At 56.3% G+C, this 57,671-nt stretch carries 34 protein-coding genes and 2 pseudogenes; 28 read left to right on the top strand and 8 right to left on the bottom strand.

Translation table 11 applies throughout. The annotated features are described in order from the left end of the window. Positions 1–252: 252 nt before the first annotated feature. Positions 253–987: a hypothetical protein gene (locus tag ACIP02_RS25865; protein WP_400622453.1), complete on the bottom strand. Its 735-nt coding sequence runs from the start codon at positions 985–987 to the stop codon at positions 253–255. Positions 988–1,179: 192 nt separating this feature from the next. Continuing rightward, the gene (gene pgi / locus ACIP02_RS25860) at positions 1,180–2,844 is read right to left on the bottom strand and encodes a glucose-6-phosphate isomerase (RefSeq protein WP_400622451.1); all 1,665 of its coding nucleotides are present in this window, start codon (positions 2,842–2,844) and stop codon (positions 1,180–1,182) included. Between the two features lie 334 nt (positions 2,845–3,178). Here pgi and kdsA point away from each other — a divergent pair, with 334 nt between their 5' ends. The 8 genes from kdsA (at position 3,179) to galU (ending at position 13,197) form a co-directional block, all read left to right on the top strand. Then, positions 3,179–4,021 carry a 3-deoxy-8-phosphooctulonate synthase gene (gene kdsA, locus ACIP02_RS25855; protein ID WP_400622449.1) on the top strand — a complete coding sequence of 281 codons (843 nt, stop codon included), beginning with the start codon at positions 3,179–3,181 and terminating at the stop codon, positions 4,019–4,021. Positions 4,022–4,542: 521 nt separating this feature from the next. After that, positions 4,543–5,718 (top strand): glycosyltransferase, encoded by a 1,176-nt coding sequence (locus ACIP02_RS25850; protein WP_400622447.1) that lies wholly within the window; start codon positions 4,543–4,545, stop codon positions 5,716–5,718. A gap of 1,456 nt (positions 5,719–7,174) precedes the next feature. Next, positions 7,175–7,873 (top strand): acyltransferase, encoded by a 699-nt coding sequence (locus ACIP02_RS25845; protein WP_400622445.1) that lies wholly within the window; start codon positions 7,175–7,177, stop codon positions 7,871–7,873. A 640-nt stretch (positions 7,874–8,513) separates the two neighbouring features. Then, on the top strand, positions 8,514–9,305 hold the full coding sequence (locus tag ACIP02_RS25840; protein ID WP_400622443.1) for an ABC transporter permease: 792 nt from the start codon (positions 8,514–8,516) through the stop codon (positions 9,303–9,305). 13 nt (positions 9,306–9,318) lie between these two features. Beyond that, positions 9,319–9,972, top strand: a complete 654-nt coding sequence (locus tag ACIP02_RS25835) for an ABC transporter ATP-binding protein (RefSeq protein WP_400622441.1) — start codon at positions 9,319–9,321, stop codon at positions 9,970–9,972. A 53-nt stretch (positions 9,973–10,025) separates the two neighbouring features. Beyond that, positions 10,026–11,132 carry an ABC transporter permease gene (locus tag ACIP02_RS25830; RefSeq protein WP_400622439.1) on the top strand — a complete coding sequence of 369 codons (1,107 nt, stop codon included), beginning with the start codon at positions 10,026–10,028 and terminating at the stop codon, positions 11,130–11,132. Further along, complete coding sequence (locus ACIP02_RS25825) at positions 11,125–12,213, top strand: polysaccharide biosynthesis/export family protein (RefSeq protein WP_400622437.1); 1,089 nt, start codon at positions 11,125–11,127, stop codon at positions 12,211–12,213. Before ACIP02_RS25830 ends, ACIP02_RS25825 begins: the two co-directional genes overlap by 8 nt. Before the next feature lie 144 nt (positions 12,214–12,357). Continuing rightward, a complete protein-coding gene (gene galU, locus ACIP02_RS25820; RefSeq protein ID WP_400622435.1) occupies positions 12,358–13,197 on the top strand; it encodes a UTP--glucose-1-phosphate uridylyltransferase GalU in 840 nt (279 codons plus the stop codon). Positions 13,198–13,252: 55 nt separating this feature from the next. Here the strand turns inward: galU and ACIP02_RS25815 are convergent, their stop codons facing one another. Further along, entirely contained in the window at positions 13,253–14,191 is a 939-nt protein-coding gene (locus tag ACIP02_RS25815; protein ID WP_400622433.1) for an SIS domain-containing protein, read from the bottom strand. Between the two features lie 406 nt (positions 14,192–14,597). Between ACIP02_RS25815 and ACIP02_RS25810 the strand changes: the two genes are divergently transcribed. Then, the gene (locus ACIP02_RS25810) at positions 14,598–15,626 is read left to right on the top strand and encodes a galactosyltransferase-related protein (RefSeq protein WP_400622431.1); all 1,029 of its coding nucleotides are present in this window, start codon (positions 14,598–14,600) and stop codon (positions 15,624–15,626) included. Next, complete coding sequence (locus ACIP02_RS25805; RefSeq protein ID WP_400622429.1) at positions 15,623–17,125, top strand: stealth conserved region 3 domain-containing protein; 1,503 nt, start codon at positions 15,623–15,625, stop codon at positions 17,123–17,125. The genes ACIP02_RS25810 and ACIP02_RS25805 overlap by 4 nt, the downstream gene beginning before the upstream one ends. An 814-nt stretch (positions 17,126–17,939) precedes the next feature. On the opposite strand, the gene ACIP02_RS25800 is transcribed toward ACIP02_RS25805, so the two are convergent. The 3 genes and pseudogenes from ACIP02_RS25800 to ACIP02_RS25790 form a co-directional block, all read right to left on the bottom strand. After that, entirely contained in the window at positions 17,940–20,015 is a 2,076-nt protein-coding gene (locus ACIP02_RS25800; protein ID WP_400622427.1) for a CDP-glycerol glycerophosphotransferase family protein, read from the bottom strand. A 119-nt stretch (positions 20,016–20,134) separates the two neighbouring features. After that, positions 20,135–21,037, bottom strand: a complete 903-nt coding sequence (locus tag ACIP02_RS25795) for an acyltransferase (RefSeq protein ID WP_400622425.1) — start codon at positions 21,035–21,037, stop codon at positions 20,135–20,137. A gap of 1,263 nt (positions 21,038–22,300) precedes the next feature. After that, positions 22,301–22,789, bottom strand: a pseudogene (locus ACIP02_RS25790) (transposase); the annotation flags it as partial. 93 nt (positions 22,790–22,882) lie between these two features. Between ACIP02_RS25790 and ACIP02_RS25785 the strand changes: the two are divergent. The 10 genes and pseudogenes from ACIP02_RS25785 to ACIP02_RS25740 all read left to right on the top strand — a co-directional run bounded on the left by ACIP02_RS25785 (position 22,883) and on the right by ACIP02_RS25740 (position 36,183). Continuing rightward, positions 22,883–23,455 (top strand): annotated as a pseudogene (locus ACIP02_RS25785) (hypothetical protein). Positions 23,456–24,251: 796 nt separating this feature from the next. Continuing rightward, positions 24,252–25,292 (top strand): phosphotransferase family protein, encoded by a 1,041-nt coding sequence (locus tag ACIP02_RS25780; protein WP_400622424.1) that lies wholly within the window; start codon positions 24,252–24,254, stop codon positions 25,290–25,292. Between the two features lie 178 nt (positions 25,293–25,470). Next, positions 25,471–27,492 (top strand): capsular polysaccharide biosynthesis protein, encoded by a 2,022-nt coding sequence (locus ACIP02_RS25775; protein WP_400622422.1) that lies wholly within the window; start codon positions 25,471–25,473, stop codon positions 27,490–27,492. Then, complete coding sequence (locus tag ACIP02_RS25770) at positions 27,432–28,748, top strand: capsule biosynthesis protein (protein WP_400622420.1); 1,317 nt, start codon at positions 27,432–27,434, stop codon at positions 28,746–28,748. Before ACIP02_RS25775 ends, ACIP02_RS25770 begins: the two co-directional genes overlap by 61 nt. Further along, on the top strand, positions 28,745–29,521 hold the full coding sequence (locus tag ACIP02_RS25765; RefSeq protein ID WP_400622418.1) for an SDR family NAD(P)-dependent oxidoreductase: 777 nt from the start codon (positions 28,745–28,747) through the stop codon (positions 29,519–29,521). Before ACIP02_RS25770 ends, ACIP02_RS25765 begins: the two co-directional genes overlap by 4 nt. A gap of 7 nt (positions 29,522–29,528) precedes the next feature. Next, on the top strand, positions 29,529–31,082 hold the full coding sequence (locus ACIP02_RS25760) for an LTA synthase family protein (protein WP_400622416.1): 1,554 nt from the start codon (positions 29,529–29,531) through the stop codon (positions 31,080–31,082). A 4-nt stretch (positions 31,083–31,086) separates the two neighbouring features. Continuing rightward, complete coding sequence (locus ACIP02_RS25755; protein WP_400622414.1) at positions 31,087–31,653, top strand: GNAT family N-acetyltransferase; 567 nt, start codon at positions 31,087–31,089, stop codon at positions 31,651–31,653. 199 nt (positions 31,654–31,852) lie between these two features. Then, positions 31,853–33,988, top strand: a complete 2,136-nt coding sequence (locus ACIP02_RS25750) for a capsular polysaccharide biosynthesis protein (protein WP_400622412.1) — start codon at positions 31,853–31,855, stop codon at positions 33,986–33,988. A gap of 3 nt (positions 33,989–33,991) precedes the next feature. Then, a complete protein-coding gene (locus tag ACIP02_RS25745; protein WP_400622410.1) occupies positions 33,992–35,035 on the top strand; it encodes a phytanoyl-CoA dioxygenase family protein in 1,044 nt (347 codons plus the stop codon). Between the two features lie 692 nt (positions 35,036–35,727). Next, positions 35,728–36,183 carry an REP-associated tyrosine transposase gene (locus tag ACIP02_RS25740; RefSeq protein ID WP_400622408.1) on the top strand — a complete coding sequence of 152 codons (456 nt, stop codon included), beginning with the start codon at positions 35,728–35,730 and terminating at the stop codon, positions 36,181–36,183. A gap of 464 nt (positions 36,184–36,647) precedes the next feature. On the opposite strand, the gene ACIP02_RS25735 is transcribed toward ACIP02_RS25740, so the two are convergent. After that, positions 36,648–38,000 (bottom strand): aminotransferase class I/II-fold pyridoxal phosphate-dependent enzyme, encoded by a 1,353-nt coding sequence (locus ACIP02_RS25735; protein ID WP_400622406.1) that lies wholly within the window; start codon positions 37,998–38,000, stop codon positions 36,648–36,650. A gap of 9 nt (positions 38,001–38,009) precedes the next feature. Then, positions 38,010–45,509 (bottom strand): SDR family NAD(P)-dependent oxidoreductase, encoded by a 7,500-nt coding sequence (locus ACIP02_RS25730; protein ID WP_400622404.1) that lies wholly within the window; start codon positions 45,507–45,509, stop codon positions 38,010–38,012. A 740-nt stretch (positions 45,510–46,249) separates the two neighbouring features. On the opposite strand from ACIP02_RS25730, the gene ACIP02_RS25725 reads away from it, so the two are divergent. The 8 genes from ACIP02_RS25725 to ACIP02_RS25690 all read left to right on the top strand — a co-directional run bounded on the left by ACIP02_RS25725 (position 46,250) and on the right by ACIP02_RS25690 (position 57,466). Continuing rightward, positions 46,250–47,662: a lipopolysaccharide biosynthesis protein gene (locus tag ACIP02_RS25725; protein ID WP_400622402.1), complete on the top strand. Its 1,413-nt coding sequence runs from the start codon at positions 46,250–46,252 to the stop codon at positions 47,660–47,662. A gap of 5 nt (positions 47,663–47,667) precedes the next feature. After that, positions 47,668–48,975, top strand: a complete 1,308-nt coding sequence (locus tag ACIP02_RS25720; RefSeq protein WP_400622400.1) for an O-antigen ligase family protein — start codon at positions 47,668–47,670, stop codon at positions 48,973–48,975. 18 nt (positions 48,976–48,993) lie between these two features. Beyond that, positions 48,994–50,937, top strand: coding sequence for an asparagine synthase (glutamine-hydrolyzing) (gene asnB, locus ACIP02_RS25715; protein ID WP_400622398.1), 1,944 nt, complete (start codon positions 48,994–48,996; stop codon positions 50,935–50,937). A gap of 34 nt (positions 50,938–50,971) precedes the next feature. Then, positions 50,972–52,255 (top strand): nucleotide sugar dehydrogenase, encoded by a 1,284-nt coding sequence (locus ACIP02_RS25710; protein WP_400622396.1) that lies wholly within the window; start codon positions 50,972–50,974, stop codon positions 52,253–52,255. An 11-nt stretch (positions 52,256–52,266) separates the two neighbouring features. Then, on the top strand, positions 52,267–53,307 hold the full coding sequence (locus tag ACIP02_RS25705; protein ID WP_400622394.1) for an NAD-dependent epimerase/dehydratase family protein: 1,041 nt from the start codon (positions 52,267–52,269) through the stop codon (positions 53,305–53,307). Continuing rightward, positions 53,300–54,424: a glycosyltransferase family 4 protein gene (locus tag ACIP02_RS25700; protein ID WP_400622392.1), complete on the top strand. Its 1,125-nt coding sequence runs from the start codon at positions 53,300–53,302 to the stop codon at positions 54,422–54,424. Before ACIP02_RS25705 ends, ACIP02_RS25700 begins: the two co-directional genes overlap by 8 nt. A 64-nt stretch (positions 54,425–54,488) precedes the next feature. Further along, a complete protein-coding gene (gene wzy / locus ACIP02_RS25695) occupies positions 54,489–55,925 on the top strand; it encodes an O-antigen polysaccharide polymerase Wzy (protein WP_400622390.1) in 1,437 nt (478 codons plus the stop codon). 74 nt (positions 55,926–55,999) lie between these two features. Then, positions 56,000–57,466 carry a Gfo/Idh/MocA family protein gene (locus ACIP02_RS25690; RefSeq protein ID WP_400622388.1) on the top strand — a complete coding sequence of 489 codons (1,467 nt, stop codon included), beginning with the start codon at positions 56,000–56,002 and terminating at the stop codon, positions 57,464–57,466. The last annotated feature ends 205 nt before the right edge of the window (positions 57,467–57,671 follow it).

The following is a 57,671-nucleotide window of genomic DNA, read 5'->3' as shown; positions in this document are numbered from 1 at the left end:
AGGCTCTACCTCGCCTACCGAGCTTTTTTGTAGGAGCGGGTTCACCCGCGAATGCGTCCGCACCGACAACACCACATGCCCGATAGAAACCGGCCAGCAGCCCCACCCTTTCGCGGGTAGACCGCCCCTACACCGGAGTGGCCTTCTATGGAAGTGGACTTCTGAAGAAGCACGCACCTGTGGGAGCGGGCTCGCCCCGCGAACACCGGCAAAGCCGGTGCCATCCACTTCAAGAGCCCCCATCAGCCCCCCTCAAATCACCGTTCGAGGATAAACACTGATAAACGCCGAAATCGCAATCGCATCCCCATCATCAACCTTCACCCGCGGGCTCTGCCCCGAGCGTTTGATATCAGACGCGAAATCCGCCGCCTTGAACGCCTGCTCAAGCTCATCACCACCCACCCCGGCATACACAACCACCTGGGTACCGGTATTGTGCTTTTGCACAGCCAGCTGCTTGATCTGCACCTGCACACCCGACTTGGTCAGCGCCACAGCGATTTCCTTGGCAAAGCGAACCGCCTCTTTGTCATCCTTGTGGATATTCAGCAGTACCACCGGTGCCAGCGTTTTAGCCTTCAGCTCACCCGCCAACGCCTTGAATGCGTCCTGCGCCTGAGGCGTCAGCGTTCGGGGCTTGAGGCTGGCTTCCAGCTTCAGCCGTTCGGCCCTCTCCTGCTCCAGTTCGGCCCTCCCACGTTCGAGTTCGGCCTTGAGCGACTCGTTTTGCTCCAGGAGCTGCTGGATTTCCAACTGCGCCTGCACATCCGATTCATTGACCACGGTAACCTCCTGCGAGGCCCGTGAAATCGTCAATTCGGAGTGCTGGTTTTTCACGTCCGAGGTCATGTGGGCGAGGATCATCGCGCTGGCCGCGATCAACGCTGCGATGACCGCTGTGGCAGAGGCTATGGCATGGATAAGGCTGGCTGCGTCTGCTGAAATATCAGGCATAAACAACTTCTTGAGGTTAAGGATTTTCATCGTTTCACGTTAAGGGAGTCGCGCCGTAATTGGCACGCCTCGATTACTCACAGCGCTTCGAAAAGCGAGCTTAACCATTGCAGAGTGCTATACATTTGAATGACTTACGATAGCATTTAAACGACAAAAACTCTGTTCGGCTCCAAGCTTACGCCTACCCACACCCGTTTTAGACTCTTGGCCTTGGAGAAATCAGCCACGGTGCCGACCGCGGAAGTGGTTGATCAACCCTTGCGTCGAACCATCTTCAGCACTGTCTTCAACGTTTCCAATCAAGCGCTGATATACCCCCTCACCCAACTCCTTGCCCAACTCAACACCCCATTGGTCAAACGCGTTGATGCCCCAGATAACGCTTTGAACGAAGACTTTGTGCTCGTACATGGCTACCAAGGCACCCAAGCGGCGTGGGCTGATGCGCTCGACGACCAAGGTATTGCTCGGGCGGTTGCCTGGAATTACCTTGTGTGGTGCTAACCTTTCGATAACTGTTTCGCTCAAGCCTTTGGCTCGCAGCTCAGCTTCAGCCTCATCACGCGATTTGCCCAGCATCAACGCCTGGCTCTGCGACAGGCAGTTTGCGTACAGCCACTGGTGATGGTCCGCTACGGGGTTGAAGCTCACTACTGGCACGATGAAGTCAGCAGGAATCAGCTGAGTGCCCTGATGCAATAGTTGGTGGTAGGCGTGTTGCCCGTTGCAGCCAACGCCACCCCAGATTACCGGACCGGTCTCGGTTTTGACGGGTGTGCCATCCTGCAAAACACTCTTACCATTGGACTCCATATCCAGCTGCTGCAAGTGTTTGGTGATGTTGCGCAAGTAGTGATCGTACGGCAGGATCGCGTGGCTATGCGCACCCCAGAAGTTGCCGTACCACACGCCAAGCAAAGCCAGCAGCACAGGCATGTTTTCACTGAAAGGCGCGGACTGGAAATGTTGGTCCATGGCATGCGCACCAGACAACAGTTCCTTGAAATTGGCAGTACCGATAGCCAGGGCAATCGGCAGGCCGATTGCCGACCACAGCGAATAACGTCCACCCACCCAATCCCACATCGGGAAGATGTTTTCTTCTCGAATACCGAAAGCTACTGCAGCAGACTTATTGCTCGAGACGGCGATAAAATGACGATACAGTTCAGCCTCCGTACCACCCTGCGCCAAGTACCACGTACGCGCGGCGGTAGCGTTCTTCAGGGTTTCAAGGGTGTTGAACGACTTCGACGAAACGATAAACAACGTGGTTTCAGCGCGCAGATTGGCAGACAGTTCATGGAACTCGCTACCGTCGATATTTGCGAGATAGTGGCAGCGCACGCCACGCTGGGCATAGGGCAGCAACGCCTCGGAAACCAGCTCGGGGCCAAGGAACGAACCGCCAATACCGATATTGACCACGTCAGTAATCGGCTTTTCGGTGTAGCCGCGCCACAGGCCATTGTGGATACGACCGACCAAATCGGTAATCTGGTAAAGTACCTTGTGCACCTCGGGAATAATGTCCACCCCGTTGACACACAGCTTGTCAGCCACTGGCCGGCGCAATGCCGTGTGAAGTACCGGGCGCCCTTCGGTAGCGTTGATGACCTCACCGCTGAACATCGACTGGATCGCACCCTGAAGCCCCACCTCGCTGGCCAGGCTCACCAACAAGTCACGTGTCTGGTCGGTGATCAGGTTTTTCGAATAATCCAGGAACAGGCCGCAACTACTCAGGGAGAAACGGTCGAAGCGATTGGCATCGTTGCTAAAAGCTTCACGCATGCTGAAGCCTTGCATGGCATCGCGGTGTTGCTGAAGCGCCTTCCAGGTTGGCAAAGCAGTGACATCGTGGGGTGTACGGTAAAACGCCATTGCGGGGAGATCCTTGATGCTGGGTGATGCTTGAACCCAGCAGTCATTGCCAGGTTCAGATTCGGCGCCATTATAGGCATTAAGCACGCGCGGGAAAGGGAAAAGCCCGAAAGGGAAGCTTTCAGGGGCGACGAAATGCCCGTTTTTTCTGGTAAAGGAACACCCTTGATCAGATGTGAAAGGTTTTGAGCTGCTCTGATACACCTACCTCAGTAAACCCTGATCAATCTGGCAAAAAATTGTAGAATTGGATCAACCACGCTTAGCGAGGGCATGCTGCTTACCCCCTCGCCACTCCCTATGGGCCCCTCCCCATGGACATATTGAGTAAAAAATGATCAAGATCACCCCCACAATCGAATGCTCGAACTCGGCTCCTTTTGTCCTGTTCGGTGGTATCAACGTCCTTGAGTCGGAAGACCTTGCACTGACTGCATGCGCGGAATACGTACGCGTAACAGAGAAGCTGGGCATCCCGTATGTTTTCAAAGCCAGCTTTGACAAAGCCAATCGCTCTTCCATTCATTCCTTCCGCGGCCCAGGCATGGAAGAAGGACTGCGCATCTTTGAAAAGGTGAAAGCTGAGTTCGGCGTCCCGATCATCACTGACGTTCACGAAATTTACCAAGCTGCCCCGGTTGCTGAAGTGGTTGACGTGTTGCAGCTTCCTGCTTTCCTTGCACGGCAAACCGACCTTGTGGTCGCGCTGGCCAAGACTGGCAAGCCTGTCAATATCAAGAAACCCCAGTTCCTTAGCCCATCGCAAATGCAAAACATCGTGCACAAATTCAAGGAGGCTGGTAACGACCAGTTGATCCTGTGCGACCGCGGTACTTGCATGGGCTACGACAATCTGGTCGTAGATATGCTTGGCTTTGGCGTGATGAAGCGCACGTGTGATGATTTGCCTATCATTTTTGACGTTACGCACGCACTGCAAAATCGCGACCCATCCGGCGCTGCTTCAGGCGGCCGACGTGAGCAGGTTGTTGACTTGGCGCGGGCTGGCATGGGCGTGGGCTTGGCTGGCCTGTTCCTAGAAGCGCACCCGAATCCGGATCAAGCCAAGTGCGATGGTCCTAGTGCACTGCCACTGGACAAGCTCGAGCCATTTTTGGCTCAAATAAAAGCAATAGATGATCTTGTCAAATCTTTCCCCTCACTTTCAATTTCTTAAGCTTTTTGATTGGAGTCGGGGGAGAGTTACAAGGGTTACTCCCCCTCATGGGCAAAACATTAATCATTATTTTTTCAGATCGACAGAGCAGATTTGACTAGACGCAACCTGCCTATCACACTAGCTTTTTGGATAGCTACGCGCTTGCTCAGATGACTAGTTTCTTCTTGGATTGCGCTAAGCCTAACCCAAACTAACATCATAGCTTTAGAAAAGCGCACATCGGGCACAACTCGAAAGCGTAAACTGCTCCAGCCACGGTTTCGACAAAAAACTCACACAGCATCCCACCCCATAAAGTTTCCCTATCACAAAATTTAATTTGAATATTACTCAGCCTCTTAGAAAGCTTCCGAGAGCCGTTGACATAATCTCTCAAGCCCATACCGAGATCAATTCTTCAATGGCAACACCCTCGCTACCAGAGATATCAGAAACCTCCAAACCAGCCACAAAATGCACTACTAGCACGAGTACAGAGAATAAATAACTGCAAAATCTAGCGTATATAAATCTTGCACTTGAAAAACATTGATAGCGCCCATCAGATTTATGCCGAGAAAACAGCCCATATTCTTCTATTGCCAAAAACGATCAAGCCAGCTATCATCCATCGATTTTTTTGCATCAGCGAGATAGAAACGGACTTTATAATGGAAAAAATTGCACTTTTCATTGCTGGCGACGAGCGAATTTATTTCCCAGCAATTGTTACAATTCTTAGCATTAAGAAGCACAACCCCGACGATTTTGATTTCTTCTTGTGCTTTGATGAGCGCAAGCTGTCTGAAGACATGCGAGAGACGCTAAACAAAAATCAAATCAACTTTATTGACAACCAAAAGCTAAATAACTACGAGATAGAAAAAACCTTCAAGCCAATGACCGAAGGCGCATGGCCGGTGGAAGTTTTTTATAACTATGTTTTGCCCATCTACCTTGGCGAAATGGGTTACAAGTTCTCGATCAAAGCAGACTACGACTTACTATGCATCGGGAAGTACGAGCTTAGCGAAATAATTCCGCACGAGGGCACCGTCGGCGGTCTGAGTGCAAAAGTCAGTCTGCTAAACCAAGGCGTCAGACCTGACATCCATGAAGACTTGCAAAAAACTGGGAGATTAGGACTTGACCCCATAGATTACATGAATGTCGGCTTTATCACTTTCAACAATGAACGCTTTGTTAGAAATAAATGCTTTGAATCCTTCATTGAAATTTATCAATACCTAGCCGATAAGAACCCGGAAGCAAAACTACTGGAACAGATTGCCTTTAGCTTATTACTCTTTAAGCTAAAAGGCGATTACATCACATTTACAGACGCTTATAATCATAGAGTTTTGTGGACAAAGCCAGTCGACTCTGACCTAAAATTTGATGTCAAGAACATTCATTACATTACTCAATTTAAACCTTGGAAGCCGATTGATTTAAACATGCTGCGAAGAGTTGTTTTTCGCGGTCGCGGTTGCCTGTTCTCTTATAGGAACCTCTGGCTGGAATTTGCCGAATCGCTACCTGGTTTCGAAAAATACTGTAATGAACGCCGACTGACGGAACTGGAACTAACCGCACTCCAAATGCTGATCGTGAAAAACTACAACGAGCGCGTAAGCAAGCTTGAAAAGGAGTTGATTAATGAACAAAGAAAATATGCCGCGTTGAAATCAGCCATTCAAGAGCTATCCCTCTAATAATAAAAGCCCTATCTGCGCACCACAACCGGCCAATCGAAAAAACCTAGAGATCCACTGGATCAATAGCTGTGCTTTCACCGCCCAAGGCCCTGCCGGCCTTGGACGGCCTCTCCGACATAGCAATAAAATAACGCATACAAAACACGATGAAAGCACACTAAACTTTTTAAATGAAGACACCCAATCAGAACATTAGCCCCACAGCATAGAAAGGGACAACCCATCTTTAATAGGCACAAGCTTAATTATTATCATTACCTGAGAATCGCAACACTTAAAATTTACAACCCATTGCGATTCTGAATACCTCGCTACAAGAAAAACAAAAACCCACTCCTTAGGTACTGCAAAACAAGTCAAGAGGTCCGTGACTCTCGAACAATAACAAAAACGCTACTACTATTATGATTTGCAACCCTAATGCAGCCGTCTTCAGCGATAGTAATTTTTCCGATATGACGGCAATCCATACCCCAAAGCTGACCGTGCGCGACACGATACAACATCCTCCCGCCCTCCCCCCTGACATACTCGTCACCGTCGATTACTCCAACAAGCGTATCGCCCGGAGGCTTGCCCCGCATGACTTTGTACCGCCACTTACCCCAGTCGAGCTCAAATTCATTGGTCACTATCCCGCCCCTCCAAACCACGTATCAAATTGTATCGAATCCATGCCGGCACACTACCTCATCACAAATTCAACCGAAAACTACTGACGCCCGACGACGCCAGGCAGTAATAAAAGCAAACGCAAAATAATAAACACCGCTCCACACACACTACATGGCAGCTAACCTACAAGGGCAGGCGATCGACAAATACGTAACAACCAGCAAACTAACCACAAGAACCAGTGAGCATTTAAGAACCAGCGCTATATACGAAATCAAATTTGCACCAAACCACGAACCATACCGAAACGATCCCAATCGAGATGCACAGTGCACACATTCCAGAGTACACAAAATCGAAGCGAGATCAACCCAAGCAAGCAAGGTCAGTGAATCGAAGCTATAATTCTTCCTTTGAGCTCACACATCCCGCGATGGTTATACCAACCCGCACTGGAGACGAGGATCTACAAGAAATCCCCCACCAAGCCTCTCGCTTACGGCAGCCTGCAACGGCCATGAGCCCCTTTACACAGCTTCGCAAGATGCCTAACCTTTCGTTATACTTACGATTTGCCATCCCAGACATGAAAAAGCACCGGAGTGAGGCCATGCACGAGTTGATCACTTTTCAAGCACCGCCACACTCAACAAGGGTGAACGGCAACGCTAGCAAGCTCCCCCGGCCAACCTCTTCCAACCACGCAGTAGACATTGTGATTAACCACAAAGGGTTGCTGGAAAGATAAAAAGAGCTATTTTTTGAGGCTCGCCGCCCTAAAGTATACTTGAAAAAAGCGAAACTGGATCACGCCCCAAAAACAGATTAAAGGCATCAAATGAAACCGAACAAAGTAGTACTAAACTCCATCAAGCCGTACAAAGATGCAAATAACAATGAAATTATTTGCGAAGAAGAAGTCCCAGAATGCAAAGTTATTTTTGTAGGGAGCAATAATAAACTTACAGTAAACAAAGGGACTAAAATTCAGGGAAGTATTTTTTTTGATTGCGACAACGGTAATTGCAATATCGGGAAGAACCGATTCAAGGGTACAATCCGAGTAGGACAGGACTGTACCGTCAATATCGGAAATTTTGTTACTTGTACAAACGTATGCCTATTGACCACAGCGGAGGGTATCACTGTGTCGATCGGAGACGACTGCATGCTAGCATCAGAAATCCAAATCCGCGCTGATGATGGCCACCCTATCTTCGATGTACATACAGGCAAGCGCGTAAACATGCCCAAATCGGTAAGCATCGGGCCACATGTTTGGATTGGCGGCAGGGTCACAATCCTCACTGGCGCACGAATTGGCGAGGGTAGCGTAATAGGATACGCTAGTGTCGTAAAAGGAAAAATACCGAATAACTGCGTGGCGGCTGGTGTACCTGCCAAAGTTATGCGAAAAGACATTGCCTGGGAGCGCCCCCACCTAAGCCATGTCGAACCTTTCTATAAACCCGACGCATCTTTCGTTAAAAAATCCAAGTACTGGAATTTGACCATTGAAGAGCCAGTTATCTCTTAGAATCTGAGCGCAGCTGAGTTCAACTAGTACGGCCAGCATGGCAGAACATTATCATCTTGGTAGTGGGCTCGACCCACTGCCAAAAAGTAGTGCCCCTCACGCAAAAAATCAAATTCGCCACCACGATAATAATCTCTGCTAATTAACCAACGAATCGGCAAAGAGATCTGACCCGGCCTGCGAAATTGACATCACGACGCCTGATCGCCTGGTCGCACTATTGGGAACCATCCATATGCCAAATTTTGCCTACCAGCGAAGGGTGCCGACTCACAATGCAATGGCATCGTCGCGATGTCGGCGTGGCATGAATCGATCCTAGCAACCTGAACGTTTTCCATCACCGAAAAAACCGAAATGTCAACCCCCCAATGGGTTAGCGGTCAAGGCTCACGACCTATTCGACCTATCCCATAGCGACGTAGGCTCGGAGGGTGGCTTCATAGCCACAGTGGTAGGTTCGCCCTAACGATTTCCCGCATTTCTCTTGACGCTTGCGCTACGCCGAATTAACCTCGCCCCCCTTAGAACATGGAAGTATCCGGTACATTGCTAGCCATTCCACTCTGGGTATCGGACCCTTTCGTGAAGATGAACTCCAGCGCGCTTAGGCGCGCTGCACTGCTTTGCGGTCTCTCTCTTGAAGCCTCGTTCCTCTCTACAGATCCAGAAGTCTGTCATTTTTGCTCTCGTTCTACGCGAAGCACGCGCACGAATCGGCGGCAGTCGCCTGGGGGCCGTATGGGTGCTATTGGAGCCTCTAGTCCATCTACTCCTTTTTTCAGTACTTTTTGCAATGCTGCGAGGACGTACCGTTTCAGGCATCGAGTACCCGGTATTTATTTTAATTGGAATGGCTCCGTTTTTACTATACCGCAATACATCACTTCGGCTAATGGATAGCCTGCGAGAGAACCGCTCTCTTTTTGGCTATAAACAAATAAAACCATTAGACACATATATCGCACGAGTCATTGTCGAAACATGCATTTCTGCAACGGTATACGCCATTTTGGTTTTTGGTTTCGCTTGGTTCGGATTCGACATGTCAATCCACAACCCACTAGAGTGGGTCGCAACCCTGCTTCTGGGCTTATCATTCGCTTTTAGTTTAGGGATGCTCCTTGCACTTATTACGCACGCATTACCGAGTCTGAAAATCATCATTCGCATGGCTTTCTTCCCGCTTTACTTCATGTCGGGCGTACTAATTCCTGCATCTTACCTACCCCAACCTATGATGCCCGTCCTTTTGCTCAACCCTTTTTTACATATTCTTGAGCTTATCCGCGCTGAAGTGCTACCCCACTACACCCCAGTCGACGGGGTGTCCGAGAACTATGTGCTTATCTTCACCCTAGTTTTACTGTTCCTGTCACTAGGTGCTTACCGCGCCCGCAGGATGCACCTGATTTCTACCAAGAACGGTTAAGTACGGGCCAATCGTGTTTGAACTCAAAAACGTCACCAAGTCCTATCTCACGCCTAAAGGGCGCCGATACATCTTTCGCAATCTGTCGCTGGCCATTCCCCCAGGGAAAAATATCGGACTGATTGGCCGGAATGGTGCAGGTAAGTCTACACTGATGCGACTCTTAGGAGGCGCGGATGTGCCTGATTCAGGGACGATCGTCACCGACCGCAGCATCTCTTGGCCAGTTGGGTTGACGGGTGGATTTCAAGGCAGCATGACAGGCCGCGACAACATAAAATTTGTTTGTCGGGTTTATGGTGCTACTGGTGACGCCATGCGTGAAAAAGTTCGCTATGTACAAGAATTTGCAGATATCGGCGATTGGATTGATGAACCCATTAAAACATATTCATCGGGTATGCGCTCGAGAGTGGCGTTCGGCTTGAGCATGGCGTTTGACTTTGACTATTACCTCATTGATGAAGTCATGTCAGTAGGTGATGCGCAGTTCAAACGCAAATGTGCTGATGTGTTCAAGGAAAGACTTGAGATGTCAAAAATAGTACTGGTTTCCCATTCCATGCCGGAAATTGAAAAGCTATGCGATGTTGTGCTACTGGTGCGCAATGGTGGCATTCAAGTATATGACGATGTTTCCGAAGGCATCAAGGCTTATAGTAGCTAATCTCTAATACCTCAATTAAGTAGCACCGTTCCATTTCAAGGAAACATCCAACTATGAGCAGCACGGGTAACAAGAAGGGCTGGCGCCTAATAACCGCCATGGTTATTCTGCCAATGATATTTGCGGCCGTTTACTATAGCGTATTCGCCATCGACCGCTTCGTCAGCTCTGCACAAGTGGTGGTGCGCCAAGACGGCAATAACCAAGGGGCTCAAGTTCCAGGTCTCGCAACGCTTTTAACTGGAACTAATCCGGCATCGAGGGAAGAAACTCTATATCTTCGAGAATACATCACTTCGATAGACATGATGCTGTTACTTGAGGACCAAGTTCACTGGGTCGAACAATACGCATCTCAGCGTAAAGATATTTTTTTCTGGCTCGATGAGAACGCGCCTCGCGAAGATCTGCTGAAATATTATCAACGCATGGTTTCAGCGCACTACGACGAGACAACGGGCCTCCTTCGAGTCGAAGTTCAGTCCTTTAAACCTGAGCTTTCCGAAAAAATGCTGCGAGTGATACTTCAGGCTAGCGAACACTTCGTAAACGAAGTCAGCCACAATATCGCCAGGGAACAGATGAAATTTGCTCAGGGTGAGCTTGACAGTGCCAGAGACAACTACGCGAAACGTAAAACGCAGCTACTGAATTTCCAGAACGAGAACAAGGTTTTGGACGGTGGCAATACTGCACAAAGCCGAGCCACTATTATCGCAAACCTTGAAGGGCAATATACTAAGGAGCAAGCCGCTCTTACTGAAATGTCCTTTAAATTACGTGGTGACGCCCCTCAGATTCGTCAACAAAAGCAAAAAGTTGAAGCAATTACACAGCAACTCGCTAAGGAGAAGCGCCTTCTGGTTTCATCACCGCAAGGCTCTCAGTTAAACGTTGTTGCCTCGCGCTACCAGCAATTGACTCTCGACGCCGGTATTGCAGAAGAAACCTACAAAACTGCGGTGGCTGCCTTAGATAACGCTCGCATTGAAGCGAGTAAAAAGATTCGAACCTTGGTCACTGTGGTCAGCCCAAACACTCCGCAACTAGCTATTTATCCTGAGCGTTGGTACAACCTGGCGACAATTTTACTTGGCCTCCTTATGTTTTACGCCATCACTCGCTTCATTCTAGCTTCGATTGAGGATCATCGTGATTAATTCCCTTTCTTCTTCTCGCAAATTTGCCCTGAAAGTGGCAGCGGTGACCTTTGCGGCTGTTAGTCTTGCTGGCTGTGGCGGAACCCTTTCAGGCGCTGGGCCTTATAAGGGTACGATTGAAAATAAGTCCGAAGCTTACGACCTTGTGGATATCAGCGCCTCCACTATCGCGCCGTACATGCAAGGTGCAGCTAAACCTGTTTTGGCAACTGTAACCAAACCGGTATCTCCGGAAGTCCGACTTATGCCTGGGGACACTCTTAATGTTCTCATCGCAGATACAGCGCCTGAAGGTTCTGCATTGTTTGCACCACTGGCTACCGGCGGCACTCAGCTGAAAAACAGAATCGACGCTCAGGGCATGCTTTCGCTTCCATATGTTGGACGCCAATATGTTGCGGGTATGACATTGAATCAAGTTGAGGTCATGATTCGTCGTCAGCTTAAAGGTATCACGACCGACGTACAAACCCACGTGGAGCTAATCGGAGATCTGTCCGGATCTGTCCTTGTTGCCGGGGCGGTAAAAGCGCCTGGACGCTTCAGCACTCTTCAAGGCCCCCTGACTCTCTTGGATGCCGTCAACCAAGCCGGGGGGCCGGTACTAGAATCACATCTAGTCAATGTAACTGTCCGCAATGGCAGCCAAGTGCAGCAGTTTAACTATGAAGATGTGCTTGCTGGCAATAATATGGTGCTCCGGCCAAACTCAGAAGTTGTACTTGATCGTGCACGCCAACGTTTTGTTGCCATGGGCGCTGTTGCGGAACCCGGCTTGCGAGACCTCCCTAGTAAAAATACCAGCTTGCTGGATGCACTCGGAAGCGTTGGTGGCTTACGCGAGCAAAACGCGAATCCGGAAGGGGTTTTTGTTTTCAGAATGCCAACCGATAGCAGTTCTAAACCGACAGTCCTACGGCTAAACATGCGCGACCCTGCAGCAATATTCTATGCTCGTCAAATTGCCATAAAACCGGATGATACCATTTACGTTACAAATGCTACTGTTTATGAATGGCAAAAAATTATCTCACCCATCGTACAGACTATGATACTTGGCAAAGCCACCGGTATAAACTAACGATGCTAATAAGTGCTTATTCTTTCATATCTGCACATCTAGTTATTAAGTGCGCCTTAAGTCGCGCTATAAAATTTTAGTTGATAGCAACATTCATTGTTGAAAAACACAGTAATTCTCGAAGCAGCCAATAGATTGGATGATATGATCAAAAAATGTCTATTCCCAGCCGCCGGATACGGTACCCGCTTCCTGCCTGCTACCAAAGCCATGCCCAAGGAAATGCTGCCGGTGGTCAACAAGCCACTGATCCAGTATGGCGTTGAAGAAGCATTGGATGCGGGTCTGAGCGAAATTTCCATCGTCACCGGTCGTGGCAAGCGCGCCCTGGAAGACCACTTCGACATCAGCTACGAGCTGGAAAACCAGATCAAGGGCACCGACAAGGAAAAATACCTGGTTGGTATCCGTCGCCTGCTCGACGAGTGCTCGTTCTCCTACACCCGCCAGACCGAAATGAAAGGCCTGGGCCACGCCATCCTCACCGGTCGCCCGCTGATCGGCGACGAGCCGTTTGCCGTTGTGCTTGCGGACGACCTGTGCGTCAACCCGGAAGGCGACGGCGTACTGACCCAGATGGTCAAGCTGTACAACCAGTTCCGCTGCTCGATCGTCGCCATTCAGGAAGTCGACCCGCAGGAAACCAACAAGTACGGCGTAATTGCCGGCGACATGATCCGTGACGACATTTTCCGCGTCACCAACATGGTAGAGAAGCCGAAGCCTGAAGACGCCCCGTCGAACCTGGCAATTATCGGCCGCTACATCCTGACCCCGGACATCTTCGACATCATCGCTAACACCGACCCAGGCAAGGGTGGCGAGATCCAGATCACCGACGCGCTGATGCAACAAGCGCAGAACGGCTGTGTGATCGCCTACAAGTTCAAGGGAAAGCGTTTCGACTGCGGCGGTGCTGAAGGCTACATCGACGCGACGAACTTCTGTTTTGAGAATTACTACAAAGCAGGTAAGGCATACTAAGTTAAACCATGGAAAGCCACAAATTGTGGCTTTCCGCATCAGCTATGAAAGCTAGCTAGTCGAAAATCTCTACGACTCCTACTATCTCACCGCTGCTAGCACTAAGTACTGCCAATGCCCTAACCTTGTTCTCGCGCATGTAACTTTCCGCCTCCGAGAGCTGGGCAGAATCTAAAATTGTATGAGGCTCTGGCGTCATGAAAGACTCTACGCACTGATTGACTGTATCTGAGTTATCCAACAGGGCTCTTCTCAAATCCCCATCAGTAACGATTCCAACAAGCTCCCCCACGCTATCTTGGACTAAAGTCAAACCTAGCCGACTTTGTGTCATCACCAACAAACAGTCATGAAAACTGGTAAGCGGCGAAACAAAAGGCGCAGGTGAGTGCATTACATCACAAACTCTTGTGAGAAGTTTTCGCCCAAGACTTCCGCCAGGATGGAAACGTGCAAAATCCAAAGGTTTAAACTGAAGAGCAGCAATTAATGCTACCGCCAACGCATCCCCCATGGCCATAGTTGCTAAGGAAGATGTTGTAGGTGCCAAGTTATTTGGACACACCTCTCGCTCGACAGAAATATCTAACCATATATCAGCGTGCTTGGCGAGAGTCGATCGGCCATTGCCCGTCATCGCTATAATTTTGTTCCCAAACGAGCGAAGACTGGGCAGCAGCTTTATTAGCTCTTCAGTCTCACCGCTATAACTTATCAAAATAAGTACATCGACCGGTTTAAGCATTCCAAGGTCGCCATGGAAAGCTTCAGCTGGGTGCAAGAAGAAGCTAGGCGTGCCAGTGGAAGCAAAGGTAGCTACCATTTTCTGCCCTATCAGACCCGACTTACCCATCCCGCACACTACTGTGCGGCCTTGACAAGCAAGGATCACCTCCACTGCATTCTGGAACTCACCATCAAGACGATCAGCTAACTGATTTACCGCTTGAGACTGGGCAACAAGTGCTTCTTTGGCTATTGAAAGATGATTCATGTCCTAAGATGCCCTGTAAGAAAACTGCATGTTATAGATTTAAGATTGCTAACTATACAACATTCACCCGTACGAGTTCCAATCGGCGAGCCATCGACTTTGCCTTTCGTCGGCGCCACGAACCGCTCGCCCTCCCCCCTTCATCCACACTAACAGCATCCAGGGAATGTATAAATCATCGAGTTAGACCTGCTAAGGAACCGGCAGGTGACAAGCTAGGCTTCGAACAGAGACTTGAACGTCTGACCGATACTCGCCTGAATCCTGGCTCTGTCGCGTAGCCTCGTACAAGATAGATGACACTATCGCCAAGCGTGCTAAAATTTCGCCTAATCAAGTAGAAGGTGCTCAGGTAGTGGGTATGTCAATGCTTGGACCACCAATAAAAGCGATAGGAGCAGTATCCATGACTGGTGAGCCAATCACACTGGAAAACCTTGCATCCCTGACTGCAATCGTACCGCTGGACTTACAATTTCGCGCAAAGGATATAGTTGCGAAAGCGAAGGCAATGGCCGTAGCTGCCGAAAAACACTCCTTAAATATCATTTTTTCGCACAACGACCGCGGAACCAGATTTGACTCAGAACTAAAAAAACATTTTAGCGCACAAAAGCATTCTACATTGGTGAGCGGGAAATTCTATGAGGACGCTGTCAACTCAGCACTCCTGAGAAACATTGCCTTCAGCAAAGTCACCACCGATTATCTTGTGCTACTTGATGTTGACCTTTGGCTAGACACAGACCTACTAAAAAAATACTTTGCACCTGTAAAATTTGGACTAAAAGCTTTTACAATTTTGCCATGCCTTTACCTCTCGCAATCTGGAAGTAAAGCGTTAATATCAGGAAAAAAAACAGCACAAACACTATGTGAAGATTACTTCTCATTCTCTAGAAAAGAATTCCTTCACCTTGCAAATCCTTCGTCAGTGATTATTATGCTATGCGAAGACTACAAATCGTTGACAGGTTTTAACACAGACTTTATAGGTCATGGATACGAAGACTTTGACTTCATGATCAGGCTAGCTTCAAAGCATGCGCAAATCAAAACTTCACCTGATTTTTTCGATCACACCACCGCCCGCTCTCCTCTCTTCGCTCAAGGATTTAGGCGTGAACTTGGTCGCCTGTGCCTATCCCCTTTGATAGAAAAGGATTTTTTCCTGCATATTTTTCACAAAAAAACTCCAGAGAGTGAAAACTATTACTCACTTCGCAAAAGAAATTACATGCTTTTTTGCAAGCTGCATCAATCGATGACCTGTGGAAGCACACCAAAAGACCAAACTCTAATTACCGAATTTGTAGAAACCTGTATATCACTTGGAAAGAGCATTAATGACTACTCCATTTATTTCGAAAACAAACCGGGCCACATCGATAGATATGACACCTTTAAACGCCGACTTAAGTTTCTGATGCAATGAGTATCTCACCCACTTATAAAAAGATAATTAAACTTGCGTCCAACCCAAACCTTTTCTTTTATGATCTATTTAAAAAGCGCCTAGATAGACAGAACTCAATTAACATAACTAAAAACAAGCTAACAAGCAAAGACACTAAAACACCAGCTATTGACCTTGCGGCACTTGAAGCAGTTGGTATCGTAAGCTATTTAAAGAATGAACTACGAAGTCACAGTGGAGTTATCGATGGACACGACACTACAAGTCTTCTTATCACATGCGCGCAAGTTGAGGAGACGTTAAGACTTATAGATGGTATTCGCAAAATTTATCCGATGAAAGCATCTGTCTATACTTCCGATGGAAAAATTCGGGCGGCTGCTACTGTCGAAGCATTTGGATTAGCTGAAAACTTAGCTAAAATAATTAGCAGCGCTTCCGACTTCGTAGTCGAAATCTACTCAACCGCACTAGATAGCTGCACTATTATTCGATTTTTTGTAGCCGACGTTTCAGAAGATGGTCTACTGATGGTTCGCTCGAATAATGTATTGAGCAAGAAAGTAAAGCCTGCAACATTTTCTGCGCTAAAAGACAAGTATGCAACACATCCTCCAAGCATCGATATAGTCTATACCTGGGTAAACAACAAAGATAAGAACTGGCAAAAAAAATGGGCATCAACTTTTCCTGGCGTCAATTATGAGGCCGATCGTTACACCAATAACGACGAACTAAGATACTCACTTCGATCGATTTACAAATATGCACCCTGGGTGAATAAAGTCTACATTGTGAGTAACTGCACACCGCCTGATTGGCTTTCTATTGAGCATCCGTCTTTAACTTGGGTGGACCATGTAGACATATTTCCTGACGCTCAATCACTACCCACCTTTAACTCACACGCAATTGAATCTTGCCTACACAGAATTAAAGGGCTATCTGAGCATTTTATTTACCTGAACGATGACTTTTTCCTCACAACTCCCTGCAGACCTGGCAACTTCTTTGATTCATACTACCGACCTAAAATATTCTTTGAGTTGTCAGCAAACGCCTGCCCTGACGACAACGGATTAGCAGACTATATCTATGCCTCTAATAATTCTAGCGAACTCATTTACGGACTATTTCAACACCGACCTTTACACCAACACAAACATGTACCCTACCCACTGAGACGTTCAATCCTAACAGAACTCGAAAGCAAATTTCCGGATACTTTCGAGCGAACCCGAAATGCCAAGATTAGATCAAAAACTGATATCAACGTCGCTTCATTTTTATTTCAACACTATGCCGATGCTACAGGGAGAGCAAGCATTTCGGAAGTAACCAGCTTCATTGCAAAGCCGAACAACATATACAAACTCCTGAATAATAACTCCACCAAATATCAATTTATATGCATCAATGATGGTGGAGAGAGTGCCACAAATCAGGCCTACAAAAAGCAAGCTCTGGCACTATTTCAAGAGCGTTTTTCAGAGAAGGCTCCTTGGGAAGTAATTTAATGCAAAATTAGCAGCCCGGCTACTCCTACAAAACTTTATATCTAGATGCCTGGATCAAAGCTCTTGTTTTTTGAGAGCACAACCTGCATATAACGCCCAAACAAGAAACTTAGACAGCAGAGATTAAGTGCCGTTTTTTCTTTGCTTACTCAGCCTGAGTACGATGGCGTATATACTCCCTGTAAGCATTTGAGACTGACAACAGGGCTGATTGAATTTATGCACAGTTTACAGTTTGACATAAAATCCCCCAGGCGATTACTGCTCAACATCTGCCAATACTGTAACACAAGGAATTTCAGTTTAGATGTAATGGTCGGCTACTACTATTGGGCACCAGGGCTTAACTATTGTACATATGCATTATGAATTTTGGCTATGGGCTTCAGCGTCAGGCGGAGCCGGGATACTGAAAGATTTCAATATATTTAAAATGGAAATCCAGTAGTTACGAACTTTGCCTTATTTGACGAGTCGTTCTTCCCATTCGCACCGGCCTAGGGCTCTCCGCACAAACAGTCTTATACTACCCAATTACTGACAACTCTTTAAGGGTCACAGTCAAAATAAACCCTGGGAAATACTCTGTATATCCGCGCTCGTCACATGAGATGGAAGGAGCCTGTTATATCAATTTGCCGAAGACGATGTAGCCGTGCACTTTATTGAAGTAGGTACAGGCAGAGCAGAAACTGGCCGAGCACGTAACACGTATGTACTCAAATAGCGCGCAAAGGCGGCCATGAAAAGGCCGCCTTAATATTTACACGTTAAGTTGACTTAATCCTTACAGATAAGTCTTAAAAATCAGATTTTACTTTCTAGACAAAAGTTCTTCAATTACATCAATCGCACGGGCGCAGTTATTTTTATCCGAGTGAAGGAATTCATTGACATTAGGTACAGGCCAACTTTCACCTTGCGCCCAACATTGAATCAACTTAACCAGTTCTGCCGGCTTACTGACTGATGATTGACCCAAACCAAGCTTCAAATCAAAGTATGAGCCATGCTCTTTATCGTAAAGCGGCAAGTCAAAGTGATAGAAAGCAACAGGTTTCTTCATGTACATGAAGTCCCAGGCAACGGAAGAATAGTCTGTCACCAACATTTTAGCTTTCATCATGAGCTCATTAACTGGCTCTTGCCCGTTTGAAACTATTTGAACATGCGAAGGCAAGTCTTTGAAACTATCGATATGCCTAGCCAGCATAGGGTGCAGATAGAACTTCAAGGTTATCCCGTATTCTTTACATAGCTCCGAGAGGTTAGAATTTTTCAAAAAAGATATGTAGTTTCTATAAAAGTCGCTCGAGACGAAGCTATGTTCATTCGCCCGCTGCAACCATTTACGCCAAGTTGGCATGACCAGAATTTCATTGGTTAAATCGGATTTATCAATCAGCTTATCAAATCGCGGCAACCCCACCACCGGAACTTCATGCGCCTCATATCCGAATTCATTGCAGATGATTTTTTGTTCTAGTTTTGTTGAGGAGAAAAAGAGATCAGACGCTACACGCGGATTGCTTCTATGAAATGAGATTCTTTTCAGAGCAATGACGCCGTGCTGCAAAAATACGAAAGGAGTTTTAGCCATCTCCCTGCCAATAGGGTCGGCCTTCGGCGGTGCTAAGCGGTAACCATGGTATCTTGATTGCGAAGAGACAAATATGCGGGCTGTAAGAAGCGTCCAATAATGCCTTAAACTATACTTATTGACGATGCTTCTACCATATTTTCTGAGCCTGACAGCGTCAGGACTGCGACGATCAATAATGTATTTGACCCTCAGATCCTTCCTGCTCCGCTTCAACTCTTCGAATAAAGCCAAGCCATTGTCCTGGGCGGCAGAGGCCTCAAATTCATAAAGCACCCAAGCATCCGACTTGGGACGCCCTAACAAATCAAATGTTTTATATGCCAAAGCGCGTTTGAATTTGTTAGCCCGAGAGAGTACCTCCTCCTCCACTCGATGAGTAATGAACAACTCATCTGTGTTGGCCGCCGAAATAACAGAAACAACATTTCTATTCCGATAACTACGAATAGAAGCAATGGTGCGCAATTTCACACCAAGAGATGCTGGCGTTGCCTTTGGGGTTTTTTCGTAACTCGTGCCATTGCTATCGACTAAGACAACGCAAACTTTCAATCGACACGGCGCCTTAAGGCGTACATCTTCAATAAATTTCTCTTTAGCGAGCCGAAACAAATAACCGGAATTCGTATAATCACAATCATCGAAGCCAAAGCGATTCTGATTTCCCATACTTCGTTTGCGCTCACCTGCAATACGCAGTACTTCTTCTCCCTCCTCATTTCGTAAAATCAAAATAGGCTGCAATTCTAGCGAAGGAATCCCCGGAACAAAGGCTGTTCCGGAAATAGTAAACTCGCTGTTCCGCTCTTTCACTTCTTTTACAGTCAAGTGTTCCAGGCGCTTATCATTGTCTTTATGCTCAAAAGCTTTTCGCACGCGAAGGCGCGCACTTTTCCTTGTGTACGGAATATAAAGCTCAGCATCGAAAAGCTCTCCCGCCCGCTGAAAGAATGTTCTTTCAAGAAAGCGACCCTCGTTCGACTTGACGTTCGAAGCAATTTCCCTACCAAGAATTCGACTCACTCCACCTTCTTTATCAACATAGCGAAACTGATAAGAACCGCTCAATTCTAGATTTTTGAACGACACAAACCAAACTTCATCAGGCGAACTGCTTAAGACCCTTTCAAAATCCCAACATTTCTCGGACTTTGTATGTTCCAGAGTCAAAGTAGGCACACGTACTGTTTGACCAAATGGAATGGTTACGATGACGCCAGTCGACGTAAAGGAAAATGTGACAGCGCTTAGGGAGCAAGAAGGGGCTTTTTCGAGTGCTTCGCCCATAGTTGAAGAACTCCGTAGTTCTTTAAATTTTTGCGATGATTAGATTTGGCCGAGCACGCCGCTTCATCCCTATTGAGATAAAGATGCTTGGTGCATTACCCACCAAGCGCCCTTAAAGATTAAACCTCAGCCGGAATTTTTTCGAGCAGTTGAATCGCCACTTTGTGCTGAGGGTTTTTATAGATAACTACTTGAAGGCACTGCCTAGCGGCCTTGAAGTTACGAGACAGATACTGCGACCTTGCATAGTAGAACTGCGCGTAACCTTCAAGGTCCTCGAAGTTAGTGCCGGTACTCTTCATGTACATATCAATGTCGAAAATCAGCTCTTTTGTATTACCATCTTTGATGATCTGAGCCATTTCCTCTTTCGTTGGCAAGTACGCAGAAATCTGAGTAGGGCCAAGCGTCGCTGCAGGCATCAACTCACGCTGCCAACTCACACGCTTTTTGATGACTTTTGCAGGAACACCTGAAACCATAGTGTAACTTGGCACGGTAGATGTAACAACTGAGTGACCACCAACAACGGAGCCACTACCAATACTAACACCTTTATATACAGTCACTCCTTCGCCCAACCAAACATGATCTTCGATGATGGTACTTTTGGCCGGATTGATACGCTCGCCACTGATAAGATCCACGATGGAGTGCATGTCCGAAGTTCTGATCTCTACATTAGAGCAAAGGCACCCCCTGCCTACTTTAATCGAAGCACCCTCCCATGCACTGAGGTGCGATTGGCGATTGAAAATCGTGTTCTCACCAATCTCGATTTTGCTGAGAGGCGCGATCTGCAGAAGACCATTTACCCTTACATTATCTCCAATGATCAACGTACCACTACCGGTCAGCATCTCGATGCGGACATTTTCAAAGATAACATTTCTACCAACTTTGATGACAGAGTCCACGCCCTTAAAATTAAGCGAGTTTTTACCGTGAAATACAGGCACCGCACCCTCAAATTGGTTACCCACAGCAATGAACTCATCAAAAAAATTGCTTTCAGTAGACATACTTAACTCATCAATTGTAAATGGAGCATTTAAAGAAAATATATCCGAACACGTCTTCGCAATCACAGCCTAGCTCTTCCAAGCTTATTTCGAATGGGGGACGGTGGTACGAGAAAATATTATGTAGGCAATACAGAAGGAGCACACTAGCGCACCAGACCGCACTCATCAGCCTGAGGAAAGCAATATTTTTAATACTCATTTTAGAGCACCCGCACGAATGCGGTAGATAATGCAACCTGAACTCTCAATCGGAGGTTTCTTATTGAAAAGCAGATTCTGCATTAGGTTAGTATTCTCTGCCTTTAGGACTCGAACCGTCAACGTAACGCTATGCTTAACCAACCTGATCAGAATTCGAGTACCGGCATAAATGTGAATATATCTTAGAGCAGAACTTATCCAACCAACAAAGAAGCCGAAGCAAGCCAGAGATTCTTTCGACCTGGAACCATAAGCACCCGAAAAGAGCCCCATCAGTCGGAATATCAAATCCCGTATATACTCGTCCAATTGATGATGAGTAAAACACGCTGCCATTCGTTTATACGCGACTTCGAATGCTTTCATGCTCAAAACAAAAGAAAAAAATGCTCCGAACCAATTGCCACCGCTATAAATACCCCTTAGATTAATAGCAAAAGGTGATAAGGCGCTTGGTTTTTGAGAATGACACTGCCCCCCTTCACAAAGACGGCCGGGCTTCCGACCAAATGCGCAGTAGGTTGCCATGCGGCAGGGGCAAAAAAGGACACTCCTGTGAGGAATCGACTGTGCGAGCATTACCACTCCGGTTTTAGCCGTTTTGGACGCCACAGATGATCGAATCTTGGAGGTATTCAGGTTCAAAATAGTGCACTTCATGGGGTATCCGAGGGATCAGGTCGGACAGCGAATTCATTTTCATTGAAATGCCATAGCCTTGACACGAAAAGGCCTGCATACAGCTTCCATTCTTTGTGGCGGCGAAGGTTAATCTCTCAATACAGCTTCAGTCAAGGCAGTACCCCATTCTCGGCGTCAGCGCGAGTTCTCGGGAGCTCCGAGGGCTCAGGCTCACAGGAGATGTTGTGTGCTATAAATCTGCCCCTTTCGCCACCCAAAACCGCTCAACGGTCGTCAAAAAACCATCGCGAACATGTCAATTTTACATCACCAGCCAGCGACATAGTTGAAAACAGGTACTCTAGTGCAGCGCAAGGGGGAATAAGGTTGAGTTTTTCGTCCCCTACCAGTGTGGTCTTTCAGAAATACCACTGAAAATCATCTGCCCAGCTCTCGTGCTGCGCGAGCGACTGAGGCAAGGATGTCCTCGGCCTTCTTGCACTACAGAAATGACTTTGGGTTTTGGTCGTAGATTTCCAGGTAGTGCTCGATTGACGGCTCCAGATGCTTATCGCTGGCATGTGCCTGATGCCTGATGCCTGATGCCTGATGCCTGATCCAATTCTCGTTCAGCGTTAAGAAAAAACGCTCAACCAGATTCAGCCAGGACGCCGCGATAGGTGTGGAGTGAATGCTGTAACGCGGTCGCGCCGCAAACCGCGCCCTGACCCTGTCTGTCTTGTGAGTTACGTACTTGTTCTTGAGCAGAACAATCGACATGTCGGCAGGCACTGACACACCGGTCTCTCTCAGAAAAGCGAGGAACTCAGGACTTTGACGTTGGCGTTGGCGTTTGAGTCGGACGGTCACCTCACCGGCGACCACATCCCAAGCAGCAAACAGCGAGGTCGTTCCCTTCCGCTGGTAGGCTCTGTACGAAATCCCGATAAACCCTGTCGCCGCCACTGAAACGCAGAGATTTTGGAGATTTCCCAGCCACCGACGGAAAGGAATTCTATGATGGCAAAGCGTTATGAACTCTCGGACGACATGAGATGTGGTCGCTGATCTCTTCATCGAATCCCTCGTCAGAGATAGGCCGCGCTTCAGCGATCGACTGATGCAGGATGGTGTACTGTGGGTGCTTTGTTCGGGCGCTGCGTGTCGTGATATGCCCGAGCGACCTGGGCCTTGGCCGACTGTCGGTTTCTAGGATGGCGAAACCAGAAAACATCCTTTCAAACTATCAAATTCTCAGGCGGCTGCACCTCAAATTCAATGATCAAGGTTTGATCGACTTGCAAACTTGGATGATTGACTCGACAGCTTTGTGAGCTACCCGCGCCTCATCTGGCGGTGCGGAAAAGGGGGGGCTGATGAGCCTGCCGATCACGCTTTAGGCCTCAGGCGTGGTGTCCTAACTACCAAATTCACATGCTCTGCGACGCCAACGGTGCGCCGTTGCGCCTCCTTCTCTCTGGCGGGCAAGCCAGTGATATGCGCTTCGACAAGCTCGCAAAAAGTTATGCCGCAATTGTCTCGCGGGCTTGTGTCATGCGGTGTATGCGACGGTTTTTTTCAGACAGCGCCTAGGCGCTAGAGCCACCGTGACACTAGATCCTTACTCGTAGCCAAGCGCTGCGCGATGTGATTGCCTGATTCGCCTGTTACACAAGCTTGGATTAACTCCGCGCGCAGTCAAGAAACCTGAGCGCCTTGCGAAGCTTGATCCAGCGTAGCAATGCCGGCTTTCAGCTTCGGTAAGGGTAATGACGGCTGCGGGTCGGCTAATGCCGATACGCACCCTGTGTGAAATTATAAAGAGCTTTCGCGTTATTTCTCAAACACCAAATTAACTTACGCGCTCCTTTGCCATTTCAGCCCGGAAAAATCCGCGGAGCACTGATGCGTAGACTCTATGAATTATAATCTTCACATTGACCAAGCCTATTAGATACAAGTGCAACAATTAACACGACGACAAATGAAGTCAAAACTCCCATTCCAAACACTGCTGTCAGAATCCACATGCATTGGCCTCCAATGAACAGATAGCACGACTATCCTCACGTTTGGTTACAGCATTAAGACAAAACCAAACCGTTCATCTGCTTACTTGGTGCTGGAGGAGTGAGTTAGGCCGGAGGTGTCAAATACCGCACTATTCTCTCTGGAGAGCTATGATCAAGAAGATTCTCGCGTTGGATCACTCGCGTTCTGCTACGCAAACTCTTAGGTTTTACCTGCTTGCGCTCACCTGATATGATATTGCCTTTTTTTACTCCCTCATAGGACTGATTGCCTCGCATCCCGTTGTGTCTCTTTCGCTGTGGAAGCATACTGCCTCTCCTCCTGACAATGAACGTACGGCGCTGCCTCACTGGACTTCATGACTGCTTCCCCTTTTTTTCCCAAAGAAAGCAAAATTTTATTTCGCTTGCGACGAGCTCCGCTTGAGAATCACCTTCGTATCCTGGTACCGCGCTGGGCAGGGCGGCCGTTGGACATTGCCAGCAAAGAGCTGCCTTCCAATGCTTCATTTGTAAATTACGTACGCCATCATCGGATCGTGGACCCCGACACAGGACTAACAATCGACTTGGTGGAGAAGTCGATTCGCAAGCTGCTGTTTCTCAGCAGTCAAGAGGCTCGCTTTCACCGTCTTACGGGGATGCTCAGCGCATCTCAGGGCTTCCGGCACCCACAGTGTCTTGGAGTGATTGACACACCGTGGGAAAGCCTGATTTTTACAACCTTTGTACCAGGTAAGCCACCTCGCATGCAGACTATCGCAAGGTATCTAGGTCTTTGCGTTGCAGAGCAGGAACGCTTGAGTAATTCGTACCTTGCAGCCCAGTCCATTTACCAAAAGCCCTTGCTCTGGACCATGGATTTTTTTCGCCCTTGGTTTTTGGTGCGCCCACGCTTCAATTTCACCCGATATCTGCCCGTTCTGAAGACCTTGGAGATAAATGACAAGCGCTTCTCCGGGCTTGCGGACGAATTTGAAGCATTCGTGCCGTATCTGCGCCGCCTCGCCCACGATGTGCAGCCAAGCCCTCGCTGCATCAGCCACATGGACTACCTACGTAAAAACCTTTTCGTGGAAAACGGCCATCTGCACCTGATTGACTGGAGCGAAGTGAAGGTCGGCCGAGTCGGGTTCGATGCCGGATCTTATTTGGGCAGTCTGTTCAGGCGTAAAGACATTACAGAATTTCTTTCTGCCCAAGCCGAGTTCACCCAAGGCTATCTCGCAGGCCTCCCGGAGCAGTTTTCGGCTCAGGAAGCCTTACGAAACATGCATTATGTGTTCCTGCTGACCGCCCTTTACCATTGCCTGCGCCCTGAGATCATCGCTGAATATCGTACCCGCATAGACATGACTGACCTGCTGGGTAAGTACAGATACCTGCTAAGCCTGCTTTGAATTGATATCAATTTGATTCCACCCCCTTCAATCTACCACTGATCATTCTCCGGGAAATTTTCCACCTAGACCCTCCAAAGAAGGCGAATTTGTATTAAAATCCGTTCTTTTGCAGCCCACTAGCTCCTCAAGGCCACCCTGGCCTTGCCGCTCGCCCTAACGGACCCGCTTCACGTTTATGGATGACGCTTCGCCTCGCCAACGCTTGCTGATCCTGTCAAAAGGCGCTCAGCAGATTGCCACCCTGCCCTCGCTGCTGCCCGAATTCAGGCTGCAGAGCGGTGCTGCGAGCGACATTTCTGAAGTGGACTTGGTGTTGGCATGGGGTAGAAAGCCTAGCGCCTTGCTGGCGATGGTCGAAGCTCTGAAAGCGGGGAAAAACGTACTCACGGTAGAGGACGGTTTCGTCCGCTCGATGGGCCTAGGCGCCGAAGATCCCCCACTGTCACTTACGGTAGACGACGTTGGCGTCTACTACGATGCCAGTCAGCCATCACGACTGGAGCAGTTAATCAGCGAACCTCTTACTGAGGACGAATACAGCAGGGCTTTGGCGCTCAAGGCGCTCTGGCAGGAAAATCGGGTCTCCAAGTACAACAATGCGCGTATCGAAGCACACGACCTCCCCTTGGACTGCGTGCTCGTCGCCGATCAAACCTCCGGCGACGCGTCCCTCCAAGGGGCGACAGCTGATGATTTCGCCGCGATGCTTGCGGCGGCCCTTGCCACATTCCCTGACAGCACTATTTTGCTCAAAGTACATCCTGACGTGGTCGCTCGACGTAAGACAGGGCACTTTGATCTGAGCGCGGTCAAAAAAATACCAAGGGTCCGTGTACTGGCACAAAATATCCACCCCGCCGAACTGCTGTCGCACGTTCGTGCTGTGTACGTAATGACTTCGCAGTTAGGTTTTGACGCATTAATGTGGGATGTCAAAGTCCACACTTGGGGAATGCCGTTCTATGCCGGCTGGGGTCTCACCAATGATCGCCTATCTGCGCCTGAACGACGTAAGCCTGCCTGCCTTGCCCAGCTGATTCACGCGTGTCTAGTGCGCTACTCCCGTTACACCTGCCCGGAGACAGGGCAGCCAAGCACGCCTGAGTCGTTGATCCGTTGGCTTGGCCTACAACGCTATCACCGGAGCTTGTTGCCATCGGCAGTGCAGCTGTGTGGCTTCAGTCGCTGGAAGCAACCACTCGCCGACCTGTTCTTCAATGGCAGCGCGATCCGGCTTGTCAAAGCCAGGAAAAAAGCCTCACAGACGCTTCCCGTAGTGGCTTGGGGATGTAAAGACGATGCCCAGTTACTGAATCACCCTCTTCCTGTGCACCGAGTGGAAGATGGATTTTTGCGCTCCGTTGGCCTGGGTGCCGGTAAAGCTCGTCCCCTTTCGTGGGTGATTGATGATCTTGGGATTTACTACGACGCCACCAGACCATCACGCCTAGAGCAGATTCTTGCCAACCGTGTCTTCGAGGAGTCACTACTCGCACGTGCGAATGCGTTACGCCTTGAAATCTGCAGCGCAGGATTGACCAAATACAACTTGACCGGAAAACCATGGCTGCGACCAGCAGCTACGCAAAAGGTCATCTTGGTGACTGGACAGGTTGAAGGAGACGCGTCGATTCGTTTCGGTCGCACCCGAGTATCCACCAATTTGCAGCTACTCCGCGCAGTACGTGAAAGCAACCCTCAGGCCTGGGTACTTTACAAACCACATCCGGAAGTATTGGCGGGCACGCGCGCCTGCGGTGACGACGAGGCGCAAACGGGGGCTTGGTGCGACGAGGTGATAGGCAATACCCCCTTGAATGACCTGCTGAAGGTTGTCGACGAAGTACACGTACTGACCTCGCAGTCAGGCTTCGAGGCTTTGCTTCGCGGCGTTCCAGTCACTACCTATGGCCAACCATTCTACGCCGGCTGGGGTCTAACCACAGATCTGGAACTTGAAGACGCTGTGAGGCTAAGACGAAACCGAACGTTGACACTGGATGAACTGGTGGCAGGAACACTACTGCTTTATCCCACCTACGTCAGCCGAATCACCAATCGCTTCACCACCGCAGAACAAACACTTTACGAATTACAAAATTGGCATGCGTTACCGCAGCTCGGAGCAACATCCAGATGGCAGGATTTGAAACGACGGTTGAGCAGTTTGCTGGGCAGGAAGCGCCCGGCAGCCTGATTCTCGAGCCGACGCGTCGTCCGCTGCTGGGGATTCCGCGTAACAGTTTTCTGTTTCTTCAGGGCGTCAGTTCGCCCTTTTTCAATCGGCTGGCCAAAGGCCTTCGTGCAATTGACCAGCGGGTGCATAGCATAAGCTTCAACGTTGGTGACGTGCTCTACGGTTCAGGTTCACGGCGACGCTGCGGCCAGCAAACGTCTGACCTGGAAGGCTACTACGCCCAGATTTTCCGCGACCTGGACATCACCGACCTTGTCCTGTTCGGCGACTGCCGCCCGGTGCACCGCACCGCGATAACACTCGCCCGCCTGCAAGGCATTCGCGTGCATGTGTTCGAAGAAGGCTACTTCCGCCCGTACTGGGTCACCCTGGAGCGCGACGGCGTCAACAACAACTCGCGCCTGCCAAAGGACCCAGAATGGTACCGCGAAGTGGGCAAGTACATTCCGCGCTACCAAAACGGTAACTCGTTCAAGTTGTCCTTCACCGCGCGCGCAGCACATGACGTGATGTACCACGCAGGCGGCACCCTCAATGCGCTGTTCTACCCGAAATACCGCACCCACGCGCCCTTCAACGCCGCAGTGGAATACGCCGGTTTCATCCGCCAAGGCCTTCGCCTGCTCCGCGCCCGTAGCCGCGACGACGCCCTGGTCGCCGATGTCGCCCGCGAACGCCAGCCCACCTACCTGCTGCCACTGCAGCTGGACAGCGACGCGCAGATCCGCGATCACTCGCCGTTCGACAACATGACCCAGGTCATCGAGCATGTGATCGACTCGTTCTCGCTGAACGCCCCGTTCAATGCGCGCCTGCTGGTCAAGAACCACCCGCTCACGCCCGGCCTGGTCAACTACCGGCGCGTCACCGAAGCGCTGGCCCGTGAGTACGACGTAGCCGACCGTGTCGAGTTCATGGAAAGCGGGCATATGCCTACCCTGCTCTCGCACATCAACGGCATGATTACCGTCAACAGCACCGCCGGGGCTTCGGCGCTGCTGCACGGCCGCCCGACCATCACCCTGGCCGACCCAATCTACGCCATGCCCGGCCTTACCCACCAAGGCAGCCTGGCTGACTTCTGGCACACCCCGGACATGCCAGACATCAAGCTCTTCCATCGCTTCCGCAACACAGTCATCCACACCACCCAGGTCAACGGCGGCTTCTACACCGCCTGCGGCATGGACATGGCCGTGGCCAACTGCCTGGAAGTGCTGATGGCAAAAACTTCAAGAATCGAAAAATACCTATGAGTTCGCACGCCTCTCCCCGCTGCATCCTCATCACCGGCGCCACGGGCGGTATCGGCGGCGCGCTGGCGCCGGCCTATGCCGCCCCGGGCGTGACGTTGATCCTGCAAGGCCGGCGCCATGAGCGCCTGGCGGAAATGGCCGAGCAATGCCGCGCCCTGGGCGCCCAGGTGCTGCTCGAAGCCCTCGACGTGCGCGACCTGGACGCGCTGCGGGCGATGGTGCGGCGGGTAAGCGAGCAGCATCAGCCCGACCTGGTACTGGTCGGCGCCGGGCTTAACACCGCCGTGGGCGCCAATGGCGAACCGGAGGCCTGGAACGACAGCCGCGCGCTGATGGAAGTGAACGTGATGGCCGCGCTGGCCACCGTCGAGGCGGCCCTGCCGGCCATGCGCAGCCGTGGCAACGGGCAAATCGCCCTGTTCAGCTCGCTGGCGGGCTGGCGTGGCTTGCCGGTTACCCCCACCTACAGCGCCAGCAAGGCTGCCATCCGTGTGTATGGCGAGGCCATCCGCGACTGGCTGGCGCCGGAAGGGGTGAAAGTGAATGTGATTGTGCCGGGGTATGTGGAGTCGAAGATGTGCTTCGAAATGCCCGGGCCAAAACCGTTTCTGTGGACCGCCGAAAAAGCGGCCCGGCGCATCAAGCGCGGGCTGGCGGCGAACCAGGCGCGTATCAGTTTCCCGTTCCCGCTCAACCTGGGCACCTGGCTGCTGGGGCTTATCCCGCAGTGGCTTTCTTCGATGATCCTGCGTGGGCTGAAGTACAGTGATTGAAATTTCCTTGTTGCCGGTTGCTGTGATCGGCCTTGGCCTGACCGTGGCGGTCGAGCGCCTGCTGCACCCCCGCCCTGCCCTGCGCCGCCCGGCCGATTGCTGGATGCTGCATGCAGGGCTGTGGTGCGTCGGCTTTGGGCTGCTGTATGCGCTGACGGCGCGGCCGTTGTTCAGTGGGGTCAACCTGCTGTTGCTGTGGCTGCTGATCGTGCTGGTGAGCAATTCGAAGTATCACTCGCTGCGCGAACCGTTTGTGTGTGCAGACTTTGAATATTTCAGCGATGCAGTGAAGTTTCCGCGCTTGTACCTGCCGTTTTTCGGTTTTGGCAAGGCGGCGTTGCTGGCGGTGGGCTTTCTGGTTTACCTGTGGGCGGGGCTGAGCTTCGAGGTGCCGGGTGCGCGGCTTGCGGCGCTGCTGCCGCTGGTGGTAGGGCTGGGGTTGTTGCGCTTGGGGCATCGACCGGTGCAGCCGAGCTTTGATGCCGAGCGTGATGTGCGGGGCTGGGGGTTGGCGGCCAGTTTGTGGCGGTACTTCTGGGCGGCGCGGGCGCCGGTGGATCGGGCGGGGTTGGGGTCGCCGTTTGGTGATATGACTGGGGCGGCCTCTTCGCGGGGCAAGCCCGCTCCTACATCGGGCTTTGGGGAGGCAGGCTCGCTGCCGGACTTGGTCTCGGTACAGAGCGAGTCGTTCTTCGATGTGCGCGAGCTGTGGGCGGGTGTACGCCCGCAAGTTCTCGACCAGTACGACCTGCTGGCCAGCCAGGCGCTGGCCCGTGGCAAGCTGCAAGTCGCGGCCTGGGGCGCCAATACGGTGCGCACCGAGTTTGCCTACTTTACCGGCATCCCTACCGGCCGGCTGGGCGTGCACCGCTTCAACCCGTACCGGGTGCTGGCTCGCCAGGGCTTGCCCAGCATCGCCTCGAAGCTGAAGGCGCAGGGCTACCGGACCATTTGCATCCACCCGTACGACGGGGGGTTCTATGGCCGTAACAAGGTGCTGCCGGCCCTGGGCTTCGATGAGTTCATCGATGTGCGGGCGTTCAACGCTTCGCAAAAGGCCGGGCCGTTCATTGGCGATTGCGCCGTGGCAGAAAAAATCCGCGAGCTGCTGCAGGCGCCGGGGCGCACCCAGCCGTTGTTCATCCATGCGGTCACCATGGAAAACCACGGCCCGCTGCACCTGGAAAGCGTGGCCGCGCACGAGCTGCCCACCTGGTTCGACCGCCCGCTGCAGCCGGGTATGCAGGACCTGGGGCCTTACGTGCGCCATATCTGCAATGCCGACCGCATGCTGGGCATGCTGCGTGAAACGCTCATGGCTCACCCCAACGACGCGCTGCTGTGCTTCTTTGGCGACCATGTACCGATCCTGCCCGAGGTGTACCAGGCGGTCGGCGCGCCAGCCGGTGACACCAACTACCTGATCTGGTCCAACCGCCACCAGCCGGGCTGCCGTGCCAGTGCACTGGCGGTGCAGCAGTTGTCCAGCACCTTGCTGGCCCATGCCCAGGCGCCTGTGGCAGGCCGGCATGCGCCCGCTGCCACCGCCGGGGTAGCCTGACAACGTGCTGCGTATCGTGCTGGGATCGGACCTGGCGCCGGAGCGCGCCGCAGACCCCGCCCTGGCCCGCTTGCTGGCCGAAGGGCGTGGGTCGTTGGCGTTTCTGATTGGCAATACGGCCTGCCGCTATCGCCTGCTGGGCACGGCTATTAACTGGGACCGTGTGCTGCTGGCCTTCGATGGCGAGCAGGCATTGGGCTTTGCGGCGTTCAAGCATGGCCGGCGTGGGCCGTTTGCCTTGCACTGGCGGCCGTTTGTTCGTGAATTTGGCGTGCTGGCTGGCTGGGTGCGGTTCACCGGGTTCTGCCTGAGCGAACTGCGCGAATGGCGCTACCCGTTCTTGTTGTACGGGCTGCGGGTCAGCAAGGCGGCCCGCCAGCAAGGCGTGGGTTCGGCGCTGGTGCGGGCGTGCTGCGCGCATGCTGCCGCGCAGGGCTTTAGCCAGGTCGAGCTGGAAGTGCCGCTGAACAACCCGCGCGCGCAACGCCTGTACCTGCACACCGGCTTTGCCCTGCGCCGCAAGCGCTGGGTGCCGTTCCCGCCGGTGCGTAACATGTGGCGGGCAGTGTAATGCATATTCTGGAACAACCATGTGCCCAGGGGCTGTGGGAGCAACTGTCTTGTTCAAGACCTGAAAGTTTGCGCAATCTCTGTGGGAGCGGGCGAGCCCGCGAACACCGGCTACACCGGTGCCATGCACCGCGGCGCTTGCTTCGCGGGCACGCCCGCTCCCACAGGGCCTGTGCTGTGCTTGATAGGCGGTGGTTGCCATGAGCGCTGACTTGCCTGCCAACACCGGCCAATTCACACCCCCAGAGGCTTTGGTAGACGGCACCGGCTGGGTCGGCATCATGTCGCAATGGGTGGCCTTCAAGGTCCTGCACCTGCCGCAGTTCCTCGGCCCCGAAGGCCCGCCCTTCTGGCTGTGGCGCCGTGGCCGCAAGGCGCCCAAGGGGCTCAAGGCTATTGCCGGTATCGGCTACAAGCAGTCGTCGGCCCATGCGCGGGTGCTCTGCCAACGCTGGGGGCTGCCGTACATTGCGCTGGAGGACGGTTTCTTGCGTTCTTCCTCGCTGGGCATCGAGGGCGATACGCCGATGTCGATGGTGATCGACCCGGTGGGCATCCACTACCTGGCCGACCGGCCTTCGCTGCTGGAAAACATTCTGCAGCATCCCGAGGCGCTCAGCCCCTACGAACTGGACTGCGCCCGCGAACTGATTGCCTTGATGCGCAGCAGCGGCATTGGCAAGTACAACAATGCCCAGGACCTGCCCGCCGACGACCCGCTGGGCCGCGAGCCGCCGCTGGTGCTGGTGGTGGACCAGACTGCCGGGGATTATTCGATCCCGGGCGGCGGGCTGTGCGAAGCCGACTATGTGCGCATGCTGGATGAGGCCTTGGCAGAAAACCCGGGCGCCGACGTGCGCGTGCGCATTCACCCGGACTGCCTGGGCGGGCAAAAGCCCAGTTGCCTGCTGGATGCGGCACGGGCCCGCGGGGTAACGCTGGAGGCACGGCCGGTGGCTTGGGCGTCACTGGCCCGGCGTGCCCGGCGGGTGTACGTGGGCACCAGCCAGGCCGGGCTGGAGGCGTTGATCCAGGGCGTGCCGGTCACCTGCTTCGGGCTGCCGTTCTACGCGGGCTGGGGGCTGACCGATGACCGCATGGCCATCCCGCGCCGGCAGGCCCGCCCAGACCTGGTACAGCTGGTGGCGGCGGCTTATGTGCGTTACTGCCGCTATGTCGACCCATTGACCGGGCAACTGACCGATGCCTTGACCGTTGCCCGCCAATTGGCCAGCAAAAAAGCCCGCGACGCGGCGTTTGCCGGGCCTACCACGGTGCTGGGCGTGAAGCGGCACAAGCAGCACAACATTCGGCGCTTTTTTGCCAGCCGCTGGGGGCAGTTGCGCTTCAGTGTCGACAGCCCGCACCTGGTCAGCCAGGTAGCCGCCGAACAGGGCCGCCTGCTGGTGTGGGCGGCGCGCGAGCCGGCGGGCCTGGCTGAACGTGCGCGCCTGGCGGGGGTGCCGCTGTGGCGGGTCGAGGACGGCTTTTTGCGCTCCACGGGGCTGGGCGCCACCAACAGCCCGGCGCTGTCGCTGGTACTGGACCGGGGCGGCATTCATTACGACGCGCAGTCTGCCAGTGACCTGGAGCAGCTGTTGCAGCATGGCGCATACGATGCCGCCAGCCTGGCCGAAGCGGCGCGCCTGCGGGTGCAGATTGTGACCAGCGGCACCAGCAAGTTCAATTTGCGCAGCCGTGTGCGGCCCGTCTTGCTGGGGCAGCCGGGCCAGGCGCGGGTGCTGGTAGTCGGCCAGGTCGAGGATGATGCCTCGGCACTGTGCAGCGGTGGCGGTGCCGGGTGTAACCTGCGCCTGCTGCAACAGGTGCGTGCGCGGTTGCCGGATGCCTGGATTTTGTACAAGCCGCACCCCGACGTGGAAGCCGGCAAGCGCCGCGGGCAGATCGCCCCGGCACAGTTGGTGGGGCTGGCCGACCAGGTGCTGGCGGGGGTGGACATCGCCGGCCTGTATGGCCAGGTCGATGCGCTGCATACGCTCAGTTCCACTGCCGGTTTCGAGGCGTTGTTGCGCGGGGTGCCGGTGGTGACCTATGGCACACCGTTCTATGCCGGCTGGGGCCTGACCGAAGACCACCAGCCATTGCCGCGCCGCACCCGGCGCCTGACCCTGGACCAGTTGGTAGCCGGCGCCTTGTTGCGCTATGCGCGCTATGCCGACGTCCAGCAAGACTTGCCCTGCGATGCCTGGCACGCCCTCGCCTGCCTCAGCGCGCCCCACACGGCGCGGCTGGCCCATCGGCGAATGGCGCCGTTGCTCAACTATACCCGGACCATGCTCGGCTGCGGCCGGCCACTGGCCCCATCAAAGGACTAGAACATGCCTGTTTCGATCAAGGACATCGGCCGTTACGCCGCACTCCCCTGGCATTGCATGCAGCTGGCGACCCACGCCAAGTCGTTCGAGAACAACCCGGTACTGGGCAGTGCCCGGCTCAATGCCCTGGGCCTGCATGTGCAGCGCCGGCAGCTGGCAATGGCCATGGCCGGTTACCGGCGCAATGCGCTGGCGTCGCGGCTGGATGCCGGCGAGCGCGAGCATTTTGAGCAGAACGGTTTTTTCATTCGTGAAAACGCCCTGCCTGCCGAGCAGTTTGCGGCCCTGCGTGCCGAGCTGGGGGCATTGCGCAGCACTGGCTGGGAAATGCGCCAGGGCCGTGCGGTTACCCGCCGGGTCAGCCTGGACCAGGACGTGCTGGCGCAAAACCCGGCCAGCGCCGCGTTTGTGGCAGACCGTGGGGTGCGCGACCTGATTGCCTATGCGTCGTCCAATACCGGTGGCATTACCTACCAGCTGCAGTCGATCGTGATTGACGCGGCCAATGCCGACCAGGACCCGCAGACCCGCCTGCATGCCGACACCTTCCACCCTACGGCGAAGGCGTGGTTGTTTCTGGACGATGTGGAGGATGACCAAGGGCCGTTCAGTTACGTGCCAGGCTCGCACCGCCTGACGCCGGAGCGTTTGGCCTGGGAGTATCGTCAAAGCCTGGGGGCGGCGCGCTCCAGCGAGCGGATGCACCGTGAGGGTTCGTTCCGCATCGACGAGCCCGAACTGGCCGCCCTCGGCTTGCCACCGCCACGCCGCTTTGCGGTGCCGGCCAACACCCTGGTGGTGGCGGACACCTCCGGTTTCCATGCCCGCTGCGCAAGCCACCAGGCCAGCCACCGCGTCGAGATTTATGCCAGCCTGCGGCGCAACCCGTTCATCCCATGGCGCGGCGCCCACCTGTTTGCGCTGCCGTGGATTGCCAACCACCATATGCGCTGGGATATCCGCCTGAAGCGGTTGATGGGGTTTGGCAAGAAGAGCCATTGGCGGTTTGTGGAAGAGTTGAATGCGTATGAGGCGCCGTATATCTGACCGGTTCGGTGTGAGGCTGTAAATGGCCTGGCTCTGGTTTTGTTGGGCCTGGGGGGTATGGCCTGGGTTGTGAGGGTATGGCTTGAGGTGTATGGCTTGAGGTGTGCAGAGCTGCTGATATCGAGCGCCGCCCGCGCGGCGCTTCGCGGGGCAAGCCCGCTCCCACATCTGTTTCGGGCCAGTCACTCCTGTTACATTCGCGCGCGCACCCTTGGTGCATGGCAGGAGATAGGTTGAGGGCAACTAGCCCCCCCGATACCAAATGGAACCAACAAGGCGGACAGAGGTGATCTCACAGGCATAATTGGCCCGAAACAGATGTGGCAGCGGCCTTGTGCCGCGAAGCGCCGCGCGGGCGGCGCTCGATCTCAGCAACCACACACACCCTGAGCCATACCTATCCAGCCTCTCATAGAACAAACTCTAACTTATTGATTTGGTGAAACTTGTGGGAGCGGGCTTGTCCCGCGAACACCGGCAAAGCCGGTGCCAGACACCGCGTTGCCTGCTTCGCGGGACAAGCCCGCTCCCACAATGGCCATTGTTCTCTGCGAGACAGCGCAGCCCGGAAGGGCTGGGTGATCTCCTACAAAATCCAAGCCATACCCACCCAACATCCTGCAATACCTATCCCCGCCGCCCAATCGCAAGCCCGCCTATGTTTTCCTCACACATAGATTCGAGGAATTCACATGGAACGTGCGCAATCCCACCTCCTTCGGCGTGGCCGCATTTCTGAACCTGGCAGGGTTTACCTCCTGACCACCATCACTCACAAGCGAAAGCGGGTATTCACCAATCTGTTATTTGCTCGTGCGGTGATCCAGCAACTACGCCAGGCGGAACGCGACGGTGCATGTCGGTCATTAACCTGGGTGGTCATGCCAGACCATGTTCACTGGTTGCTCGAGTTGAAGGACACAACGCTTTGCAGCTTGATGCGCAGGTTCAAGTCACGCAGCAGCCATGCCCTGTATCAGAGGGGGTTCCGGCGCGAAAGGGTGTGGCAGGCGGGCTATCAGGATCGGGCGCTTCGCCGGGATGAAGACGTCATCCGGGTCGCAAGGTATGTGATCTGCAATCCGATTCGGGCGGGGCTGGTTAGCCGGGTGGGCGAATACCCGCATTGGGATGCCATTTGGGTTTGAGAGGTATGGGGGCTGGCTGGTGACTGGCTGGCAGGGGGATTGGTTGGTGCCTGGCTAGAGTTTGGCTAGTGCCTTCCAAGTGCCTGGCTTTGGCTCTTCAGGGTTGCTGAAATCGAGCGCCGCCCGCGCGGCGCTTCGCGGGGCAAGCCCGCTCCCACATTTGTTTCGGGCCAGTCATTCCTGTGAAGTCACCTCTGTCCGCCTTGTTTGTTCCATCTGATATCGGGGGAAGCCAGCCGTCCTCCGGCTATCTTCTGCCATGCACTAAGGGTACGCGCGCCTCTGTAACAGGAATAACTGGCCCGAAACAAATGTGGGAGCGGGCTTGCCCCGCGAAGCGCCGCGCGGGCGGCGCTCGATTTCAGCAACCCCACAAAACTAGAGCCAGACCTTGCGAAAACCCTACAAAACTAAAGCCAAGCCTTACAGCAACCCCACAAAGCTGCAGCCAACCCCGACAACCCTCACCCCAACCGCGCCATCTCCTGCGCCACCACCGCCACGGTATGCCGAACCTGTTCTTCCGTATGCTCGCAAGACACAAAAAACCGCACCCGCGCCGAATGCTCCGGCACCGCCGGGTATAAGATCGGCTGGGCATTGATGCCGCGTTCAAACAGGGCTTGGGATAAGCGCCCGGCCTTGAACGAGCTGCCGGTAATCACCGGAATGACCGCCAGGCCGGTACTGGTCGCGGTGTCCAACCCCGCTTCCTTGGCCAGCCGCAAAAACAGCTCGCCACGCGCCTGCACCTGCCCCACGCGTTCGTGGTCATCCGCCAGCAGCTTCAACGCCGCCAGCGCAGCCGCCGTAACCGCCGGTGGCATGCCAACGCTGTACAGAAAGCCCGGCGCCAGGAACTTCAGGTGCTCGATCAAGGCGGTGCTGCCAGCAATGTAACCGCCGCAACTGGCCAGGGTCTTGCTCAATGTCCCCATCCAGATATCAACGTCATCACCCGCCAGGCCAAAGTGCTCGCGAATGCCTTTGCCGGTCGCGCCCATCACCCCCAGCGAATGCGCTTCATCCACCATCAGGAAGACTTTGTGCTTGTGCTTGAGCTCGACGAAGCGGGGCAGTTCGGGGTAGTCGCCATCCATGCTGTAGATGCCTTCCACCACCACCAGCACCCGCTCGAAGTGCTGGCGCTGCTCGCCCAGCAAGCGGTCCAGCGCCTGCCAGTCGTTATGGGCAAAACTCAGGCGGCGGGCACCGGACAGCTGAATGCCCTGCAACACGCTGTTGTGAATCAGCTCGTCATGCACCACCAGGTCGCGTGGGCCGAACAGGTAGCCGATGGTGGTGACATTGGTGGCGTGGCCGCTGACCATCACCACCGCATCGTCCACCTCGTACAGCCTGGCCAGTTCGCGCTCAAGCTCGCGGTGCAGCGGGCGGTCACCCGAAACCGGGCGGCTGGCCGACACCGAGGTGCCGTAGCGGTCAATCGCAGCCTTGGCCGCTTCGGCCACGTGTGGGTGGCCGGAATAGCCCAGGTAGTTGTAGCTGGCAAAGTTCAGGTACTGCTGCTCGCCAATCTGCGTCTGCGCACCGGCCGTGCCCTGGTGCAGGCGGAAGAACGGGTTGCTCAGGCCCAGGCGCATGCCGCTCTGCTGGATCACCCGCAGTTGCTGGTACCCCGGGTGCTGATCAAAGCGATAGTGCGCCTCGGGCACCTTCAGGGCAGCCTGCTGCACCTGCTCCAGGGTCGCGCCCTGCTCGCCCTCGGCCGCTACGTGGCGGCGTCGGGCGAGGGCTTGCTGGATCAGGCGTTGCTTGGCATCGCCACCAAGGCCGGTCGGGGTTCTGGCTGTCATCTGGCGCTCTTAATCAATCAATCGGTTAGGTGCCGCGCTGCTGTCGGCCAAGGCTGCGTTCATCTGTGCCAACTCTTCGGCACTGTGTTCACTGCCATGGCGGGCAAGCACATTCTGCGCCAGTTGTTCTTCGCCGCTGCCCGCGTCACCGCGCAGCAGCTCCAGCAGGCGCACGGCCAGCTTGTCGATGCTGGAGCTGTCGCTCAGTTCCATCACCGGCAGGCGAATACCAAAACGTTCCTCCAGTGCCACCACCAGCTCCACGCTCATCAACGAATCGAGCCCCAGTTCCTGCAGCGGTCGCTGGGCATCCAGGCGGGCCGGCGGCAGGCGCAGAATCTCGCACACCTCATGCTTGAGCATCTCGGCGAAGCGTTCGAGCAGCTCGGCATCGTCAAGTTCCGCCAGCATGCGCTGGATGTCTTCGCTGCTGCCTTCGTCTTCCTGGTCGCCGCCATAGGCGCGGGCCAGTTCGACAAAGCGTGGCGTGCTGGCACTCGGCAGGAAGCGCGCCAGCGCCTTGAAGTCCAGTTCCAGCACGCCATGGCCGTTGTCGCCGTCCAGCAGCATGGCCTCGAGCTGGGCCAGGGCCACGTCGGCGCGCAAGGCAGCGCCACCCATGCGGCTTTGCAGGGCGTCCTTGATTTGGCTGTTGCGCGCCAGGAAGCCGACATCGTCGATGGCACCCCACAGCACGGCAGTGGCTGCCTGGCCCTGGGCACGACGGTGCCGTGCAAGGGCTTCGAGCCAGTGGTTGGCCGCCACGTAGTTGGCCTGGCCGGGGTTGCCGAACAGGGTGGTGGCCGAGGAGAACATCACGAAGAAGTCCAGCGCCAGGCCCTGCGTCAGCTCATGCAGGTACTGCGCGCCCTTGGCCTTGGGCTCCAGCACGCGGCGCAGCTGGTCTGCCTCAAGGTTGCGGATCAGGCTGTCGTCGATCACGGTGGCCGCATGCACCAGGCCACGCAGTGGCCATGGGCTGGCAGCGATGCGCTCGAACACGCCCTGCAGTTGCCCGCGGTCGGTGATGTCGCAGGCCACCGCCTGCACATCGATACCTTGCGCCTGCCACAGCGCCAGCTGCGGCTGGGCTTCGACGCTGGCCGGGCCGCGGCGGCCCAGCAGCACCAAGTGGCGGGCCCCCTTGTCGATCAGCCACTGCGCCGTGCGCAAGCCAAAGCCACCCACGCCACCGGTGACCAGGTAGCTGGCATCGGCGGCCAGCTGCAAGGCCCGCGGCGGCTGCGCGCGGGTGTCGACGGTCTGCTGGATGGGGTTGGCATAGGTCACCACCACCTTGCCGATCTGCCGCGCCTGCTGCATGTAGCGGTAAGCTTCGACCACCTGGTTGGCGTCGAACTCGCGGAACGGCAGCGGGTGCAAAATGCCTTGGGCAAACAGCTCCATCATTTCGGCGAACAGCCGGCGGGTGAGCGTTGGGCGCTCGCTCATCAGCTGGTCGGCGTCGATACCGAAGTAGCTGATGTTGTTGCGGAACGGGCGCAGGCCGATGCGGGTGTTCTGGTAGAAGTCGCGCTTGCCCAGCTCCAGGAAGCGGCCAAACGGCTTGAGTACCTGGAAGTTGCGGTTGATAGCTTCACCGGCCAGCGAGTTCAGCACCACATCCACGCCACGCCCGCCAGTGGCCGCCAGCACCTGGTCGGCATAGGCCAGCGAGCGCGAGTCGTAGACGTTGTTCACGCCCAGCAGGCGCAGGAAGTCGCGCTTCTCGTCGCTGCCGGCCGTGGCATGGATCTCTGCCCCCAGCCACTTGGCAATCTGGATGGCGGCAATGCCCACGCCACCGGCAGCACCGTGAATCAGCACCTTCTCGCCCGGCTCCAGGCGCGCCAGGTGATGCAGCGCGTAGTACACGGTGAAGAAGGTACTCGGAATGGTCGCCGCCGCCTCGAACGACATCCCTTCAGGGATGCGCGCCACGGCGTTGGCGTTGGTCACCAGGCGGTTGGCGAAGCTGCACGGGCCAAAGCCCACCACGCGGTCACCGGGGGCAAAATCGCCGAGCACGTCGGCACCTTTGCCTTCGACCACGCCGGCAAATTCAAAGCCCAGGGTGGGGCCGGAGAACCCGTTTTCAATGGCTTCGTCCGACAGCAGGCCAAGGGCGAACATCACATCGCGGAAGTTAAGGCCGGTGGCACGTACGGCGATATCCAGCTCGTCTGACGCGGGCTGGCGCGGCTCGCGCACTTCCCAGCGCAGGTTGCGCAGCTGGCCAGGCAGGTCGAAGCCCAGGCATACCCACTGTGCTTCGCTGGCGCTGTGGCGCGGCTGGTCAGCCAGCACCCGCAGGCGCGGCACATAGCGACGGCCATCGGCATCCAGGGCCAGCTCGGTTTCGTTGTCGGCATGCAGCAACGCTGGCAACGCCAGTTCGATCGCTGCCGCGTGGGCCAGGTCGAGCTGACGGATACGGCAGGTGGGCGATTCGTTGGCCAGGGTGCGGCCAAAGCCCCAAAATGCAGCGTCGGCAATGCCCGCCACGTCAGCGGCGCTGTCGGCGCTGTACAGGTGCTCGGCAGCGCCGCGGCTAACCAGCCAGCACTGCGGCGCAATCGCCAGCGACTCGCAAGCCTGTACCAGTGCAGCCGCCAGCATGCAGCGCTCGGCCTGGCCGTCCAGGCCGGCAGCGCTGTCGAAGCCGGCCAGGTGCAGCACATGCTCCGGCGCCTGGGTCATGGCGCCAAGCTGGGTGGCCAGCGCCTGGGCATCACCCGGCAGCAGCAGGTCGACCTGCTGGCCATGGGCGCGCAGCTGCTCGGCCAGGCTCAAGGCCGCTGCCTGCCCGGCTTCGGCAAGCACTGCCCAGCGCTGCACGGCCACGCTTGGCGCAGCTTCAGCCGCCGCAGGCTTGTCGGCCAGCAACAGGTAGCTGCCACAGGCGCTACCTGGCAACGCGTCCAGCGTGCGCAGCGCCGTCAGGCCGTGGCGCTGCAGTTCGTGGCTCCAGAATGCCGGCGCCTGCTGACGCGACAACGCCTGCTGCGGGCCGGCCAGCCACCACTCGGGCTGGGCACCAAAGACGAAATCGGCCCAGCGTGCCGGGTACTGGCCCAGCAGCGCCAGCTGGCCGTGCGGGTTAAGTTGGCCGCAGGCCAGGCGCAAGGCATCGCCCACCGCACCCAGTGCGCCCAGGTCGGTTGGCACCAGCACCCAGTCGAAGCTACCGGCTTCAGCCAGTTGCTCCAGGCCAAGCACCTCCAGCGCCGGGCAGTCGTCACGCAGGCGCTGCTCAAGCTCGGGCTCGGCCACGCAGTAGGCATAGTCGAGGCGGTCGAAATCCAGGCCGGCGTACAGCAGCTCGGCAAACGAGGCGCCGCCAAAGCCGATTTCCAGCACGCGCAGGCGCTGGCCAGCCGGCAATTGCGCCAGGCGCTCGGCCAAGGTCTGGCCGATGCCGGTCAGCAACTGCTGCTGCCCTGCCGCGCCCAGCACCAGGCGCGCCAGGCTGGCTGCGCTGGTTTCCCGTGGCTGCAGGGTATCGAACAGCACGCTGCCATCAAGCAAGGCCGGCAGGTGGCGGCCGATACGGCCCACCGTGTGGATAATCTGGAAGTACTCGGGGTAGCTCTGGAACAGCTCTTGCCAGATGGCTTCCGACGCCGGGCGCTCGCCCTGGTCAGCCAGTTGCCAGCCGCCGTCGGCGCTGCGCAGCAAGCTGCCGTCCTGCTCGGCCTGGCGCAGCAGCGCCGCCAGGAAGTCGCCCTGGGCCTGCGACCACAGTGCCACCTGCTCGGCGCTCAGGCGGCCACCGGCCTGCTCCACGGCATCCAGCACAAAGCTGCTGCACAGCACGTCCAGCAGCGGTTCCACTTCGTTCAGGTAACGCACCTGCGCCGGCTCGTCGGCCAGGCGTTGCAGGGCTTCGGCCAGCGGCGTGCGGGCCACGGCATGGCGCTGCAGCGGCACCACCTTGCCCGGCGCCGCCAGGCCCACATGGCCCATGCGTTTGATATCGCCGCTGCGGTCGTACTGCAGGCGTACGGCACGCATGCGCGCGTCCTTGATCGCCAGCACGGCAGCGCCGCTGGCATCGAACAGGGTGAAGTCGACCAGCAGCGAATGCGCGGTGCGCTTGCGCTGGCGCACCTCGGCCAGCACCGGTACACCGCCGGCGTTGGTGAAGGCGATGCGGCCCAGCTTGACCGGGATAAAGGCCAGGCCGTCGTTACGGCCCGGGCGGCTGGCCAGCAGCTCGGTAATCAGCTGGAAGGCACCGTCCAGCAATGCCGGGTGCAGGTGCAGGCCAGCCAGTTCGTGTTCGATGGCAGCTGGCACAACCAACTGGGCCAGCACCTGCTCTGGCGTTACCCAGGCGGCGGCCACGGTCTGGTAGGCCGGGCCGTAGTTCAGGCCCACCGCGCGGGTCATCGCCAAGTGCTGCTCGCCGGTAAAGTCGGCCGGGCGTGCTGGCAGCGCCGGGGCACGGGCGTCCAGCAGCACACCGCGGGCTTCGCCCGGCAGGCGGGCGACCACGTGCTGCACCCAGTCTTCGCGGTGCATCAGCGTGCGCGAGCTGATACGCAGGGTGCCGTCGGCCTCTTCGACCTGCACGCGCACTTTCTTGCTGTTATCGCTGCTGAGCAGTAACGGGTTGTGGATTTCCAGCTCTTCGATATCGACGAACTCGCCCGGCTGGTGCAGTTGCGCCACGGCCAGGGCCAGTTCGGTAAAGCCTGCCCCCGGGAACAGCACCGACTCACCAACCTTGTGGTCGGCCAGGGTCGGGTACTGCTGGGTGTCCAGGCGGTTTTCCCAGGTCAGTGCGCGGTCGGGTACCGGGTAGCCGAGCAGCGGGTGGACGCGCTGGTGGCTCAGTTGGCCATTGGCCTCGGCACTCACCGGCAAACTGAAGTGGTCATGCCGCCAGGCATAGTTGGGCAGGCGCAGCGGGCGCCCGGCCACCGGGAAACGTACCGGCCACTGTGGCTCGACCGCGGCAATCTGCAGGCGCGCGACGGTACGTTCCAGCAGCAGCGGGCTGTGGTCGTTGCGCTTGAGGGTGGCAATCACCTGCCCTGGCTGTTCGCACTCGGCCAGCACGTCGGTGACGTAGCTGCGCAGGATCGCATGCGGGCCTACTTCGACGAACAGGTTCAGGCCGCTGCGCACCAGCGCCGCCAGCGCGCCCTGGAACAGCACCGGGAAGCGGATGTTCTGCCACCAGTACTGGCTGTCCAGGCGCTCGCCGTCCAGTTGGCCACCGACCACGGTGGAGTAGAACGGAATGTGCGTGGCACGCGGGCGAATGTGTGCGAGGTCGGCGATGACCGCCTGCTCGATGGGGTTCATGGCCGGCGAATGGAAGGCGTAGTCCAGGTCCAGGCGGCGGGCGAACACCTGACGCTCGCCCAGGGCCTCTTCCAGCGCTGCCAGGGCGTCGACTTCACCGGCCACGGTGGCGCCGCGGGCACTGTTCTCGCCGGCCACCACCAGGCGGCCGTCCAGTTTCAGTTCGGCAATCAGTTGCGCCGTGGCCTCACCCGACAGGCCGACCGCGGTCATCTGCCCGGTGCCACGGGTCAGGCCTTGCAGGCGGCTGCGGTGGTAGATGACCTGGGTGGCGTCTTCCAGGCTCAGCGCACCGCTGGCCCAGGCGGCGGCCACTTCGCCCACACTGTGGCCGATCACCGCCACCGGCTGAATGCCTTCGGCAGCCAGTACCTTGGTCACCGCCACTTGCAGGGCAAACAGCGCCGGCTGGGCAATTTCGGTACGGGCATAGCGGCCTTCGCCGTTGTCACCCAGCAGTTCGGCGCGCAACGAGTAGCCGGCCAACGGCTGGAACAATGCGTCCACTTCATCCACTGCAGCGGCGAACAGCGGTTGGTCGAGCAGCGCCCGGCCCATGCCCTGCCATTGCGAACCGTTGCCGGAATAGACAAACACCGGGGCCGACGCGCCGTCCAGCGCCTGGCCGGCCTCCAGCAGCGCGCTCAGCTCGCTAAGGGTCGGGTCCTGGGCGTAGTCGTCCAGTGCCTGGGCGGCTTCGGCAGCATTGTCGCTGACCAGCAGCAGGCGGTGGCTGTGCGCATCGCGGCGGTACATGGCCTGGTAGGCGACATCGTAGTAGTCGGCCTGCGGGTGCTCGGCCAAATAGGCGGCAAAGCGCTCGGCGGTTGCGCGCAGGCCTTCTTCGCTCTTGGCGCTGAGCAGCAGCGGCACCCGCTGGGCAACCGTTGCTGGCGCAGCAGGTGCTTGCGGCTCGGGGCTTTGCAGGATGACGTGGGCGTTGGCCCCGCCAAAGCCGAACGAGTTCACACCCACGGTCAGCTGGCCTTCGGCCTTCAGCGGCAAGGGTTCGGTAACCACCTGCAGGTTGAGGTCGGCAAAGGCGATGTTCGGGTTCAGCGCCTGTACGCCAATAGTGGCGGGCACGGTGCGCTCGGTCAGGCAGTTCAGCGCCTTCATCAGGCCGGCCGCACCCGAGGCTGCTTCCAGGTGGCCGAGGTTGCTCTTCACCGAGCCGATCGGCAGCGGGTTATCGGCGCCACGCGCCTGGCCCAGTGCCTCGCCGATGGCGCGGGTTTCAATCGGGTCACCCACCGCGGTACCGGTGCCGTGGGCTTCCAGGTAGTCCAGTTGCTCGGGGGCGATTCCGGCCTGGGCGTAGGCGCGCTTGAGCAACGCGGCCTGGGCCTCGGCATTGGGCAGGGTCAGGCTGGACTTGCGCCCGTCAGTGTTCACCGCACTGGCCGCCACCACCGCCAGAATGGTGTTGCCATCGGCCACGGCCTGGTCGTAGTCCTTGAGCAGGAACAGCCCGCCGCCTTCGGACCGGGCGTAACCGTCGCCGTTTTCGTCAAACGACTGGCAGCGGCCGGTGCGCGACAGCATGGTCGCCTTGGCGAAGATCATGAAACCGAACGGGTGCATGTGCAGGCTGATGCCGCCGGTTACGGCCTGGTCGACATCACCGCTGAGGATGGCCTGGCAGGCCTGGTGGAAGGCCACCAGCGACGACGAGCACGCGGTATCGATGGCCATGCTCGGCCCGCGCAGGTCGTAGAAGAACGACAGGCGGTTGGCCGCGATGCTCATGGTGTTGCCGGTGGCCGTGGCGCCATCGATGGACGACAGGTCTTCGAGCAGGCGGTACGACTGCTCGACACCGGCAATGCCCAGGTACACGCCGCAGTTGCTGCCGCGCAGGCTGGACGGTTTGATCCCGGCGTTTTCGAAGGTTTCCCAGCACATTTCCAGCAGCATGCGCTGCTGCGGGTCCATCATCGCGGCTTCACGCGGCGAGATACTGAAGAAGCCTGCGTCGAACGCGCTGATATCGCCCAGGGTGCCAGAGGCGAAGGTGTAGCTGGTTGCAGGGCTGGCCTTGTCCGGGTGCAGGAACTCGCGTTTGTCCCAACGCGACGGGTCGACCTGGGTTACCAGGTCGCGACCGTCCATCAGGTTTTGCCAGAAGCCGGCATTGGAAGAGCCAGGAAAACGGTACGCACTGCCAACGATTGCAACCTTTCTACGCTTGATCAAAACCTATTCCTTCAAATCTCATCGGGCACCGTCCCATCCGCTGGACAGCCGGCATGCCTGGCCTGGCCATGAAGCTGGCCGGTCGTTGTACGTCACTGATGATTGTCTGGTTACCTGAAGCAGCATGCACGCGGCGGGCGCAAGACTTTTGGTCTGAGGCTGGCGTGGGATTGTTCAGATTTGTGTGTACGGATGATACGCGGGTTGCGAGGGTGGGAAAACCCTGGGGTGTGGCAACGCCCGCATCGGGTCTGGGTCGAGTGGTGGCCACAAGACATCAGCAGCGCCTGGCCAGCACCGAGGTCGTCGAGCTTTGGAGAGAACCACCGCCACCCTCTGCGCCATGGGGGAACTCTGCGTATTTTACGTTGCCAGACGCCACCCGACGGTTATGTGCACCCTTCCGCGCAATCAAGGCCTGCCTGGCAACCTAGCGTCGGACTTTGCCAAATAAGGCAACAAAATGGAAAAGTCCTACAGCCAAACTCGAATTATCTACCAGCAAAATCATTCCTATTGTTCGCCCGGTGATATGCCTGCTTCCGTGCTCTATTCAAGCCCCTTGCCAGAGTCGTCCTATCCAGTATTATTACCGGCCTCCCATACTCGGCAGCCTTGCTGCTGGAAGGCCAGGCGGGAGATGCTTGCGCCGCACCATAACAACAATGGGCCTTGCGCCCCGTACCACCCGCGTAGGCAACCGGAATGCCGAAATCTATTAAATTCGGCACAGGGAGATAATGTTGAATAGTTGGTTGAAAAAATCCCTGGCACTCTATTCTGCCAACGGCCTGAATTTCCTACTCAATATCTTGATCATCCCGATTGTCGTGTACTTCATCGGGTTCGATGGTTATGGCTTCTATTCCATCTATATCATTCTCTCCAGCACCCTGCTGTTTCTCGACTCGGCCCTGTCCAAGTCGGTGGTCAGCAGCGCTTACTCGGCCAGCGACCAGCAGCGTAGCCAGCTGATCCGCTCATCGCGGGCAACGTATACCATCACCGGCCTGGTACTGCTGATCAGCACGCCCCTGATTGCCGAAGGCGTCTCCCAGCTGTTCCCGCTGCGTACCGAACGCCTGGACCTTGCCTACTGGATTGGTGCCGCAGCGCTGGTCGAATATGTAATGGCGCTGCCTGGCCAGTACTTCCAGATGCTCAATGTGCTGCACGGCCGGCACTTCACCTATGCGCAATATCAACTGTGCATACAATTGAGCCGCTTCTTTACCGTCGCCATCGTTGCTGCCAGCACCCAGCAAATCGAATGGGTGCTGGCGGCCATCGTCCTGCGCAAGGTCCCCGACTACCTGATCCTCTGGCTGTTCTGGCGCGGCAAGGCGAGCGAAGCGGGCGGCCGGGTCGCCTGGGGCTTCGTCGGCGCACTCTATCGCCAGGCCGCCCCCATCGTCGGTGTTGCGCTGTTGCAGGTGCTTGCCACCGAATTCATCTCAATTTATATCAGCCATGCCTACGGCGCCGAAACACTGGGCAAGTACAGGTCGGTGTATGACGTACTCAACAAGGTATGGTTCGTCGCCACGCTGTACCCGGTGCTGGTTTATCCAAGAATATGCCAGTGGCTGGCCGACGCCCAGAAACGCACGTGGCTACAAGGCATGATCAGCCAGATAAACCTGGGCAGCGCCTTGGTTTACGCCACACTCACATTGGCCGGGCTGGCGGTGTTCCCGCTGCTGGCAAAGGGGTTCCCGCCACTGCAGGCGGCCGCGCCGTTTGCCGCAGGGCTGCTGGCCGGCATTTGCATGTCTGGCCATGTGCGCCTGGGTTATGAGTTTCTGCAGGCCCAGAAAGATGCTGGCACCGCCCTGCTCATCAACCTGCTGTCGCTGGCAGCCGGCGCCGCCACCCTGTATGCCTTCCAGGGCGAGGGTACGCGGGAAATCGGCTGGGCCTGGTTCGCCTCCCAATTGCTTGCCGTGGTCATTGTCGACTGCCGCAACGGCGCCCTGCTGGCATCGCCGTGGGCCAGGTCGGCACGGGGGCTGCTGCCCTGGGCTGGCGTTGCCATCGGCGTGTTTGCTGTCCCCTTCATTCACGGCATGGCGGCAGTGCTACCCCTGCTGCTGCTGGCCGTATCGGTTGGCTGCCTCGCCCTTCTGGCGAAGCAGTTGCGTGTACTCAGGTAGGTGTAATGAGCAAGGTGAATCCCATTGCGATAGGGGCGGCGCTGGTCGTTTTCGCGTCGGTCGCAACTGCGCTGCGTTTTGGCAGCATGCCGATAGGCATTGGCGAAGTCGCGGTGATGCTGCTGTTTATCTGGGCCCTGCGCTACAGGCAGGCCCTGCGTTACCTCACGCATCCGGTGATGCTGTTCTGGATGGGTTTCATTGCCATCGCCGCAGTGGCCATGCTGCTGGGCACGGTCAAGGGCGCCAGTTCCACGCATACCGCTGCGGCGTACCTGTATTCGGGCTGTTTCTCGCTGATGGCCATCGCTTGCCTGGAGCAGGCCTCTAAGCAGCAGTTCGAGAGCTTCATCAAGGCACTGGTGGCCATCCCCGGGCTGATGCTGCTCATACCGTTCCTGTGCTTCGTGACCGATGCGAACGCGCTGGCAAGCTTGCTGGGCATCAATACCGATTTTCCGTCGCGCCTGTCTGCGTGGTCTACCAATCCGAACCAGCTTGGCCTGCTGTTGCTGCCCATTCCGTTCTGGCTGCTGGCGGTCTACCGTGATGCCAAATGGCAAGGCAGGCGCTGGCTGCGTAACTTCGGGCTGATCTGGGCGTTTTTCGTGCTAGGTATCTGCGTGCGCAGCGATGCCTTGCTGCTGGCCTGGTTCATCGGCTTGCCACTGCTGACCGGCGTGGCGCTGGTCTGGGCCAAGCCGTTCAACTGGCGGCTGTTCGGCACTACCCTGGCCGCGTTCGTCCTGGCCTTTGCCAGCTTCAAGCTCATGGTCGACGGCCCGGGCCGCGAACAACTGGTCAAGGCCGAGGCCGCTGTTTCCGGGGCCATGGCGTCTGTCTTCGGCAACGCTCCGGCAAAGGGCGGCAGCCCGGTGTTCGCCCCGGGCAAGTCCGACTCGGTCATCGGCGTGGGCTTCGACCAGAACAAGAGCGGTGTGCGCAAGACCCTGTGGATTCATGCCTATGAGGCCTGGCTGCAGGCCCCGTTCATCGGCCATGGCCCTGGGGCATTCTCATACCTTGAAGACCCGGCTAAAAAGGAAGAGGCCCATAACCTTGGCTTCGACATGCTGACCCAGGTGGGCATTGCCGGCGTGCTACTGTTTGCAGCCTTGTACCTCTGGCTGCTGGTAAAGGCCTGCCAGGCCCGTGACCCTTATTCGCTGGCAGTGCTGGTAGTGTTGATGGTTTTCTCCGGCGCCCACTTCATGCTCCGTCAGCCCGTCTTCAGCCTTTACATGATCATCTGTGCCCTTGCGGTCAAACATGGCATCTTCACTGCCTTGCGCGAGAAACCTCAACCCAATTGATTATCAAGGGATTGTGCTATGTGTGGTATTGCAGGGTTCTGGCACCCCAACAGCCAAGGCAAGTACGACGCGCCCAGCGCCCTGACCCGCATGACCGACGCCATCGTGCACCGTGGCCCGGATGATGCTGGCGCCTGGGACAACGGTGCCGGCTTGTACCTTGGCCACCGCCGGCTGTCCATCGTCGACCTGAGCGCAGCAGGCCACCAGCCCATGGCGTCGGCCAACGGCCGCTATGTCATGGTCTTCAATGGCGAGATCTACAACTTCCAGGCATTGCGCAAAACCCTCGAAGCCGCAGCCCAGGGCTCAATACACTGGCGCGGCCACTCGGACACCGAGGTCATGCTGGCCGCGTTCGAGCAGTGGGGGATCGAACAAACCCTGTGCAAGCTGGTCGGCATGTTTGCCCTGGCGGTATGGGACCGCGACCGCGAAACCCTCACCCTTGCCCGCGACCGGGTTGGCGAAAAGCCGCTGTATTACGGCTTCCAGAACGGCGCACTGCTGTTCGCCTCCGAATTGCAGGCCATCGAGGCGCACCCGGGCTTTCACGCCGACATCAGCCGCGACAGCCTGGCACTGCTGCTGAAGTACGCCTATGTCCCGGCGCCCCACTCCATTTACCAGGGCATTCACAAATTGCCGCCCGGCACTTGGCTGGAGCTCGACCGCGCCGCAATGGTCAGCGGCACCACCGGCACCCCGCAGCGCTACTGGGAAGTGCCGAATGTGGCGGCCGGCGCTCAGGCGCGCTACGCCGATAACGAAGCGGTCGATAAACTTCATGAACTGCTGCGCAGCACAATCAGCGACCAGATGGTCGCGGATGTGCCACTGGGCGCGTTCCTGTCCGGCGGCATCGACTCGACGCTGATTGTCAGCCTGATGCAATCGCTGTCGGCGCAGAAGGTCAAGACGTTCACCATCGGCTTCGACAACCCGGGCTACAACGAAGCTGAGCACGCCAAGGCCGTGGCCCGGCACCTGGGTACAGAGCATACCGAGCTTTATGTATCGGGTGACGATGCATTGAATGTCGTGCCGAAACTGCCGGACATCTACGGCGAGCCTTTCGCTGACTCGTCACAGATTCCGACCTTCCTGGTTTCGCAAATGGCGCGTGAACATGTCACCGTCAGTTTGTCTGGCGATGCCGGGGACGAGCTGTTCGGTGGCTACAACCGCTACCAGTACCTGCCCAAGGTGTGGCACAAGCTGGGCCGCTTGCCAGCCCCGGCACGCAAGCTCGCCGCACGCCTGATCGAAGCGGCCCCGCCGAGCCGTTGGGACGCCATTGCCAGCGGGTTGAGCCCGGTTACCCCGGCGTCGCTACGGGTCCGCTTGCCGGGCGAAAAGCTGCACAAGCTCGCCGGCGTGATGCGCCACGATAGCGCCAGCCAGATGTACGACCATGTGGTATCGCAATGGCAGAACGCTGAAGATGTGGTCATCGGGGCCCGCTTGCCAGGCCTGGCATCGCTGGGTGACAGTGATTTCGCTGCCTGGATGATGCGCCAGGACACGTTGACCTACCTGCCAGACGATATATTGGCCAAGGTTGATCGCGCGGCCATGGCCGTCAGCCTCGAAACACGCGTACCGTTCCTGGACCATCGCATCGTGGAGTTTGCCTCGACGTTGCCAATGTCGTTGAAAATCCGTAATGGCAACACCAAGTGGATACTTCGCGAGCTACTCTATCGCTATGTTCCGCGCGAACTTATCGAACGCCCGAAAATGGGCTTCGGCATTCCACTTCACGATTGGTTGCGCGGCCCGTTGCGCGATTGGGCAGAATCGTTGCTCGACCCGCAACGGCTGGCAAAAGAAGGTTATTTCGTACCCGGCCCGATTCGCAGTGTCTGGGAAAAGCACCTTCGCGGTCAGGGCAACTATCAGCAACAGCTTTGGCCCGTACTGATGTTCCAGGCCTGGCTCGATCGTAAAAGCACCTTCTGAACAGCAGCTTTCATCATTTTTTTGAGGTATGTCGATGTATCCGAGAAAGGTATCAGTGGTCGGGCTGGGTTATGTAGGTTTGCCCGTAGCCGTCGCATTTGGCAAACACGGGCCGGTAGTCGGCTTCGATATCAATGAGGGTCGCCTGCAGGAACTTCGCGCGGGCCACGACCGCACCAATGAAGTCACCCAGGAAGAGCTCGCGCAAGGGCAGATCGAATTCACCAGCCAGACTGACGTGCTGGCCAAGGCAGACTTCCATATTGTCGCGGTCCCCACCCCGATCGACGACGCTCACCAGCCAGACCTCACGCCTGTGGTCAAAGCTTCGGAAACCGTAGGCAAGGCGCTGAAACAGGGCGACATCGTCGTCTATGAGTCCACCGTTTATCCCGGGGTAACCGAAGAAATCTGCGTGCCTATCCTGGAGCGCGTCTCCGGCCTGAAATGCGGCGTGGACTTTACCGTGGGCTACAGCCCGGAGCGTATCAACCCGGGCGACAAGGAACACACGTTCACCAAGATCAAGAAGGTGGTTTCCGGGCAAGACGCTGCCACCCTCGAAATCGTCGCCGACGTGTATGCCTCGGTCGTCACTGCCGGGGTGCACAAAGCCGCCTCGATCAAGGTAGCCGAGGCCGCCAAGGTCATCGAAAACACCCAGCGCGATCTGAACATCGCACTGATGAACGAACTGGCACTGATCTTCGATCGCATGGGCATCGATACCCTCGACGTGCTGGAAGCTGCCGGCACCAAGTGGAACTTCCTGAAGTTCAAGCCAGGCCTGGTCGGCGGGCATTGCATCGGTGTCGATCCGTATTACCTGACGCACAAGGCCGAAAAGCTCGGCTACATCCCTCAGGTGATCCTGGCCGGGCGCCGCATCAACGACAGCATGGGTGCGTTCATTGCCCAGCAGACCATCAAGCAGATGATCCATGCCGGCCACCCGATTGCCGGCGCGGTGGTCACCCTGCTCGGCCTGACTTTCAAGGAAAACTGCCCGGACCTGCGCAACTCGCGCGTCATCGACATCATCAAGGAGCTTGAAGACTTTGGCGTCACGGTACAGGTATTCGACCCTGAAGCCGCCGCCGAGGAAGCCGAGCACGAGTACGGCGTTACCTTGCTGGGCCTGGACCAGCTCAAGCCAGCCGCGGCAGTGGTCGTAGCGGTGGCACACGACGCCTACGCGCGCTGGGCGCCTGAGCAATACCTGAAATTGATGCACACCGCCCCTGTCGTCATCGATGTCAAAGGGGTATGCGACGGCCCGGCCCTGGAACAAGCGGGCGCACGCTTCTGGCGGCTGTAATGGAGAATGGCATGAACACCTACCAAACACTGCTTGGCGAACTGGCCAATGCGCCGCGTACCTGGCTGGTCACCGGCGTCGCCGGCTTCATCGGCTCGAACCTGCTCGAAACCCTGCTGGGGCTGAACCAGCGCGTTATCGGCCTGGACAACTTCGAAACCGGCCACCAGAAAAACCTGGACCTTGTACAACAGGCTGTTGCACCGGCTGCCTGGGCAAACTTCAAATTCGTGCGGGGTGACATCCGCAAGCTGGAAGACTGCCAGCTGGCCCTGGCGGAGGGTGTCGACTACGTGCTGCACCAGGCGGCCCTCGGCAGCGTGCCACGCTCCCTGGAAGACCCGATCCGCACCAACAGCACCAACATCGACGGTTTCCTCAACATGCTGGTCGCCAGCCGTGACGCTGGCGTCAAGCGCTTTGTCTACGCGGCGTCCAGCTCGACCTACGGTGACCACCCTGGCCTGCCCAAGGTTGAAGACCGTATCGGTAAGCCGCTGTCTCCGTACGCCGTTACCAAGTACGTCAATGAACTGTACGCCGATGTGTTCGCCCGCTGCTATGGCTTGCAAACCATCGGGCTGCGCTACTTCAACGTGTTCGGCCCAAGGCAGGACCCTGATGGCGCCTACGCGGCGGTCATCCCAAAATGGTTTGGCGCCCTGCTGCGCGATGAGCCCATCTACATCAATGGCGACGGTGAGACCAGCCGCGACTTCTGCTTTGTCGCCAATGCCGTACAGGCCAACCTGCTGGCTGCCACGACTCAGAACGCCGACGCATTCAACCAGGTCTACAACGTGGCGGTGGGCGACCGTACGACACTGAACGAGTTGTTCGGGCATGTTCGCGACCTGGCCGCTACCAGCAAGCCGCAACTCAAGGACGCGGCCCCTGTTTACCGCGACTTCAGGGCTGCCGATGTTCGCCACTCGCAGGCAGACATCAGCAAGGCGCAGTCTTTGCTGGGCTACGCGCCGACCCATCGCATTGCAGACGGCCTGCAGGATTGCGCAGCGTATTACATCACCCATGTAGGCAAGCATGTCTAGAATCGCTGTCATTGCCGGGCATGCCGAGTCGCTGATTCGGTTTCGCGGGGACCTTCTGGATGCACTGCGCGCCAATGGCCATGAAGTCGTGGCCATTGCTCCCGAAGATGATGCCTCTGTTCGTCAACGGCTGGCCGACAAGGGCGTCGGGTACCATGTGGTACCCATGTCCCGGGCAGGGTTGAACCCCTTCGCCGACCTCAAGTACTTGCTGCAGGTCAGCAAGTGCCTGCGTGCAGTCAAGGCAGATGTGGTGCTGGCCTATACCATCAAACCGGTGGTATACGGCCTGCCTGCCGCTGCCCTTGCCGGTGTCAGCCATCGCTATGCACTGATCACCGGGCTGGGCTATGCCTTCACCGATGTCGAGTCGAGCTTCAAGCGCAAGCTGATCAACCGCATTGCCTCCGGCTTGTACCGCTTCGGCTTGCGCTTCGCCCATGGCTTGTTCTTCCAGAACCCGGATGACCAGCAGCTGTTCAAGGAACAACATCTGGTGAAGGCTGCGCTGCCCACCTGGGTGGTCAATGGCTCGGGTGTCGACACCCAACGCTACCCGGTGGCACCGCTGCCACCGCTGCCGCGTTTCTTGTTCGTGGGCCGGTTATTGAAGGACAAAGGCGTATTCGAGTACGTCGATGCGGCCCGCACGCTCAAGGCGCGACACCCGGACGCCGAGGTACATCTGGTCGGCCCCCTGGACTCAAACCCGTCAGGCATCAACGCCGAGGTTGTGGAGGGCTGGGTACGAGAGGGCATCGTTCACTATCACGGCGCGGTCAGCGATGTGAAACCCTACCTCGCCAACTGCAGCGTGTTCGTGCTGCCCTCGTATCGCGAAGGCACGCCACGTTCGGTGTTGGAAGCCATGTCCAGCGGGCGGGCAGTGATCACCACCGATGCCCCCGGGTGCCGCGAGACAGTACAGGACGGGGTCAACGGCTTCCTGGTCGCGCCAGGCAGCGCAAGCGAACTGGCGACGGCCATGGCCCGCCTTGCCGGTTCGGGCGAGCTGCGCGAGCACATGGGGCGCACGAGCCGGGCACTGGCCGAGGAAAAATATGATGTTCACCGCGTAAATGCGGCAATGCTCGAAGCCATGAAGCTGGGCCGCTAGCACAGGGTTCAGCTGATGTGATGGTCAAGCAGGGAACCACCACTGATGAAGGATCGTGATTCACATGTTCAGCAAATACGGTGTATTCGATTCAGCTTGCAACCCGCGTAATGTCGCACTGGTTTCTGCCGCCCTCATACCGATGTTCTTCTGCCTCTGGCTGGTTGCCCCCGAGTCTGCGACGCTGCAACAGGTGCAGGCTTGGGCGACGATCAGCATGGTGGGGTCGCTGGCCTTCATGCTCGTATCCAGCGCACTGGTACATCGCACGCTTGTACATAGCTATATCTTCTTCCTCGGCTGCACGGCGCTGTTCATTGGTGGCCGCTTCATTGCCTATGCCATGGGCTTTGACGTGGCAATGCTGAAGATGGAAAGCAATTTCTTCTCGGTGCACCGGCCGGATTTCGTCTCCATCGAGCTGACCGCGCGTGAAGGCTTGGGGCTGACGCTGTACCTTGTGACTTGCCTGCATGCCATGCACGCCGGGTATATGTTCAGCTTGTGGAAAAAGCCGGCAAGCGTCGCCACCAGGCATGACCTGCAATGGACCTCATCCCTGCTCATCCCCGCCATTGCGTTGGCCGGCGTTTCCGCGCTGGCGTTCCTGGTCAGCTTCCCGGATGCCTACCGAGCGGTTCACAACAACGGCTACGTGGCGCTGTATGGGTCTGCATCGGCAGACTTCACCACGCGCGGTAGCACGGCTGCACAATATGGGCTGTTGCTGGCGCTGGGTCTTGCCTTCGCTTCGCGAAGCAAGTGGCTGGGCTGGTGTGTGCTGGGGTTGTTGGCCATTTACTACACCGCCAATCTTCAGTTAGGTGTTCGCGGCGGGATCATGGGTTTTGTCCTACTGTGCGCCTGGCTGTTTCACACGAAAATACGGCGTATCGACCGCATTGCCTTGTTGGCCATTCCGGTATTGCTGGGCGGCGTCGTGGTGATGGCGGCAATGGGTACGCGCGGTATCGACTTCGGGGCGAGCAAGGCGCTGTTGCTGCCCTGGTTTATTGATAACCAGGGGCTGACTGCGCTGTATATCCATTCTGCCTTGCAGATCGACCACTACCCTGCCCTTGCCTACGTGCATGGCGTGCTGCCGATCACCCCGACACTGGCGGCCCTCAACGGCACCAGTATCCCGCTGGATCAACTGTATTTCGGGCAGTACTTGTCGAAAGCCGTGTTGGCGGGTGATGCCTACCAGAAAGGCTTTGGCATGGGCTGGTCGCTGTTCGCGGACTTTTATGCTTTCACCCTGTGGGTGCCGGGTGCCTACCTGATTGCAGCCGCCGCGTTCGGCGCGCTGCTGGCGAGGTTGATCAATGCAACCCACCCGCTGGTGTTTGGCGCCCATGTGATGATTTTCGTGAAGCTGATGTTGCTGCCACGTACGGGGCTTTACAGCGTCATCCCCTTCCTGCTGGTGTATGCGGCAATCGTAATCGCCTGTTACATCGGCAGCCACCTATGGCGGCGCAGGCTGGGCCAGGTCTGAGGCAGAAGCCGAAAGGTTGATGTGTCGAGCTGATGGCGGGCTTTCACTTTTTCTGATCGAGACGTATGACATTCATGAGTGACAAACGCGGGTTTCCACGTCGCAGCTTCTTGAAAACGCTTGGCAGCCTGACAGCAGGCCTTGCAGCTTTTCCAGCAATGGCTTCATCTCAGGTTTCGGCGCCCCGTCGACCAGCCAACGCGCGCTACATGGGCGGGTTCAGCGCCCCGAAGCTCGACAATGTCAAAATTGCCATCATCGGTGTAGGCGCCCGCGGCCCAACCCATGTAGAGCATATTGCCGCCTGCGAAGGGACGGAAATCGTCGCCATTTGTGATCTGTACGAAGACTTGTGCAATTTCTCAAGGGGCATTGCGTTGCGCACTGCCCCACAGCGCCATGCAAACCTGAAGCTGTATTTCGGCGACCCCCACGCGTACCGAAAAATGCTCATCGAAACCAGACCCGATGCGGTTTGGATCGTCACGCCTTGGGAGTGGCATGCCCCCATGGCTGTCGACGCAATGAACGCCGGCGCGCATGCCTTCGTGGAGGTGCCGATGGCGACCTCGCTCGCCGACCTGTGGAAAATCGTCGATACCTCCGAGCAAACCGGGCGCCACTGCATGATGCTTGAGAACGTCAATTACGGTCGCGAAGAACTCATGTTCCTGAATATGTGCCGTCAGCACGTATTTGGTGAGATCCTGCATGGCGAAGCCGCTTACATTCACGAACTCAGAGACCAGATGGACCAGCTGGAGGCAGGCCGTGGCAGTGGTTTCTGGCGTGTCCATCACCGGGCAGGAACCAATGGCAACCTTTATCCTACCCACGGCCTCGGCCCAGTCGCCCAATATATGAGCCTTGTGCGCCAGGATGACAACTTTCGACGTCTGGTATCGTTCTCTTCGCCGGCACGCAACAACGCGCTCTACGCCAAGCAGAAGTACAAACCGAACTCACCTGTCAATACCATCGACTTCAGCGGTGGTACCGACCTCAACACATCGATCATCAAAACCCTACGCGGGCGTACCATCATGGTTCAGTGGGATGAGTCAACCCCGCGGCCTTACAGCCGGCACAATCTGATCCAAGGTACACATGGCGTTGGTGCCGGTTTCCCCAACCGTCTGGCACTGGACTATTGCTGGAACACGGCAACGCCAGCGCTACGCAAGTTGCTGCAACTTCCCGAAAGCGCTCCAGATAAAAGCTCGGACTACCACGCCTGGATCGAAGGCGGTGGGTTCGATGCGTTCTACGCCTACTTTGACCATCCCCTCTATAAGCGCATGGAGGCTATTGGCCAGAAATATGGCGGCCACGGCGGCATGGATGCAATCATGAACTTCCGCCTCATCGAGTGCCTACGCGAAGGGTTACCCCTGGATCAAAACGTGTACGAAGGCGCATTCTGGTCATCTGTTGCGCCCCTCTCGGTCAAATCGGTCCAGGCAGATGGGCAACCTCAGGACTTCCCCGACTTCACCCGTGGCAACTGGAAAACGACGCAACGCCTGGAAATTGTCAGCTAAAAGAGTACCTCCCTAATGCCAGTCAGTTAAGACTGCCGGGGCTGCTGCGCAGCCCATCGCAGGCAAGCCAGCTTGTGTCTTCAAGGCCTCTTAAACTCAGAAGGGTGAGTGCAGTGGGTGGCAGACTGAAAGCCAGCGGTGCTTAAAGCACGAGTGGGAGCCAAGTCGCCACCCACCTCTCACTCTGACCAGAAGCCCGAACAGT

The sequence above is a fragment of the Pseudomonas sp. NPDC089408 genome, from assembly GCF_044749445.1.
In the GTDB taxonomy this organism is placed as follows: Bacteria; Pseudomonadota; Gammaproteobacteria; order Pseudomonadales; family Pseudomonadaceae; genus Aquipseudomonas.
The sequence above is the reverse complement of the archived record's forward strand: the minus strand, read 5'-3'. Positions and strand labels throughout refer to the sequence as shown.

Coding starts and splice junctions, on each gene's coding strand:
- pgi (WP_400622451.1), bottom strand. CDS start 2,844: ATGGCGTTTTACCGTACACCCCACGATGTCACTGCTTTGCCAACCTGG.
- kdsA (WP_400622449.1), top strand. CDS start 3,179: ATGATCAAGATCACCCCCACAATCGAATGCTCGAACTCGGCTCCTTTT.
- ACIP02_RS25750 (WP_400622412.1), top strand. CDS start 31,853: ATGAGCGCTGACTTGCCTGCCAACACCGGCCAATTCACACCCCCAGAG.
- ACIP02_RS25795 (WP_400622425.1), bottom strand. CDS start 21,037: ATGTCTACTGAAAGCAATTTTTTTGATGAGTTCATTGCTGTGGGTAAC.
- ACIP02_RS25740 (WP_400622408.1), top strand. CDS start 35,728: ATGGAACGTGCGCAATCCCACCTCCTTCGGCGTGGCCGCATTTCTGAA.
- ACIP02_RS25725 (WP_400622402.1), top strand. CDS start 46,250: ATGTTGAATAGTTGGTTGAAAAAATCCCTGGCACTCTATTCTGCCAAC.
- asnB (WP_400622398.1), top strand. CDS start 48,994: ATGTGTGGTATTGCAGGGTTCTGGCACCCCAACAGCCAAGGCAAGTAC.
- ACIP02_RS25735 (WP_400622406.1), bottom strand. CDS start 38,000: ATGACAGCCAGAACCCCGACCGGCCTTGGTGGCGATGCCAAGCAACGC.
- ACIP02_RS25775 (WP_400622422.1), top strand. CDS start 25,471: ATGGATGACGCTTCGCCTCGCCAACGCTTGCTGATCCTGTCAAAAGGC.
- ACIP02_RS25815 (WP_400622433.1), bottom strand. CDS start 14,191: ATGAATCATCTTTCAATAGCCAAAGAAGCACTTGTTGCCCAGTCTCAA.
- ACIP02_RS25865 (WP_400622453.1), bottom strand. CDS start 987: ATGAAAATCCTTAACCTCAAGAAGTTGTTTATGCCTGATATTTCAGCA.
- ACIP02_RS25765 (WP_400622418.1), top strand. CDS start 28,745: ATGAGTTCGCACGCCTCTCCCCGCTGCATCCTCATCACCGGCGCCACG.
- ACIP02_RS25710 (WP_400622396.1), top strand. CDS start 50,972: ATGTATCCGAGAAAGGTATCAGTGGTCGGGCTGGGTTATGTAGGTTTG.
- ACIP02_RS25805 (WP_400622429.1), top strand. CDS start 15,623: ATGAGTATCTCACCCACTTATAAAAAGATAATTAAACTTGCGTCCAAC.
- ACIP02_RS25845 (WP_400622445.1), top strand. CDS start 7,175: ATGAAACCGAACAAAGTAGTACTAAACTCCATCAAGCCGTACAAAGAT.
- ACIP02_RS25830 (WP_400622439.1), top strand. CDS start 10,026: ATGAGCAGCACGGGTAACAAGAAGGGCTGGCGCCTAATAACCGCCATG.
- wzy (WP_400622390.1), top strand. CDS start 54,489: ATGTTCAGCAAATACGGTGTATTCGATTCAGCTTGCAACCCGCGTAAT.
- ACIP02_RS25705 (WP_400622394.1), top strand. CDS start 52,267: ATGAACACCTACCAAACACTGCTTGGCGAACTGGCCAATGCGCCGCGT.
- ACIP02_RS25690 (WP_400622388.1), top strand. CDS start 56,000: ATGAGTGACAAACGCGGGTTTCCACGTCGCAGCTTCTTGAAAACGCTT.
- ACIP02_RS25810 (WP_400622431.1), top strand. CDS start 14,598: ATGACTGGTGAGCCAATCACACTGGAAAACCTTGCATCCCTGACTGCA.
- ACIP02_RS25800 (WP_400622427.1), bottom strand. CDS start 20,015: ATGGGCGAAGCACTCGAAAAAGCCCCTTCTTGCTCCCTAAGCGCTGTC.
- ACIP02_RS25745 (WP_400622410.1), top strand. CDS start 33,992: ATGCCTGTTTCGATCAAGGACATCGGCCGTTACGCCGCACTCCCCTGG.
- ACIP02_RS25700 (WP_400622392.1), top strand. CDS start 53,300: ATGTCTAGAATCGCTGTCATTGCCGGGCATGCCGAGTCGCTGATTCGG.
- ACIP02_RS25720 (WP_400622400.1), top strand. CDS start 47,668: ATGAGCAAGGTGAATCCCATTGCGATAGGGGCGGCGCTGGTCGTTTTC.
- galU (WP_400622435.1), top strand. CDS start 12,358: ATGATCAAAAAATGTCTATTCCCAGCCGCCGGATACGGTACCCGCTTC.
- ACIP02_RS25770 (WP_400622420.1), top strand. CDS start 27,432: ATGGCAGGATTTGAAACGACGGTTGAGCAGTTTGCTGGGCAGGAAGCG.
- ACIP02_RS25780 (WP_400622424.1), top strand. CDS start 24,252: ATGACTGCTTCCCCTTTTTTTCCCAAAGAAAGCAAAATTTTATTTCGC.